We start from the raw sequence: 55,550 nt of genomic DNA on the forward strand, positions 1-55,550 counted from the left end.
CGGCCGCACGATGAAGAGCAAAAGTTAGCATGATCGTTACCATGTTCGGGAGTCACATAGGAGATCAGATCCTGGAAATCGGGAAAAGTGCCAATCAGTTCACAATATTTGTGTATAAGAGTCAGGGTATGTCGTCGTCGTAATATTGCGCCTCGACCACAGACGTTAATCATCTCCTGGCAGAGATGACGCATATTTATCCAGCAAGCTGTTCCACTTTCCAGACTATTTCTACTGCCATGTAAGCCAACGATTTCCGACATATGCCGGCGACTGGGTGGATGTTAATCTGGTGGCAAACTATCTGGCCAAGAGCAGCCTGAATGAAATAGACGCCATTGGTCTGCCAGCGGAGACGTTTTTCATTTAAGACCCATTTATCCCTGTCGTTTTAATTACAGACGGCAAACCAAGCGAGAAAAAACCATGATCCCCATTCGCTGTAAAGCCGTCTCCGGTGTCGCCCTCTCAACGATGGATGGCGAAACAAAGCTGCTGGTGATGAAACGCGTAAAGGGCGGTTTCTGGTGCCATGTGGCTGGCACGATTGAGGCGGGGGAAACCGGCTGGCAGACCATTATTCGCGAGTTTGGCGAAGAGACGGGTATCACGGTTTGCGAGTTATACACAGCCCATTATCTGGAACAATTTTACGAAAGCGCTTCAAATACGGTGGAGGTAGTGCCGGTCTTTGTGGTCTATTGCCCGCCCAATCAGGTGGTCACCCTCAACGACGAGCACACCGAATATCGCTGGTGCACCTTGGCCGAGGCCAAGGGACTGGTGAGTTTTCCCGGCCAGCAGGCGCTCTATGACCATGTCTGGCACTATTTTGTCGAGCGCAGTCCCTCGGCGCTGATGCGAGTAGCGACAGAAGCCTGAAAATGCAGGTTCTCTCAACGCAGGTGGTGCCGCTTGCGCCACCGCAAGGGGGATTAACGGGCTGCCAGGCCCCAGAGACCCAATATATAGTGCGCCACCATGACGGGTGACGCTGGCATGTATCAGACTCGCTCATGGTTGGATATTTCCCCGATCGAGTCGTCATTTAGCCGTCAACATGGGGATTTCAAGGCGTACGATCCCATTAAATTGAAATATCGGGCCATTAGACGTTGTGAAGCGTCAATTACCGTCATATAACTTAGCCAAATGTTCCAGTCATTCACGGTAGCGTCAAAACATGATTATTCGTCCTTTTCTTACCCTGCTGCTCGGTGCCTTCCTCGTTCCCGTCAGCATGGAGAGCGCCCAAGCCAATCCGTTTACGGCCACATCCCACTCCCCCAAACGCTTTCTGGAACCGCGCAACGATCTTGCCCTGAGTTCGGCTGCCTTCGTGGTGGCCAATCCACGCACCGGCGAGGTGCTGTCAGAGCGCAATGCCAATCGGGTGATGCCCATCGCCTCCATCACCAAACTGATGACGGCGCTGGTGGTGCTCGATGCCAATCAGCGCCTCTCCGAAATGCTGACCGTCACCATGGCCGATGTGGATCGTCTCAAGGGAACAGGGTCGCGGCTGGCGGTAGGATCGCGTCTGAGCCGGGCCGACATGCTGCACATCGCCCTGATGTCGTCGGAAAACCGCGCGGCCTCCGCGCTGGCCAGACATTACCCGGGGGGCCAGCGCGCCTTTGTCGAGGCGATGAATGCCAAGGCCCGCATGCTCGGCATGTGGAACACCCAGTTCGCTGACAGCACGGGGCTCACCCCTCGCAACGTCTCCAGCGCCCATGATCTGGCCAAACTGGTGGCGGCTGCCTCTGCCTACCCACTCATTCGCCAGTACTCTTCCACCGAGGAGCGCATGGTGCGCAACGGCAAGCGCCAATTGCACTACCTCAACTCCAACCGCCTGGTGCGTGAAGGCAGCTGGCCTGTCACCCTCTCCAAGACGGGTTACATTCGCGAGGCGGGGCGCTGCCTGGTGATGGCAACCCAGATAAACCGCGAGCCGGTGATCCTGGTGCTGCTCAATGCCGATACCCCCAACTCCCGGGTGGCGGATGCCAAACGGATCAAATCCTGGCTGGAGACCTCCGGCCGCATGAGCCTGACTGCCCAATCCCGCCCCCAGCCCAAGCTGTTCAGCAGCCAGTAATCTGCTTCAGACGCTCACGGTAAAAAGCCCCCGCACCTGTCGTGCGGGGGCTTTGTTATTGATGCCGTGCCAATACCCCGGTTTACACCGTCGGAGCGTTAGACCGGCTTGAGCCGCGCGGTGAAATGACGCAGCAACGGCGGCTCGTAGTCGAAGGTAAGACCGCGGATCTCGCTGGCACGCGCCTTCACCGCGATCAGGCAGTCGGCCACATAGTCCATGTGATCCCGGGTATAGACCCGGCGCGGAATGGTGAGGCGCAGCAGCTCAAAGTCCGCCGCCTCCTGCTTGCCGGTGGCTGGATCGCGCCCCAGCAGCAGGGAGCCGATCTCCACCCCACGCACGCCCCCTTCCAGATAGAGCGCACAGGCAAGCGCATGGGCCGGGAACTGCTCGGCCGGAATATGGGGCAGCAGTTTTTTGGCGTCCACAAACACCGCATGACCGCCAGTGGGTGTCTGAATGGGAATGCCCGCCTCGGCCAGCCGCTCGCCGAGATAGGCCACCTGACCGATGCGATAGGTCAGATACTCCTCATCCATCCCCTCGCGCAGACCGATGGCGAGCGCCGCCATGTCCCGCCCGGCGAGGCCGCCATAGGTGACAAACCCCTCCATCGCCACACAGCGCACCTGCACTGCACGAAACAGGTCGAGATCCTCCTTGAAACAGCAAAGACCACCGATATTGACCAGCCCGTCCTTCTTGGCCGACATGGTGAACATGTCCCCCAGGGCAAACATCTGGCGCACTATCTCCCCGATGCCTGTCTTGGCGTAAGCCGGGTCGCGCGCCTTGATAAACCAGGCGTTCTCGGCGAAACGGGCGGCATCGATCACCACCGGAATATGGTGGCGGCGGGCCAACTCGGCCACGGCTTCCATATTGGCCATGGAGACCGGCTGCCCCCCTGCGCTGTTGCAGGTGACCGTGATGATGACACCAGCCACGTTGTCGGCACCCAGAGTTTCGATGGTGTCGGCCAGGCGTGCCAGATCGACATCCCCCTTCCAGGCATAAGGGGCCGTGGTATCGAGGGCTTGCGGGGTGAGCAGGTTGATGGCCCGCGCCCCCGCCAACTCCACATGGGCCTTGGTAGTGTCGAAGTGGTAGTTGGAGATAAAGACCGGCGCCTTTCCCTGGCAGCGTTTGACCAGCTCGGGGAAGAGGATCTGCTCTGCCCCGCGTCCCTGGTGGGTGGGGATCACATGCTGATAACCAAAGATCTCGCGCACTGTGCGCTCCAGTTCAACGAAGTTGCGGCTGCCCGCATAGGCCTCATCCCCCATCATGATGCCAGCCCACTGGCGATCCGACATGGCACCTGTGCCGCTGTCGGTCAGCAGGTCGATGTAAACATCCTCTGCCAGCAGCAGAAAGGGGTTCCAGCCTGCGGCCTCGAGGGCGGTGCGGCGCTCGGCGCCTGTGGTCTGCTTGATGGGCTCGACCATCTTGATACGAAACGGTTCGGGTATACGACGCATGATCTTCTCCTTGCACCAGCCGCGCGAACGCCTGGCGACAGTCACCAATATGAAATGAAAACAAGTGGGGTTAACGCAGGGAGATCAGCGGCGAGGGAAGTCGCACACCAGCACTATATCTTGCAGATACCAGGGCAGTGTGTGGGGACTGGCGGTGGGCCAGCCTGATGGGACGTCAGCAGTTCGAGTCATCACATCCTTTCCTGTGGTGGTCTAACACGAGCAAGCCAGTAAAACGCACATGCACCATGCAATGCGCTGACCACTCTAGGCAGAAGCCACATGGGGCGACAAGCGACACGCATCACCGTTGCGAACGGGCGCACAAATTTAACAATCCCGTTACCTTGGCCGCATAGACGATCATGGGGTGAATGCGGAACCAGCCAGCCCAGGCCCCCATCAACGCATCCTGCTGCAGTCATAAACATCGCATTATTGTGATAAATCATCATTATCAGCTGGCAATAAATGTTAATGTGGTGATAAATCATATTTTCAAACGGGTGGATTTGCCGATCACGCTACCGGTGATAACGTGTGGCCTGTGCGCTGGGTCCCTCTCTTTGTCCGCTCGCGACAAACGCAGTAACGGGAGCGGGCCAGCCCTCATAAAAACAGCAGGATCGGCCGGTGGCGCCTGCATAACGACAAGGATGGTGTGATGAAGATAGTGGTGTTGGGTGGTGGCGTGATTGGCGTAGCCAGCGCCTGGTATCTGGCCAAGGCAGGTCATCAGGTGACCCTGCTGGAACGGCAGGACGGAGTGGCGCTGGAGACCAGCCATGCCAATGCCGGTCAGATCTCTCCCGGTTACGCGGCGCCCTGGGCGGCGCCCGGCATTCCCCTCAAGGCCGCCAAGTGGCTGCTGCAAAAACACGCCCCCTTCACGGTGCGCCCTACATCGGATCCATTTCAGCTGCGCTGGATGCTGAAGATGTTCGCCAACTGCACTCCGACTGCCTATGCCATCAACAAGGGGCGCATGGTGCGCCTTGCCGAATACAGCCGTGACTGCATGAAGGGGCTGCGTGATGAGCTGGCCCTGGATTACGAGGGACGCCAGCTCGGCACCCTGCAGCTGTTTCGAAGCCAGGCCCAGCTTGATGCCAGCAAACGGGATATCGAGGTGCTGGAAGAGTATGGCGTGCCCTACCAGTCATTGGATGCCAGCGGTTGTGAGGAGGTGGAGCCTGCGCTGGCGCGGGTACGCGGCAAGATAGTGGGCGGCCTGCGCCTGCCGGGTGATGAAACCGGCGATTGCTTCCGCTTCACCAAGGCACTGGCCGCCGAGGCGCAAAAACTCGGGGTGGAATTTGTCTTCAACTGCGCTATCGACGAGATTGAACTGGCGCAGGGGCGCGCCGTAGCGGTGCGGGCCGGTGAGCAGCGTTTCAAGGCCGATGCCATCGTCTGTGCGCTGGGCAGCTATGCCACCGGCTTCCTGCGCCCGCTTGGGCTCGATCTGCCAGTCTACCCGGTCAAGGGCTACTCCCTCACCCTGCCGATGGCCAACCGCGATGCGGCGCCACGCAGTACAGTGCTGGATGAAACCTACAAGGTCGCCATCACCCGCTTCGATGATCGGATCCGGGTCGGCGGTATGGCGGAGCTGTCGGGTTTCAACCTGGCGCTCAACCCTAAACGCTACGACACCCTGGCCATGGTGGTGGGGGATCTCTTCCCTGAGGGGGGGGACATACAGCAGGCCGAGTTCTGGACCGGGCTGCGACCTATGACGCCAGACGGTACCCCGCTGGTGGGCCCAAGCCCTGTGCCTGGGCTCTGGCTCAACACAGGCCACGGCACCCTGGGCTGGACCATGGCGGCAGGGTCGGGCCAGCTGTTGGCGGATCTCATCAGCGGCAACACGCCCACCATCAGCGATAAAGGGCTGACCCTGGCCCGCTACGGCTGAGACTGAGGCTGCCACAAGGCCTGATCCTGCAGCAAGGCCTGCCGATCCTGGCGACTGCTGCCGAGCAGCTCACCGTACTGCTCCAGGGCAAGATCGCCCTGGCGGGTCGCGATGCACTCGCTCGGCTGGGGAACGGCGCCGCGGTAGCCTGTTGCAGAGAAAGGCCAGCGTCACTGCCACGGCAGAGGCCAGCGCGCAGGCAAGCGGCTCACACAAACATGGCGTCCGGTCCGCCGGCCGCCCTGTTTGTGTTTTTCATCAACAAAGTGATGTCCGGATGCACACTGTTGCATCCAAAATGTGACGCAGCAGAAAGTTCTCACAATGGGTAACGACCCCTTTTTTCTCTTCTCTTAATGCTTTCTTAAGACTTGCCGTGTACCTTTGATGTCAATTTCATCAACATAGCCACTCATCATGAGCACCATCAGAGACGCCCTGCGTCGCTTCGACGGCCAGCGCCGTTGCTGGACGACCGGGCTGGAGCGGGCAGCCCTCGCCTGGCTTGCCAAACGGGGCAGGCTACCAGCCTCAAGCCAGCCTGCCCAACGGATCCTCATCATTCGCAGCACGAACCACATAGGCAACAATCTGTTCTTGCTGCCCTTTTTGCAAAAGGTACGCAGTACCCACCCCAACGCCGACATCGAGCTGGTGTGCAGCGGTGGCCAACTGCTCCCCTTTCTGGCCGATCTGAAACTGCAACAGGTGCATCAGGTCAGATTGCAGGGTAAGCAGCTGATCGCGGCCCTGCCCGTGCTGTGGCGCCTGGGTCGCCAACAGTATGACCAGGTTTATGTCCCGTTCGCCTCCAGCACGGATCACCTCATCGCCGCCTGGGTACGCGCCAGCGAGAAGCTGGGTTTTGAGGAAGCCAGGGGGGATGTGCTGTTCGATCGGCCGATCGCCTCCAACGACCAGTGCCACTATGCCCACCAGCCGCTGCAACTGCTCGGCCTGCACGCAAGCCTCGCCGATCAGATTGAACTGGGCAGTATGCTGCACACCGCCTGCCCACACTTGACGGCGTTGATACAGAGCCACCCGGGCCGGCCCCTTATCGGCTTTTTCACCGGCGCCCGCAAGGGCAAGGGGCTCTCCCTCCCCCAATGGCAGCGGCTGCTCGGGGATCTGCGCCGCCAACGCCCGGATGCCCTGCTGATCCAGTTCAATGATCCGGCCGATCCCCTGCCTCTGCTGGGCGACATGCCGGTCTCCCTGCGCAACTTGAGCGAATTGGCCCGCTTCGCCAGCGGCCTCGCCCTCTTTGTCAGCTGCGACACTGGCCCGCTCCATCTGGCCGCCGCCAGCGGCGTGCCTTGCCTGGGCCTCTTTACCCAGACAGATCCCGAGCGCTACGGCTGCCTCGGGGCCCAGCACCGCAACCTGGTCGTCAACGATCGCAACGCCATTCCCCTCGATCCCCACTGGCTGGCCGAGACCCTGGCACGTGCGCAAACACTCAGAGAGCGGCAACCCGCCCTCTCCAATGCGCAATACCAGAGCCCATCCCAGGCCCCCCAGCTGGTGGCACACTGACCACGATGACGCAGCCACAAAGAGGGCGGCCTTGGCCGCCCTCTTTGTTTTAACAAGCCGTGATCCGGCGCCAGGGGGCAACAGCCTACCGATAACGCGCCTCGATGCGAGCCAGCTCGCCACTCTGACGCAGCCTGACCAGGACGCGGGAGAACTCGGGCGCCCGGCGCTGAAAAGGAGATGTATGGGCGATGCAGAGGGTGAGCGGGGTCAATCCCAGCTGAAGCGGCACCTCTATGATGCGCTCCGTCAACCCCAGCTGGCGAAGCTTGAAGTTGGCCACGATGGGATCCGTGATCATCACATCCCCCCGACCGGCAGAGAGCATCTTGAAGACGTTGTCCACGTTCATGGTCAGATGGGCCTTGAATCCCACCAGATTCTCCTTGCCCCAGCCATTGCCTATGTAGTCGAGGATGGTGAACGTCTTGAGATCCGCCAGGGTGCGAGCCTGATTGAGCCGCGCCAGCTGGGGGTGCCCCGCCTGGGTGAACAGGGTCAGGGTAGAGAAGGCGACCGGCTCTTCCACCACCTGGGTGTAGTCCCCCCGCGCCCGGGTAGGCACAGCGACAAAGCCATCGGCCTGGCCGGCCCACACCAGTTTCTGGGCCCGCAGCCAAGGGTACCCCTGATGAGTGACGCGGATGCCGAGCTCGGCCGCGACCCTGTCCATCACATCCACCATGATGCCCCGCATCTTGCCTTGCTCGTCACGCCAGGAGTAGGGGGCAAAATCATCGAAATAGACCATGTTGAGCGAGGGGACAGGAGCAGCCAGGGGGCAACTGGCCAGCAACAGCGCCCATAGACAACCGATCCAGACACCTGTTTTCATCATTTCCTGCCCCGCCCACATCACCCAGCCCTGAGCCTAACGCACGCGCCCGCACAAAAACAGAGGGAAGGCATGCGCCTTCCCTCTTTCATTATGTCCGTACTCTGTCGTGCTTTACTGCTGTGTTGCCAGCATGACTGCCGAGCTAAGCCAGCTCGGCCCGCAGCGCCCGGGTGGCTTCCACCATCACGGTGAGGGCGGCGGTGGTCTCTTCCCAGCCGCGGGTCTTGAGGCCGCAATCCGGGTTGACCCAGAGCCGCTCGGCCGGGATCTGTTTGGCCGCCTTGCGCAGCAACCCCTCAATCCAGCTCTGGCTCGGCACGTTCGGCGAGTGGATGTCATACACGCCCGGCCCGATTTCATTGGGATAGTTGAAGCGTTCGAACGCTTCGAGCAGCTGCATCTGGCTGCGACTGGTCTCTATGGTGATGACGTCCGCATCCAACGCTGCCACCGCCTCTATGATGAGGTTGAAGTCGCTATAACACATGTGGGTGTGGATCTGGGTGCTGTCCACCACAGGGCTCGCGCTCAGACGGAAGGCGCGCACCGCCCAGTCCAGATACGCCTGGTGATCCTGCTTGCGCAGGGGCAAGCCTTCGCGGATCGCCGGTTCGTCGATCTGGATGATCTTGATGCCGGCAGCTTCGAGATCCGCCACCTCGTCGCGAATGGCCAAGCCAATTTGCAGGGCGGACTGCTCGCGGCTCACATCTTCGCGCGGGAAGGACCAGCAGAGGATAGTCACTGGGCCCGTCAGCATCCCCTTCACCGGCTTGTCGGTCAGGCTCTGGGCAAACCGGGTCCACTCGAGTGTCATGGGGGTCGGGCGGTCGATATCGCGGGTGATCACCGGCGGCTTGACGCAGCGGGAGCCATAGCTCTGCACCCAGCCGAAGCGAGTGATGGCAAAACCGTCCAGCAGTTCACCGAAATACTCCACCATGTCGTTGCGCTCGGCCTCGCCGTGCACCAGCACGTCCAACCCGATGGCCTCCTGGCGCTCGATCGCATCCTTTATCTGGGCCTGGATACCCGCCTCGTAGGCGCTATCGTCGATGCGACCGGCCCGCCACTCCTGACGCAGCACCCGAATTTCCGAGGTCTGCGGGAAGGAGCCAATGGTGGTGGTCGGCAACAGCGGCAGCTTGAGATCATGGCGCTGGGCCTGCGCTCGCACCGGATAGGCACTCTGGCGGTCGAAATCACTGTTGGTCAGGCTGGCAAGGCGCGACTGTACCGCTTTCTTGTGTACCCGGCTGTCGGACTCCCGCGCCACGATAGGCTGACTGTAGGCGGTGATCTTGTCCAGAGCTCCGCCATCGAGATAGTCGGAGAGCAGCCCCAGCTCATAGCACTTTTGCAGGGCGAAGGCGAACCAGCTGCGGGTCTGGGTGTCCAGCTCGTGCTCCAGGGTGAGATCCACCGGGCTATGCAACAGGGAGCAGGAAGAGGCCACCCAGAGCCGCTCGCCCAGCTTCTCTTTCAATGCTTTCAGCGTCGGCGCCAGCTTGGCCAGATTGGCACGCCAGACGTTGCGGCCATTGATCACCCCGGCAGAGATGACCCACTGGGCCGGCAGGTGCGGGACCAGCGTCTCAAGCTGCTCGGGTGCCGCCACCAGATCCAGGTGCAGGCCATCCACCTTGAGGCTGGTGATGATGTCGCGCTGATGGGCAACCGAGCCGAAATAGGTGGTGAGCAGCAGCTTGCAGGGACCGCTCAGGCGCTCATAGGCATTGAGATAGGCCAACCGCCACTCGTCCGGCAAGTCCAGCGCCAGCACCGGCTCATCGATCTGCACCCACTCCACGCCTTGTGCAGCCAGCTTGGCCAGGATCTCCTGGTAGACGATAAGCAGACGGTCGAGCAGTTCGAGGCGCGAAAAGCCGCTCTCTTTCTCCTTGCCAAGCCACAGATAAGAGACGGGCCCCAGCAACACAGCCTTGACTGGCAGTCCCAGCGCCTTGGCCTCTTCCACTTCGTCAAACAGCTGGCTCCAGCCCAGCTTGAAGCGCTGGTCGCGGCTGAACTCGGGCACCAGGTAGTGATAGTTGGTGTTGAACCACTTGGTCATCTCGGCGGCAGCGGCAGCCGGGCCGGTCGGCGCACGGCCACGGGCCACCCGGAACAGGGTATCGAGATCGGTGTCACCGTGGCGGTGACGGGCAGGCACTGCGTCCACCAGCAAGCTGGTGCCGAGCACTTGATCGTACCAGGCAAAATCCCCCACCGGCAGCAGGTTGACCCCGGCGGTGCGTTGGGCCTGCCAGTGACGCTCACGCAGGCTCTTGCCGGTGGCGATAAGTTCTGCCTGAGTGGTCTCGCCACGCCAGTAAGATTCGAGGGCAAATTTCAGCTCGCGCTTGGCGCCGATACGGGGGAAGCCCAGGGTGTGTGCTCGTGTCATAGGTCCAATTCCTTATGCTCATTCATCTGATGGGAAACTGGATGATTTGGCCATCCAGATGTTTACACATCCAAAATGACAAGATAAGGTGGCGTTGGCTATTGAATCCTTTTCAACAGCCTCTCAAAAAATCCGCGATTGATGCAACAAGGAGCCATGTTATGGCAGTGCCAAGCAATGCAGGTCTGGAAATCAAGCACTTGAGAACCCTGACCGCGCTGGCCGAGCAGGGGTCGCTGGCCGGTGCCGCGCTGATTCTCAACCTCACCCAGTCAGCCCTCTCCCATCAGCTCAAAGAGCTGGAGACCCGCCTCAATCTGGAGCTCTACCTGCGCAAGAGCCGCCCCCTGGTGCTGACGGCGGCAGGCCAGCTGCTGCTGAGTCTGGCCCGCCAGGTGTTGCCCGCGCTATCCCAGACCGAGAAGCAACTGCACGCCCTGCAGAGCGGCGATGCGGGCAGGCTGCATCTGGCGCTCGATTGCCACAGCTGCATCCAGTGGCTGCTGCCGCTCTTGCCCGACTTTCGCCGCCAGTGGCCGGGGGTGGATCTGGAAGTGGAGTCGGTGCCCGGCTTTGATGCCATTAATGCCCTGCTCGGCGGTCAGCTCGACTTGCTGCTCACCTCGGACGTGCAGGCCCGCGGCGATCTCCACTTCGAACCGCTGTTTGCCTTCGACCTCAACTTGGTGATGGCGCCGGATCACCCCCTCTGCCACCAGAGCCGCATCGAGCCGAGCGACCTTGGGCCAGAGGTGCTGCTGGTCTACCCGGTGGAGCGCAGCCGCATGGATATCTTCAGCCGCTTTTTGCAACCCGCCGGGGTGGAGCCCGCCCGCTGCAAGCTGGTGGACAATACCTCCGTCATGCTGCAGATGGCCGCCGCCGGGCTCGGGGTCGCCGCCCTGCCGCGCTGGGCCAGCGAGGAGTTTGTGCGGCAGGGCTTGCTCGAAGCCAGGCCGCTGGGGGGCGGAGTCCGCCGTCATATGTATGGCGCTGTGCGGGCCGCCGACAAGGATCAAGCCTGCCTGCAGAGCCTGTTCGAGCGCATTCGCAGCAAAATGGGTGAGCAAAAAGAGGCGTAAAAACACCGCCGATGGGGCAATACAGGTCAGTTAAGGGTCTTGTCATCGAGGGTCATCGTCAGCCCTGTCTCGTGCAAGAAGGCCCGCTGCAACTGCCAGCACGGCCAGCCGCTTTGCTCGGCCAGCGGAAGCAGATCCCCGTGGGGGGAGTCGAGCACCCGCTCAAAGCGGGTGAAATGGGCGCTGGGCCAGGGGATACGAGGAAGAAGATCGGTGTCATTGAGGGTCGGGAACGCGACCAGCAGAGGGGCATGCCCGCCCAAGTGGCCACATTCAACATAGCCGCCCCCCATGCCTTCAACAAAGCCGTCAAGCCAGGTTGTCAACCTGTCACAAAAGTAACGCATTTGCCTGTCAGATTGTTTTAAAACAAATATATCAATTAGCCTGAAAAGCCCATAAAGTCCTCGTTCGAATCTTTTTCAGGGAGAGCAAAGATGAAAAAAATTGCCTTGATCACCGGAGCCCGTGGCGGCATAGGATCTGCTATCACCACCGCCTTGCTGGCCCAGGACTATCGCATCATTGCCACCCACTCCAGCGGCAACGGTGCAGCGGCCCACGACTGGTATGGGGAGCAGGGTTATCGACCGGATCAGGTGCGGCTACTGCCACTGGATGTGACAGACACCGCCATGTGTCGCACAACACTGGGTCACCTGTTGCAGGACGAGGGCCGGGTGGACGTGCTGGTCAACAACGCCGGCATCACCCGGGATGGCGCCTTCAAGCGCATGACACCTGAGCAGTGGCTCGAGGTGATCCAGACCAACCTGTGCAGCCTCTACAACGTGACCCAGCCGTTGTTCGACGCCATGTGCGAGCAGCGCGATGCCCGCATCATCAACATCTCCTCGGTCAACGGCCAGAAGGGGCAGTTCGGTCAGGTCAACTACTCGGCAGCCAAGGCGGGCATGCTGGGCTTCACCAAGGCGCTGGCGGCGGAGGGAGCCCGCTTCGGGGTCACGGTCAACGCCATCGCTCCCGGTTACACCGCCACCCCCATGGTGGAGGCGATCCGCAGCGATATCCTCGACAGCATCAAGGCCGATATTCCCATGCACCGCCTCGCCAAGCCGGAGGAGATCGCCGCCGCCGTGGCCTTTCTCGCCAGTGAGGCGGGCGCCTATATCACGGGGGAAACCCTGTCTATCAACGGCGGCCTCTATATGAAATAGCGCCGGGATCAATGCAAGCGACAGAGGGCAGCCAACAGGCTGCCCTCTGCTTTTAGCAAGTCAAGACAAGATGGCGCGCCCCCTGTCAGTCACCCGGCTCAGGGGCGCGCCGGCACGGCCCCCAACGGCTCGGCGAAGTGGCTGCGCAGGGCCGTGATCACTCGTCGCACCTTCTCCGGGATCTCCCGCTGGGGAGTAATAGCGTGGATCTCCATAGGCGGCACCCGAAAGCCCGGCAGCAGCTCCAACAGCCGACCCTGGGCGAGATCCTCGGCGATTTCCCCCTCAGGTTGCAGCGAGACCCCCTGCCCCACCAGCGTGAACTGGCGCAGCGGCAAGACGTTGTTGCACACCACTCTGGGCTTGGGTTTGACCTTGTGGCCCTGCCCCTTGTCGTCGAAGAAGGTCAGGCCCCCGCTCAGCATGTCCGCCGCTAGCCAGTCGTGTTCCAGCAGATCTGCCGGGCTACGCGGTGTCCCCTTGCGTGCCAGATAGGCGGGTGAGGCACAGAGCAGCATCCGGGTCTGGCCCAGCTTGCGCGCCACCAGGGTGGAGTCGGACAGGGTGCCGACCCGCAGCGCCACGTCAATGCGCTCGGCGATGAGATCCCGCTTCTCGTCGTCTGCGATGATCTGGATGCACAGGCCGGGATGGGCCTGCAACAGCGGCGACAAGGCCCGCGCCAGCGGCTGGCCCGCCATCCCCACGGGCGCCGTGATCCGCACCTCGCCGAGCAGGCTGTCGCGTACCTCGGAAAGGCGCAACTCGGTCTGGTTCAACGTCTGTTGCAACGACTGGCATCCCTGCCACACCACTTCCCCCGCCTCGGTCAGGTTGAGACGACGGGTGGAGCGGTGCAGCAGGGGTAGGCCAAGCAGGCTCTCCAGCTGGCTGATATGCTGGCTGACGGCGGAGGGAGTCATGCCCAGGGCCTTGGCGGCGCCCGTCATGCTGCCCGCCTCCACCACGGCGGCGAAGATGGCGTAACGTTTGAGCTGTTCCATTGTTAAATCCAGCTTACAAGTGAATCAATTTTATAGTCGATTATTAAATCACATTCGACGGCGTAGGATAGCCTCATTCCAACAGTGAAGGAGAATCCCTCATGAAAATTGCCCTGATCGGTGCCAGCGGTTTTGTCGGTACAGCCATCCTCAATGAAGCCGTCAGCCGCGGCTATCACGTCACCGCCATCGTCCGCGATGTCAGCAAAGTCGCTGCCCACCCGCAGGTCACCGCCGTGGCGGTAGATGCCCAGAACCCACAGGCACTGGCCGAGGTGCTCAAGGGGCACGACCGGGTGATCAGCGCCTACAACCCGGGCTGGAGTGCACCGGACAGCTACGACCAGTACCTCAAAGGCGCCAAGGCCATAGTCGCGGCAGCCAAAGCAGCACACAGCTGGTTGCTGGTGGTCGGTGGTGCCGGCAGTCTGGAAATCGCCCCCGGCGTACAGCTGGTGGATACCCCGGACTTTCCGGCCGAGTGGAAGCAGGGCGCCCTGGCGGCCCGCGACTGTCTCACCGCCCTGCGCCATGAAACCACCCTCGACTGGCGTTTCGTCTCCCCGCCCGTGTTCCTCGAACCCGGCGACAAGCGCGGTGGCTATCACCTCGGTGGCGATCAGGTGCTGTTCAGCGGCGACAAACCTGCCGGGATCTCAGTCGGCGATCTGGCCGATGGCGTGCTGAACGAGGTGGAAAAAGCGGCCCACCTGCGCCAGCGCTTTACCCTGGGCTACTGAGTAGGCAACGCGGGGAGCAGGCCTTTGCCTGATCCCCGCTCAACGCACATAACAAGCAGGGAGGCATCAGCCTCCCTGCTTGCTTCCCGTCCCCGATAGCCCGGCCCACTCCCGCCAGTGACCGCTATGCCAGCCAGACGCGTGTTCTCGCAATAGCCGGATGCCCGCTGCGCTGGTGGGACTGTCGGTACCAGGCCCCATAGACCGCTCAATAAACACCCACTCGAACGAGTGTCGAATTCTATTTCGATTTTTGTATATAACTAAGAATAATTTGTTGTTTCCGTCTTATAACGCCGAACAGTAGCATCACCCTCAATCCAAATGGCGCCATCTTTACCGATCGGCCCGGTGGCTCACCACCGATCGACGCGCTGTCGTTTTTGCACTGAGTGGCCGGAAAACAGCCCGGCGCTCAGAGAATGAGGAGGTGCACATGGCACATTCACCACTGCCGATCATCGATCTCGCCGCACTCGAAGGCGCCCCTGACACTCGTCGCCAGATGCTGGCCCAGGTTGGCCGAGCGGCCCGCGAAATTGGCTTTTTTTATCTGACAGGCCATGGCCTGAGCGAGGCGCAGCAGACAGAGACCCTGGCGCTGGCGGCCCGCTTTTTCGCCCTGCCAGAGCCGGAAAAACGTGCGGTGCAGATGGTGCTCTCTCCCCATTTTCGCGGTTACAACCGGGTGGGTGCCGAGCTCACCCGCCAGCGGCCGGACCGGCGCGAGCAGTTCGACATTATGAATGAAGCCAGTGCGCTCGATGCAGACCATATCCACTCCCCCTGGCAGCGGCTGATAGGTCCCAACCAGTGGCCCGCCGCCCTGCCCGAGATGAAAACGCAGTTGCTGGCCTGGCAGAAACGGATGAGCGACATCACCCTCACCCTGCTCGCCGCCTTTGCCGAGGTGCTGGAACAGCCGGTCGGGGTGTTCGAGGGGAGCATTCACGGCGCTCCCTACCAGCACATGAAGCTGATCCACTACCCGGGGCAAGAGGCGGGCGGCAGCAGTCAGGGGGTCGGCGCCCACAAGGATCCCGGCTACCTGACCCTGGTGATGCAGGACCATCACTCCGGGCTGGAAGTGGAGACTGCCACCGGCTGGATCCCGGTCCCGCCCCTGCCGGGTGCCCTGGTGGTCAACATCGGCGAGTTGCTGGAGCTTGCCTCCAACGGCTATCTCAAGGCGACCCTGCACCGGGTGGTGAGCCCGCCGCCCGGGGTATCACGCCTCTCCTGCGCCTTCTTTATGGCGGCGCGGCTCGATGCCACCGTGCCCCTGCTCACCCTCTCCCCCGAGCTGGCGGCGCAGGCACAAGGGCCCGAGAGCGACCCCGCCAACCCGCTCTTTTATCAGGTGGGGGAGAACGTGCTCAAAGGGCGGCTGCGCTCCCACCCCGATGTGGCAGCGCGCCACTATATGACCGCCGCGGCTTCAGCCAACCAGCAGCCGGCAAGCGGGCAGACGACAAACAGCGAGCGGCGCCAACCGCAGCCAGCCTGACGCTGCCACACCGATTAGACGTGGGATGCCGCAGCGTCCCGCCATCCAGATGACACAAGCAGTTAAGCCACAAGCCTGGCAATGACGGAGTAATAGAATGAAATTCAAAACCATGAGCGTGCACAGCGGCCAACGGATCGATCCCCAGACCGGCGCCCTCACCACCCCGATCTATCAGAGCAGCACCTTCAGCTACTTCAATGCCCAGACGGGCAAGGATCGTTTCGCAGGTCAGGCCCCCGGCTTTATCTACAGCCGCTTTGGCAACCCCACCACCGCCGAGCTGGAGCAGAAACTGGCCGCCCTTGAGGGCGCCGACGAAGCGCTGGTGGTGGCGAGCGGCATGGCAGCGGTCAGCGCCATCATGTATGCCCTGGCCGACTGCGGCGATGAGGTGGCCTATATCGGCCCGCTCTACGGCGGCACAGATGCGTTTCTCAAGCAGACCTTCAGCCGCGCTGGCATCACAGTCACCGCCTACGAGAGCGATCAGGATCTGCTGGCCAACATTCGCCCCGCCACCAAGGTGGTACTGTTCGAAACCCTGACCAACCCGACCCTCAAGGTGGTGGATCCGCGAGTAGTGGTCGAGGCGGCCCGCAAGGTGGGCGCCATCAGCGTGTGTGACAACACCTTCCTCACCCCCTATCTGCTGCGTCCGCTGGAGCTTGGCATCGATATCGTGATGCACAGCGGCACCAAGTATCTGGGTGGCCACGGCGACATCATCGCCGGGGTAGTGGCTGGCTCCCACGCGCTGATGAAATCTATCCGCACCGTGGCCCTCAAGCATATCGGCTCCCCCATAGGCCCGCAGGAGGCCTACCTGCTGCAGCGCGGGGTCAAGACCCTGCCGCTGCGCATGGATGCCCACCTGCACAACGCGCAGAAAGTGGCCGAGTTCCTGGCCGCCCACCCGGCGGTGAAGAAGGTGATCTACCCGGGCCTCGTCAGCCACCCGGGCCACGATGCCCTCGGCGCCTTCGCCAGTGGCTTTGGCGGCATGGTGAGCATAGAGCTGGAAGGCGGCTTTGCCCGCTGTGCCACCCTGCTCGACAACCTGCAGCTGTTCGTGCAGGCGGTGAGTTTGGGCGATCTCGAGAGCCTGGCCTGCCATCCTGCCAGCACCACCCACGCCGCCATGGACGAGGCGAGCCGTCTCGCCGCCGGAGTGAATGACGATCTCATCCGCTTCAGCATCGGGGTAGAAGATGCCGACGATCTGATCGCCGATCTGGCGGCGGCGCTGGCCATCGCCTGATGCCCTAGCCCCTTTCACGGCTTAAAAAAACAGCCCGCCCCCTGCAAATGGGGCGGGCTGTTGATATCAGCACCGAAACACACTCTCATCAAGGGGCGGCAGAGAGCCGCTGCACCGGCCAACCCAGGGTGGCGAGCGCGGGAGCCAGCACCTTGGCATCCCCCACCACCAGGATCACCATGTCATCGGGATCGAGCCAGCGGCGGGCCAAGTCTCGCAAGGTGAGTGTCGACAGCTGGCTGACTGTCCGTACCCGTTGCTCCACATAATCCTGCGGCCACTGCGCCAGCAAGATGGGCAGCATGTACTCCACCTCCTGCGGCAGCGTCTCGTAGTCCAGCGCCTGACGGTTGAGCACACCTTCACGCAGGGTACGCACGCTGCTTTGCAGCAGAAAATAACCCGCCTGACTGTTGCCACTGAAGGCGGTATCGATGAAGTAGGTGTATCCCAGCTCTTCACGCAGGCGGATATGCAGCCGATCCGCCAGGGAGGCATTCATCAACCCGGCCAGGAACTGCTCACCAAACCCGTCGTTCGCCATGGCGCGGCGCCCCATGCGAACAAGGCTCTGGCTGGTGCCGTGATTATCCAGCAGATAGATGGCCCGTTTGGCCTGCTGGCCGGTAAAGCCGAGGGGCCGCAGGCTGGGCGACTGCCCCTCTGGCTCAACCAGAAAAGAGAGTGCACTCACCACCTTCTCCTGCGCCAGATCCCCGCTCACCACCACCTTGGCCTCCCCGCTGCGATAGACAGACCGATAGAAGGCGCGCACATCATCCAGGGTCAGAGATTGCCACTGTGCCTGTGGATCCGGCACCCTGGCCAAACCGTCGATCAACGCATGAAACTGCTGATCGGCCTGCCACTGGGGCTCTCGCACTTGCTGCTTCAACCATTGCTGGGTCTGGAGCTTGAGGCGCTGGAAATCTGCCGGTCGCAAGGCCGGCTGCAACAACAACTCCCGTACCAGCGCCAGCGTCTCATCAAAGTGGGAGGTCATCCCCTGCACCGTGATCTGGCTGTAGCCTGCCTCATAGCCAAAACTGAGGATGGCGCCCAGCTGACGCGCCCGCTCCTCAATGGCGGCAGCCTGCCACTGCTCACTGCCCTGGGAAAGCATGCCGGCGGTCAGATCAACCAGTCCGGCCTTGCCCTCTGGCTCGGCCCGAGACCCACCAGGCCAGTTGATGCGCATGACAAAAGCGGGCACCTCATCGCTGTAGTGACCGAGCAAGGAGACCCGCCCCCCCAGGCTGGCTTGCCACAAGGTGGGCAGTGGCACGGGCAACGCCCCGCCACTGGCCGGTTCCTGACGCCGGTCCAGGGTCTCCTTGACTGGGCGTGAGTGCAAGAGAGGCCCTACCTGGGTACGCGGCAAGGGGGGCGGTTCGACAAAATTGACCGGACCGGCCTGCCACGCTTGATGCGCCTCGGGCACCACGCTCAGCACCACCCGTGGTTTGTGCAGTACATAGTGGTCCAGGACCCGTTTTACCTCGGCGGGTGTCACCCGCGCCATCCGTTCGAGATAGCGATGCAGGTAATTGGGCTCCTGAAACAGGCTGTGGCCCGTGCCCAATAATTCCGCCTTACCGGCCATACTGTCCAGCGACCAAATCTGGTTGGCACGCAAGGCATTGGCAGAGTGCTCGAGCCGGGCCCTGGGGACGCCCTCCTGGGCCAGTCTGGCAATGACACCGTCAATCTCGCGCTTGATGGGTTCAAGCTCGGCGCCCTGATCCAGATTCGGAATCGCCTGGATCACCAGCATGCAGGCGAGCACGCCGCACTCATGACGGGCAGACACGAACACCAGCTTGCCACTCTGTTGCAACTGTTGTTGCAGCAGGCCACTGGCGGAGCCCCCCAGTTGATCGGCCAGCAGATCGAGGGCTTCAAAACCCGGGTCCTGTGCCGACACGGTCGGATAGGCCAGCACCAGCATGGGGTCCTGTACCTGGGCTGTCAGGGTACGATACCGACTCTTTTTCAGCGCCACAGGCCGGGGCACAGAGCGAGCCTGACCGGGGGCTGGCGACAAGGCGCCGAAGTAGCGTTCGACCCAGGCCAGGGTTTGCGCCGGCTGAATATCTCCGCCGATCACCAGAGTGGCATTATTGGGGCCATACCAGCGCAGGAAAAACTGGCGCACGTCCTCCAGGGTGAGGCGATCCAGATCCGCCATCCTGCCAAACGGCGTGTTGAAATAGGGGTGATTGGGTGGATAGAGGGTACGGTTCAACACCTCCAGCACCCGGCCATAGGCAAGCGTGTCGACCAGGTCGGCTCGCTCGTTCCTGACCACGTCACGCTTGGCGTCAAACGTTTGCTGATAGAGCGCATCCAGCAGAAACCCCATGCGATCCGACTCCAGCCAGAGCACTTTCTCCAGCTGATTGGCCGGCACCGTCTGGTAATAGCGAGTTTGATCCCGTGTCGTCAGCCCGTTGATGTCACGCCCCCCCACCTGCTGCAGCAGACGGATATGCCCCTCCTCCCGCACATGGGCAGAGCCCTGAAACATCATGTGTTCGAACAAATGCGCCATGCCGGACTGACCTGGCACCTCTTGCGCAAGCCCGACCCGATAATTCACTTCCACATGCACCAGCAGATCCGAGTGATCCTGCGTCAGGATCACCGTCAGACCGTTATCCAGCCGATATTGCTGATAAGGCACGATCAGCGGATTGGCTTCTCTCTTCTGCTCCTTGATCAGCACGGGGCCAGCCAGGGCAACACCACAGAATAAATACAATAGACTCCACGTGACTCTCATGTGTTTCCCAATTCTCAAGCCTGAACATTATTATTGTTTTCTGTTGTTGCACTTACGTCATATTCACGCCAATTCGCCAGCCGCCCCATCATTCATCTCTATTCGTATGGTGATATGAACCATGCTGGCAGGCCAGAATGCTGGCGACACATCGTCAGGTGACTGAACCTTATATCAATATTTGCCCGCCATGGGTGCCATGCCTGCACACGGGCAGCACACAGGGCCAAGGCCGCCAAGTGTAATCAATCGGGGCCTTGAGGGATATCTTGCGGGCATTTTCATTTGTAACAAGCGATGAGATGATCAGAGAAAAGCATTCAGCATGGCCACCACAAGCCTTATTTCCAACGTGGGTTAATTACCCTGTTTCAAGGTGTTAAAAGGCGCACATGCATGCATTCATCACTGGGGTAACTATTTACTGTTGAGTCAGGAGAAAATAAGCAACCGGAAATGAATAATATCAATTCGATAAATAACGAGACAATTTCTCTGCATGAGCACGGTCAGAGTGACTCTGCTATTGCACCAGAAAGCCCACACTCTTCGCGCTAAAACAGGCAAAAAAACAGGGAGCCGCGGCCCCCTGCTTCACACTCACCCGGGTTGGATCAACCGCGATCCAGCAGTATGTTGAGCATGCGGCGCAGCGGTTCGGCGGCGCCCCACAGCAGCTGATCGCCCACGGTGAAAGCGGCCAGGTATTCCGGGCCCATGCTCAACTTGCGCAGACGCCCCACCGGGATGCTGAGGGTGCCGGTGACGGCAGCCGGAGTCAGCTCGCGGGCGGTGATGTCGCGATCGTTGGGGATCACCTTCACCCAGTCGTTGTGCGCGGCCAGCAGGGCTTCGATCTCCGACAGCGGCACGTCCTTTTTCAGCTTGATGGTAAACGCCTGGCTGTGGCAGCGCAGGGCACCGATCCGCACACAGAGACCATCCACCGGGATGGCGGCATCTTCGATCCCCAAGATCTTGTTGGTCTCGGCCTGGCCCTTCCACTCTTCGCGGCTCTGGCCATTGTCGAGTTTGGTGTCGATCCAGGGGATGAGGCCACCGGCCAGCGGCACACCGAAGTTGTCCACCGGCAGGGTGCCGGAGCGGGTCTTTTCGGTGATCTTGCGCTCGATATCGAGGATGGCAGAGGCGGGATCAGCAAGCTCCACCGCCACTTCGTCGCGCAGCAGGCCCATCTGGGTGACCAGCTCGCGCATGTGGCGGGCACCGCCGCCGGAGGCTGCCTGATAGGTGGCCACGCTGACCCACTCCACCAGATCGGCCTTGAACAGGCCACCGAGGGCCAGCAGCATCAGGCTGACGGTGCAGTTGCCGCCAACGAAGGTCTTGATGCCATCGTTCAGGGCATGCTCAATCACGTCGCCGTTGACCGGATCCAGAATGATGACGGCATCTTTCTCCATCCGCAGGGAGGAGGCAGCGTCAATCCAGTAACCCTGCCAGCCAGCGGCTTTCAGGCGGGGATAGACATCCTTGGTGTAGTCGCCGCCCTGCGCCGTGATGATGATATCCTGTGCGGCCAGCGCCTCGATATCGAAGGCGTCCTGCAGGGTACCGGCATCCACGCCAACGTTGGGGGCGGCCTCACCGGCCTGGGAGGTGGTGAAGAAGGTGGGTTGAATGCGGGCAAAATCCTTCTCTTCCAGCATCCGGCTCATCAGTACCGAACCCACCATGCCACGCCAACCGACCAAACCTACTTTTTTCATAATGTCCTACCCTGGATAGCTGCTATTGAAACTGTGTATTGAAACCCGTAACCCCTTGTCCGGCGTGGGCCGTTCACAAGTAGATTACAAAATACGTGTTGCGAAAAATGCGTCTGCCCACATTACGGATTGTGACGGCGGGTGCAAGTCGAATTGCGCAATATTCTGTGCCGTTCGCTGCAATATCCGCCAGCTGGCCCCCAGGAGACGACCCTGCTGACCCCGCTACCATGGGGATGAGCGGGCTGTTCTTTCCATGCTGGTCAAACAGGCCGCTCGGTACCGCCTACGCAGTCGATACCGAGCTAATGGGGAGCTGGCTGTTCAACGCGCCCGCCCCTCGCCCGCATACTGTGCCTGCTGCTGATCATCGGCGGGATCCCGGGCCTGAAGTTTATCGGCTGACCCGACTGCCGATCCCGGTTCTGTCGATAGCTAAACGGGGCCCAGTCCCCGTTTTTTGCCTGCCAAACGCGCCGACCCCTGCTATTATCTGCGGCCAAACATGAGCCAATAAAAATCAGGATATTGTGATGACCGACCACACTTTTATTCCCGGCAAGGACGCGGCACTGGAAGACTCCATCGACCGCTTCCAGACCAAGCTGCAAGCCCTGGGGTTTGATATCGAAGAGGCCTCCTGGCTCAATCCCGTGCCCAACGTCTGGTCCGTGCACATCCGGGACAAGGAGTGCGCCCTCTGTTTCACCAACGGCAAGGGTGCCAGCAAGAAGGCGGCGCTGGCCTCGGCCCTTGGCGAATATTTCGAGCGTCTCTCCACCAACTACTTCTTCGCCGACTTCTATCTGGGCGAGCAGGTAGCCAACGGCGACTTCGTTCACTACCCGAACGAGAAGTGGTTCCCCATCGTGGGGGATCAGTTCCCGGCCGGCCTGCTCGACAGCTTTACCCGCAAGTTCTACAACCCGGACGGCGAAATGACCGCCGACATGCTGGTGGATCTGCAGTCGAACAACGAGGAGCGCGGTATCGTCGCGCTGCCGTTTGAGCGCCAATCCGATCACGAGACCGTCTATATCCCGATGAACATCATCGGCAACCTCTATGTTTCCAACGGTATGAGCGCCGGCAACACCCGCACCGAAGCGCGCACTCAGGCGCTCTCCGAGGTGTTCGAGCGCCACGTGAAGAACAAGATCATCGCCGAGGCCCTGAGCCTGCCGCTGATCCCGGCGGAAGTGATTGCCCGTTATCCGGGGATTGCTGCCTCCATCGCGGCGCTGGAAGCGGAAGGTTTCCCGATTTACAGCTTCGATGCCTCACTGGGTGGCCGCTATCCGGTCATCTGCGTGGTGCTGCTCAACCCGAGCAACGGCACCTGCTTTGCCTCCTTCGGTGCTCATCCGCGCTTCGAAGTGGCCTTTGAGCGTACCGTCACCGAGCTGCTGCAAGGCCGTGGTCTCAAAGATCTCGACGTGTTTGTACCGCCGTCATTTGATAACGAACAGGTCGCAGATCACCACAACCTGGAGACCCACTTCATCGACTCCTCGGGCCTCATCAGCTGGGATCTGTTCAAGCAGGATGCAGACTTCGCGTTCGCCGACTGGGATTTTCGCGGCACCTCGCAGGAGGAGTTCGATCATCTGATCGGCATCTTCCACGAGCTGGAGCAGCCGGTCTACATCGCCGACTACGAGCACCTGGGCGTCTACGCCTGCCGCATTCTGGTGCCGGGCATGTCCGACATCTATCCGGCCGAGGACTTGCTGCTGGCCAACAACAACATGGGGGCCAACCTGCGCGAAGTGATCCTGGCGCTGCCATCACTTGATTGGGATGCCGAGCAGTACATGGCGTTGTTTGATCAACTGGATGAAGAGGGGCACGACGAACGCACCCGTGTGCGTGAGCTGCTGGGCATCGCCGCCGCCAAGGGCTCCGCCCTGCACACCCTGCGCGTCGGTGAGCTGAAAGCCATGCTGGCACTGGCCGCCGGTGAGCTGGAGACGGCTCTGGATCTCATCGACTGGACCATGGAATTTAACCAGTCGGTATTCCCGGCGGATCGCGCCAACTATTACCGTGCCCTGCGTGCCTGCGTCGAGCTGTTCATCGACGAGGAGCGGGATCCGGAGCAGTATCGCGCCGTGTTTACCCGCATGTATGGCAACGAGACATTGGCACAGGCATGGGCCAACGCCAGCGGCGAAGCGCGTTTCCACGGACTGGAGGCGGCCGACTTGTCGCTCGCCCAATTCCCTCAGCACCAGAAGCTGCTGGCAGCGTATGAAAAGCTGCAAAAAGCCAAGCGAGCCCATCATTGGGCCTGATGTGGTAGTCTTTGGGGGGCCTTGATGGCCCCTTTTGCTTTATGGTGCCCCGGCTGGGGATGTGTTATTCAATGATGAAATAAAAAACAAAAAATACCTCTTAGGGGGTTGCCAACGCCGAGTCCATGATGTGAGGGGGATGAAAAGATGCCTTGCCAGTACATTTTTTCAAACCTGACCAATAAATTCTTTAAAATCATTATATTAAAAAACCAGCATTTATGTTTCAGCTGAAACCTAGTGTAACGGGAAGCTTCCAGGGGACTCAAATTTTTGTAGTAAAATTACATTCACAATCTGCAATTCTTGATCGGAGTCAATTTTGACGATCTGGCCCTTTGTTATGATTTCCACAGGCAAAACAGCAGGTACATGAGAATTGAAAGCAGAATCTCCCTTTGATTGTCTCAAGCCAGAAGCCATCGCTGCACTGGCAGAAGATATAACCTATGCCAAGGCAACCAAACCGGCATGCAAGGTCATCCCTCTGGCCATCACAGCAGGCGCTTTCATCGCCATCGCTTTTGTCTTTTTTATCACAGTCACCACGGGTACCGGCAATGTGGCCTGGGGCCTCAGCAAGCTGGTCGGCGGACTCTGTTTCTCCCTCGGTCTTATCCTCTGCGTGCTACTCGGTGCCGAGCTGTTCACCTCCAGCACCCTGACGCTGGTCGCCAAAGCGGCCAATCGCATCACCTGGGGCCAACTGCTCAAGAACTGGGGTCTGGTCTACTTCGGCAACCTCATCGGCGGTCTCATCATAGTCGCGCTCATCATCATGTCGGCCCAATACATGGCGGCAAATGGTCAGTGGGGCCTGAACGCCCTGAAAGTAGCCCAGCACAAGATCCATCACACCTTCTTCGAGGCCCTCGCCCTCGGTATTCTGTGCAACCTCATGGTGTGTCTCGCCGTGTGGATGGCCTTCGGCGCCCGCAGTGCTACCGACAAGGTAATGGTTATGCTGCTCCCCGTCGCCATGTTCGTGGCCTCCGGTTTCGAGCACAGCATCGCAAACATGTTTATGATCCCGGTCGGTATCGCTATCCATGCGGTAGCAGGCCCGGAATTTTGGCAGGCTGTCGGCCAGGATCCGGCGACCTTCGCCGACTTGACCGTATCCAACTTCGTCCTACACAACCTCATTCCCGTCACCATTGGTAATATCATTGGTGGTGGCGTCATGGTTGGTCTGACTTACTGGTTTATCTTCCGTCGTCATCATTAAGGATGATTGCGGGATACTACATCAATACCGTGTGAGGTAATGAAAATGGCAGAACTTAACGAACAGTTCCAAAAAGCATGGGAAGGCTTCGCGGCCGGTGAATGGCAGTCCTCTGTCAACACTCGTGACTTCATCCAGAAGAACTACACCCCGTATGAAGGTGACGAGTCCTTCCTGGCTGGCGCGACCGACGCGACCACCAAGCTGTGGGACAAGGTCATGGAAGGCATCAAAATCGAGAACCGCACTCATGCGCCGGTCGATTTTGATACTGACCTGCCCTCCACCATTACCGCTCACGATGCCGGCTATATCGATCAGAGCCTGGAGCAAATTGTCGGTCTGCAGACCGACAAGCCGCTCAAGCGCGCCATCATCGCCAACGGCGGTATCAAGATGGTTAAAACGTCTTGCGAAGTGTACGGTCGTCAACTGGACCCGATGGTCGAGAAGATCTTCACCGAGTACCGCAAGACTCACAATCAGGGCGTGTTTGACGTTTACACCAAAGACATCCTGAACTGCCGTAAGTCTGGTGTTATCACCGGTCTGCCGGATGCCTACGGCCGTGGCCGTATCATAGGTGACTACCGTCGTGTTGCCCTGTACGGCATCGACTTCCTGATGGCCGACAAGCTGGCCCAGTTCAAGTCCCTGCAAGCTGACCTGGAAAACGGCGTCAACCTGGAAGCCACCATCCGTCTGCGCGAAGAGATCTCCGAGCAGTACCGTGCCCTGGCACAGATGAAGGTCATGGCTGCCAAGTACGGTTGCGATATCTCCGTACCGGCCAAGACCGCCAAAGAAGCCGTCCAGTGGACCTACTTCGCCTACCTGGCGGCAGTCAAGTCCCAGAACGGTGCTGCCATGTCCTTCGGTCGTACCTCCAGCTTCCTGGACGTGTACATCGAGCGTGACATCAAAAAAGGCGTGCTCACCGAGCAAGAAGCCCAGGAGCTGATGGACCACATGGTCATGAAGCTGCGCATGGTTCGCTTCCTACGTACCCCTGAATACGATTCACTGTTCTCCGGCGACCCCATGTGGGCGACCGAGACCCTGGCCGGTATGGGCGTTGATGGCCGTACCCTGGTCACCAAGAACAGCTTCCGTATGCTGAACACCCTGTACACCATGGGCCCGTCCCCTGAGCCGAACCTGACCATTCTGTGGTCCGAGAAGCTGCCGGTCGGTTTCAAGAAGTACTGCGCCAAGGTATCTATCGAGACCTCTTCTGTACAGTACGAAAACGATGACCTGATGCGTCCGGACTTCAACAACGATGACTATGCCATCGCTTGCTGTGTGTCCCCGATGATCGTCGGCAAACAGATGCAGTTCTTCGGTGCTCGTGCCAACCTGGCCAAGACCATGCTGTATGCAATCAACGGCGGTATGGATGAGAAGCTCAAGATCCAGGTCGGTCCCAAGACTGAGATGGTGACCTCCGAGTTCCTCGACTACAACGACGTGATGGCTCGTCTGGATCACTTCATGGACTGGCTGGCCAAGCAGTACGTGGCTGCCCTGAACATCATCCACTACATGCACGACAAGTACAGCTACGAAGCCTCCCTGATGGCGCTGCACGACCGTGATGTGTATCGCACCATGGCTTGCGGCATCGCCGGTCTGTCCGTTGCGGCTGACTCCCTGTCTGCCATCAAGTACGCCAAGGTCAAGCCGGTTCGTGACGAAGATGGCGTTGCCATCGACTTCGAAATCGACGGTGAGTACCCGCAGTTCGGTAACAACGACGCTCGCGTCGATGACATCGCCTGTGACCTAGTAGAACGCTTCATGAAGAAGATTCAGAAGCTCAACACCTACCGTGGTGCCGTGGCTACCCAATCCGTACTGACCATCACCTCCAACGTGGTGTATGGCAAGAAAACGGGTAACACCCCGGATGGCCGTCGTTCCGGTGCGCCGTTCGGCCCGGGTGCCAACCCGATGCACGGTCGTGACCAGAAGGGTGCGGTTGCTTCCCTGACTTCCGTTGCCAAGCTGCCGTTCGCTTACGCCAAAGATGGTATCTCCTATACCTTCTCCATCGTGCCGAACGCCCTGGGCAAAGACATGGAAGCGCAGAAATCCAACCTGGCGGGTCTGATGGACGGTTACTTCCATCACGAGACCAACCTGGAAGGCGGTCAGCACCTGAACGTGAACGTGATGAACCGTGAAATGCTGCTGGACGCCATGGAAGACCCGGAGAAGTATCCGCAGTTGACCATCCGCGTATCCGGTTATGCCGTTCGCTTCAACTCTTTGACCAAAGAGCAACAGCAAGACGTCATCACCCGTACCTTCACCGCTTCTCTGTAATCGCTTATTGCTAAGCAAGAGTTGCAGTGACTAAAAACCGGCGCCCAGGCGCCGGTTTTTTTATGTCTGTTTGCCCGCAGGCATCCACTCGATAGGGATCTGACAGCCCTCTCTCCCCCTTCCCCCTCTTGCCCCCGTCTTTTCCCTCTTTTCAATAAAACGGAAAGCCGCAACGGGAGCCTTCGATAGTCCCCCATAACCCCCGCAAGGCGTGCTCGGTGCACTCTCTCACAGGAAAGGTGCAGGATGAGGCAGAGCCCGTGTATCGCTCGTAGCAAGCCACCAGATAGCAACAGGGGCAGAAGAGTATGACTCCCCTGCCCCTGCGGCATATCAACGGCACTGTGGGCCGGATAACGGCTTGGCCGATCCGGGTTCAGCTCGCCCAGGTGATGATGTGATCGATCCACTCACCGGCATGGGCTTCGTGAACCACCTTGCCGCGCACCGACTGACCGGCCTGATGCATGGCGGAGCGACTGCCGGTGATCAGCGGATGCCATTCGGGCAGGGTCTGCCCCTCGGCCAGCAGACGGTAGGCACAGGTCGAGGGCAGCCAGTCATACTCGGCAATCTTGTCGACCGTGATCTGCAGGCAATCGGGCTCTTTCTGGAAGCGGTTGCCGTAATCGGAACACTGGCAGGTCTTGGTATTGAGCAGATCACAGGCGACGTTGGTGAACACCAGTTCGTCGGTGTCCTCGTCAATAAGCTTGTTCAGGCAGCACTTGCCGCAGCCATCACACAGGGACTCCCACTCCGTCATGGTCATCTGTTGCAGGCTCTTTTCCTGCCAAAAAGGAGTTGGCTGCATTTTCTCGACTTGCTGCATGGAGGGGCTCGCTAAATAGACCAGTAAAGCGCGTGGTTATACGCCTTATGGCCCGATTTTTCAAGATAAACGGGGAAACGCCTGATCTGCACAAGGTTGGATAAACAGTGTGATTCGCTGCGCTAAGCGCCAACCTATTACATTTTTAGTTTGTAGGGCGGGTAATCCACCGTTTACCAAAGCCCAGCAATCGAGAATGATAAATGGGGCGTGTTCTTTATAATGGATTCGCGAGTGTCCGATTACGCCTACCGGCTAATCGAACCTACCGCTCTCATATAAAAAGGTATTTAAGAACGGGGATGATAATCCGCTGAGCCTACAAAACCCACCTTTTACTTTTATCCATAAAAATGCCGCCCATCGGGCGGCATTTATTAGAGATAACGGGCTAACGAGCATTACCAGCCGGTGACTTCACGCAGGGCCTTGCCGATATCGGCGAACGACCGCACGGTTTTCACGCGTATAATAGGCTGACCGAGTGCAGTACACGCTTTTCAACAATATTTATGTGGCGGCATGCCATACCATGATGGTGGTTTCCCAGTGACCATGGGTTGATTGATGTATCGCGTTGAAGCCTTGGTCACGATAAAAGTCAACGTTATGTGTTTCGCACTGCAAGTACAAAGTCGAAACACCACGGGAAACCGCCATTTCTCTAGCCGCGCTCATCAATTTTTTGGCGATGCCTTTTCGGCGATGCGCTGATGGAACATAGACGCCTCCGATCCAAAACTCATATTCAGGGTATTTTTTATTTTCCTGAATTTTCAGCTCCAATGTTCCAACCAGTTCCTCCTCGTCATGTGCGACCAGACTAAATGGGATATCCCGATTTGAGGCTTTGATTTCAACTTTTTTACGTACCATCTCTTTCGTAACGTCGGGTACATGAGAGGCCCATTCATCGAAATACCAATCGACTATTTTCGATACTTCATCTGGATGGTCCGCAAGCAATGAAATTTCCATACATCCTCTTTGCCAAGTAAACATCATGTCATTCGTGGCGACGAACATTCAGACTCGAGGATGAGCTCGAATCGTCATCGCTATTGGCTTATTTCTCGAATTCTGCGAGCCCTGGCGCAGCACAATTCATTATTAAATTCGCGAAAATGAACAACCATGTCAAACCATTTGGCATAAAAAATGCCGACCATCAGGTCGGCATTTTGTTTCAGAGATAACAGGCTAAAGAACTTACCAACCGGTTACTTCACGCAGGGCCTTGCCGATATCGGCAAGGGAACGCACGGTTTTCACGCCGGCATCTTCCAGGGCGGCAAATTTCTCTGCTGCCGTGCCTTTACCACCGGCGATGATGGCGCCCGCATGACCCATGCGCTTGCCAGCCGGGGCTGTGACACCCGCGATATAGGAGACCACCGGCTTGGTGACGTGGGCCTTGATGTAGGCCGCCGCTTCTTCCTCGGCGCTGCCGCCGATCTCGCCGATCATCACGATGGCTTCGGTCTTGGGATCGTTCTGGAACATCTCCAGAATGTCGATGAAGTTGGAACCCGGGATGGGGTCACCACCGATACCGACGCAGGTGGACTGGCCGAAACCCTCGTCCGTGGTCTGCTTGACCGCTTCGTAGGTCAGGGTGCCTGAGCGGGAGACGATACCCACCTTGCCAGGCTTGTGAATGTGGCCCGGCATGATGCCGATCTTGCACTCACCCGGGGTGATCACACCCGGGCAGTTCGGGCCTATCATGCGCACGCCTGTCTCTTGCAGCTTCACCTTGACCTCGAGCATGTCCAGAGTCGGGATGCCTTCGGTGATGGTGACGATGAGCTTGATGCCGGCGTCGATGGCTTCCAGGATGGCGTCCTTGCAGAAGGGCGCCGGCACATAGATGACGGAGGCGGTGGCGCCGGTCACTTCGACTGCGTCACGCACGGTATTGAACACCGGCAGGCCCAGGTGGGTGGTGCCACCCTTGCCCGGCGACACGCCGCCGACCATCTGGGTACCGTAGGCAATCGCCTGTTCGGAGTGGAAGGTACCCTGACCGCCGGTGAAGCCCTGGCAGATCACCTTGGTGTCTTTGTTGATCAGAACGCTCATTATTTGGCCTCCGCTGCTTTAACCACTTGCTGAGCTGCGTCAGTCAGACTCGTTGCGGCGATGATATTGAGGCCGCTGTCGGCCAGTTTACGGGCACCCAGTTCGGCATTGTTGCCTTCCAGACGCACTACCACGGGCACCTTGACCCCCACTTCCTTGACCGCGCCGATAATGCCTTCCGCGATCATGTCGCAACGCACTATGCCGCCGAAGATGTTGACCAGTACGGCCTGCACCTTGCTGTCGGAGAGGATGATCTTGAACGCCTCGGTCACGCGCTCCTTGGTGGCGCCGCCGCCGACGTCCAGGAAGTTGGCCGGTGAGCCGCCGTGCAGATTGACGATGTCCATGGTACCCATGGCCAGACCCGCGCCGTTGACCATGCAGCCGATGTTGCCATCGAGCGCCACATAGTTCAGCTCCCACTGAGCGGCATGCGCTTCGCGGGGGTCATCCTGAGACGGGTCGTGCATCTCGCGCAGCTTGGGCTGACGATACAGCGCGTTGGCGTCGATGTTGATCTTGCCATCCAGGCAGTGCAGGTTGCCCTGGGTCGTGATCACCAGCGGGTTGATTTCCAGCAGGGCGAAGTCACAATCCAGGAACATCTGACCCAGACCCATGAAGATCTTGGTGAACTGCTTGATCTGATCGCCGACCAGACCCAGCTTGAAGGCCAGCTCGCGCGCCTGATAGGCCTGCGGGCCCACCAGCGGATCGATGGCGGCCTTGTGAATGAGTTCCGGGGTTTCGTGGGCGACTTTCTCAATCTCCACGCCACCTTCGGTAGAGGCCATGAAGACCACGCGACGGCTGCCACGATCGACCACGGCGCCCAGATAGAGCTCCTTGGCGATGTCGGTGCAGGATTCCACCAGGATCTTGGTAACCGGCTGACCGTTGGCGTCAGTCTGATAGGTCACCAGGTTCTTGCCGAGCCAGTTCTGGGCAAAGGCGCGGATCTCGTCCTTGCTCTTGGCCAGCTTGACGCCGCCCGCTTTACCGCGGCCACCAGCGTGGACCTGGCACTTGACGACCCAGGTGGTGCCGCCAATTTTATCGGCCGCTTCAGCCGCTTCCTGCGGGGTAGCACAGGCATAACCTTCGGAGACCGGCAGGCCATACTCGGCAAACAGCTTTTTTGCCTGATATTCATGCAGATTCATAGATGCTCTATCCGTGTTGTAGGTATTTCCGTCCGGGGCTCGTGTTTCTCAATCCCCTGTGAATGGGGGCCTGGGCGGCCCCTCGTTATCTTTCTAATTTGCTCGGAATGTCGCTGATTGCCTAGACATCCAGCAACAGACGGGTCGGGTCTTCCAGCAGCTCCTTGATGGAGACCAGGAAGCCCACCGACTCACGACCGTCGACGATGCGGTGATCATAAGAGAGGGCCAGGTACATCATCGGCAGGATCTCGACCTTGCCATCGACTGCCATGGGTCTGTCCTGGATCTTGTGCATCCCCAGGATGGCGCTTTGCGGCGGGTTGATGATGGGGGTGGACATCAGGGAGCCAAACACGCCACCGTTGGTGATGGTGAAGTTGCCGCCAGTCAGTTCATCCACGGTCAGCTTGCCGTCGCGGCCCTTGCCCGCCAGATCCTTGATGGCCTTCTCGATGTCGGCCAGGCTCATGTTGTCGCAATCGCGCAGCACAGGCGTCACCAGCCCGCGCGGGGTGGAGACAGCGATACTGACGTCGAAGTAGTTGTGGTAGACGATGTCGTCACCGTCCAGCGCCGCGTTCACTTCCGGGTAGCGCTTCAAGGACTCCACCACCGCCTTGACGTAGAAGGACATGAAGCCGAGCTTGATGCCGTGCTTCTTCTCGAAGATCTCGCCGTACTGCTTGCGCAGTTTCATGATGGGCGCCATGTTGATCTCGTTGAAAGTGGTCAGCATGGCGGTGGTGTTTTTGGCTTCCAGCAGACGCTCGGCAATACGCTTGCGCAGACGGGTCATGGGCACACGTTTCTCGGTGCGACCAACCAACGGCGCTACCGCAGCCACAGGGGCAGCAGCGACCGGCGCAGCGGCAGGCTTGTTGCCACCCTTGATGAAAGCTTCCACATCTTCCTTGCTGATGCGACCACCCTTACCGGTGCCGGTCAGCTTGGTCACGTCGATGGCATGCTCTGCCACCAGACGGCGTACCGCGGGGCTTAAGGCCTCGGCGCCATCATCGGCAACCGCGTCTACCGGCTTCTCTTTGGTCTCTTCACCGGCCACGGGAGCTGGCTTGAGCGTGGCGATCAGCTGGCGGGACAACACGGTCGCCCCTTCCGCTTGCAGGATGTCGCCGAGGACGCCGGCTTCCGGCGCGGGGACTTCCAGCACGACTTTATCGGTTTCGATGTCAACCAGTACTTCGTCACGGGCAACCAGATCACCCGGCTTCTTGTGCCAAGTGGCGATGGTGGCATCCGCCACTGATTCCGGCAGGTCCGGTACCTTGATCTCGATAGTCATGTAATCAGTTCCTTGTTACTTCTTGTTCAGGGCTTAGGCCAGAGTAAGGGCGTCTTCCACCAGGGCTTTCTGCTGCTTGGTGTGGACCGACATGTAACCGACGGCAGGAGAGGCCGAGGCCGGACGACCGGCATAACGCAGACGGGCACCGCTTGGCAGCACACCATCGTAGTGGTGACGGGTGCAGTACCAGGCACCCTGGTTCTGCGGCTCTTCCTGACACCAGACAAAATCGGTGACGTGGTCGTAATCGGCAAGAATGGCGCGCACTTCCGCTTCCGGGAAGGGATAGAGCTGTTCAATCCGCACCAGGGCCACATCGTGCTGCTCTGCCTTGCGACGGGAATCGAGCAGGTCGTAGTAGACCTTGCCGGAGCAGAACACCACCCGTTTGACCCCTTTGGGATCCAGCGCATCGATCTCGCCGATGGCGTTCTGGAAGGTGCCTTGCGCCAGCTCTTCGAGCTTGCTGACCGCCATCGGGTGGCGCAGCAGGGATTTGGGCGACATCACGATCAGCGGGCGGCGCATCGGGCGGATCACCTGGCGACGCAGCATGTGGTAGACCTGAGCCGGGGTGGAGGGCACGCACACCTGCATGTTGTGCTCAGCGCACATTTGCAGATAACGCTCCAGACGGGCGGAGGAGTGCTCCGGGCCCTGGCCCTCGTAACCGTGCGGCAGCAGCATGGTCAAACCGCACATACGGCCCCACTTTTGCTCACCGGAGGAGAGGAACTGGTCGATCACCACCTGGGCACCGTTGGCGAAGTCGCCAAACTGGGCTTCCCAGATGGTGAGGCCGGCCGGCTCGGCGCTGGCGTAACCGTATTCAAACGCCAGTACCGCCTCTTCGGACAAAACGGAGTCGAAGACTTCGAATGGACCCTGTTCATCGTGGATATTGCACAGCGGCGTGTAGGTGCTGGCATCGTTCTGGTTATGCAGCACGGCGTGGCGGTGGAAGAAGGTGCCACGGCCGGAATCCTGCCCCGTGATGCGGATGCGCGAGCCCTTGGCTACCAACGAGGCGTAGGCCAGGGTCTCGGCAAAGCCCCAGTCCACCAGCTTGTCACCGGCGGCCATGGTGCGTCTGTCTTCGTAAATCTTCTCGACCTGGCGTTGCAATACATGGGCAGCCGGATACTGACTGACCCGCTCACCCAGTGACTTGAGCTCATCAAGCGCCAGGCTGGCGTCATAGTGCATAGCCCAGTCGTGGCCCAGATACGGTGTCCAGTCGACGGAGTGCAGCTTCATCGGCCGCCACTCCTTGACCACCCGCTCCCCCTTGTCCAGGGCATCGCGATAGTCATTGACCTGGGTCGTGGCCAGCTCCTGGTTGATGCTGCCTTCCGCCACCAGCTGATCGGCGTAGATCTTGCGCGGGGTCGGATGCTGTTTGATCTTCTGGTACATCAAGGGCTGGGTTGCGCTGGGCTCGTCCGCCTCGTTGTGACCGTGACGACGGTAGCAGACCAGCTCGATCACCACATCGCGTTTGAAGGTGTTGCGGTAATCCAGTGCAATCTGGGTCACCAGCACCACGGCTTCCGGATCGTCACCGTTGACGTGCAGCACGGGGGCCTGCACCGCTTTGGCGATGTCGGTGCAATATTCGGTGGAGCGCACGTCACGCATGTTGGAGGTGGTGAAGCCCACCTGGTTGTTGATGACGATGCGCACAGTCCCGCCCACGCCATAGGCACGGGTCTGGGACATGTTGAAGGTCTCGGCAACCACACCCTGCCCGGCGATGGCCGAGTCACCGTGAATGGTGATGGGCAGCACGCTGGAGCCATCCTTGTCACCCCTTCTGTCCATACGGGCACGGACCGAGCCGATGACCACAGGGTTGACGATTTCGAGGTGAGACGGGTTGAACGCCAGCGCCAGGTGGACGTTGCCGCCCGGGGTCGCAAAATCGGAGGAGAAGCCCATGTGGTACTTCACATCCCCTGTGCCCCAGGACTCGCCATGCTTGCCGGCGAACTCGTCGAACAGCTCCTGCGCCCGTTTGCCGAGCACGTTGATCAGCACGTTCAGGCGACCACGGTGGGCCATGCCGATGACGGCCTCCTTGCAGCCCTGCTCACCGGCGCGACGGATCAGCTCCTTGAGCATGGGCACCATGGCATCGCCCCCTTCCAGGGAGAAGCGCTTGGCACCGGGGAACTTGGCGCCCAGGTATTTTTCCAGCCCTTCGGCGGCGGTCAGGCTCTCGAGGATACGGGTCTTCTCCTCAATGCTGTAGCTGCCCTTGGCCTCGATGGATTCGAGTCTGTCCTGCAGCCAGCGCTTCTCCTCGGTGGAGGTAAGGTGCATGTAATCGGCACCTATGCTTCTGCAGTAGGTTTTCTTGAGCGAGGCGTAGAGATCGGAGAGCACCATGGTCTCGCGACCAATCGCGTAGGAGCCCACATTGAAGGTGGCCTCCATGTCGGCGCCCTGCAGGTTGTGGAAGGCAGGATCCAGTTCGGCAACGGTTTCACGGGTCCAGAGTCCCAGGGGATCCAGATTGGCATTCTGGTGACCACGGAAGCGGAAGGCGTTGATCAGTTGCAGCACCCGTACCTGTTTCGCATCCACTTGCGGATCGGACACAGCCGCACTGTAACGGGAGGGATCCTTGGCCAAACGACGGAAATAATCGCGGACTCGGGAATGAGGTTGTTCTACCGCATGGCCATTAACCTGAGGCAGCTGTTCAAACAGGCTGCGCCACTCGTCGGCTACGGATTCAGGGTCTTCCAGGAAGGATTCGTACAAATCCTCAATATAGCTTGCATTCGCACCAGCCAGGTGAGATGACTCCAACCAGGCCTTCATCACGCCGTTATGCATTTCTATCCCTTGTACATCTTGTTCACTGCAGCGCAGCTTGTAGGGTTTAAATAGCCATCCTGCCATGGGGGCGGATGGCTATCCAGAGGTCGGGCCTGGCGCGTGACGCCCTGGCCCTGATACTAAACAGCCCGATTGAGCAGCATCGACTTGATCTGACCGATCGCCTTGGTCGGGTTCAAGCCTTTGGGACAGACGTTCACGCAGTTCATGATGCCGTGGCAACGGAACACGCTGAAGGCGTCATCCAGGTTACCCAGTCGTTCGCTGGCGGCGGTGTCGCGGCTGTCGGCCAACCAGCGATAGGCGGCGAGCAGCCCGGCCGGGCCGATGAACTTGTCCGGGTTCCACCAGAAGGAGGGGCAAGAAGTGGAGCAGCAGGCACAGAGAATACACTCGTACAGGCCATCCAGCTTGGCGCGCTCTTCGGGGGATTGCAGGTGCTCACGCACGGGCGGCAATTTCTCATCGTTGATGAGGAAGGGTTTGACCTTCTCCCACTGGGTGTAGAACTGGGTCATGTCGATCACCAGATCGCGGATCACCGGCAGGCCAGGCAAGGGGCGAATAATGACGCTATTGCCCTTTTTCAGCAGATCGGAGAGCGGGGTGATGCAGGCAAGACCGTTCTTGCCATTCATGTTGAGACCGTCTGATCCACAGACCCCTTCGCGGCAGGAGCGGCGGAAGGCGAGCGTGGGATCCAGCTCTTTCAGCTGGATCAGTGCATCGAGCACCATCATGTCGGAACCTTCAGGAATATCAAGACGATATTCCTTCATATAGGGGACGTTATCAACATCCGGATTGTATCTATAGACAGAGAATGTGACGTTCATTGTGTTTGGCTCCGCAATCGTTAAGTCCGCACCTTGAAGAAGCGAGATGGGAAGGCCTCCCACCTCTGCACAGACCGGCGAATGTAGCCATACGCCGATAATGTGACCTTCATTGTGCTTGTCTCCGCCATTGGTCAGTAAGTCCGCACCTTGGGTGGGAATGCCTCACGGGTTTTCGGAGACATGTTGACAGCGCGACGGGTCATGGACTCGGTGTCCGGATGATAGAGGCTATGGCACAGCCAGCCCTCATCGTCGCGATCCGGGAAATCGAAGCGGCTGTGGGCACCACGACTCTCGGTACGGAAGTTGGCCGCCACCGCAGTGGCAAACGCCGTCTCCATCAGGTTGTCCAGCTCCAGGCACTCGATGCGCTGGGTGTTGAACTCCTTGGAGGTGTCGTCCAGACGGGCATTCTTCAGCCGCTCGCGGATGCGCTTCAGCTCGGCCAGCCCTTCGGCCATGGCATCCCCTTCACGGAACACGGAGAAGTTGTTCTGCATGCAGGTCTGCAGATCCTTGCGGATCTGAACCGGATCTTCCCCGTCGCGGTTGTTCTCCCAGCGATTGAAACGGGCCAGCGCGGCGGCCAGATCAGACTCGGAAGCCTCGCGGCCATGTTCCATCTCATCCAGGGTGTTGACCAGGTGCATGCCCGCAGCGCGGCCAAACACGATCAGATCCAGCAGCGAGTTGCCGCCCAGACGGTTGGCACCGTGTACCGAGACGCAGGCGATTTCGCCCACGGCAAACAGACCGACCACGGGGACGTCGTTGCCATCTTTATCCTGCGTCAGACACTGGCCATTCACGTTGGTCGGCACGCCGCCCATCATGTAGTGGCAGGTCGGGATGATGGGGATGGGTTCTTTGACCGGATCCACATGGGCGAAGGTGCGAGAGAGCTCGCAGATACCCGGCAGACGGGATTCGAGCACCTCTTTGCCGAGGTGATCCAGCTTGAGCTTGATGTGCGGGCCCCAGGGACCGTCACAACCGCGGCCTTCGCGGATCTCGATCATGATGGAACGGGCCACCACGTCGCGGCCAGCCAAGTCCTTGGCGTTCGGCGCATAACGCTCCATGAAGCGCTCGCCGTCTTTGTTGAGCAGATAACCGCCTTCACCACGGCACCCTTCGGTCACCAGCACCCCGGCACCGGCGATACCGGTCGGGTGGAACTGCCAAAACTCCATGTCCTGCACCCCTACCCCGGCGCGCAGCGCCATGCCGACACCGTCACCGGTGTTGATATGGGCATTGGTGGTGGACTGGTAGATACGACCGGCGCCGCCGGTGGCCAGCACAGTGGCTTTGGCCTTGAAATAGACGACTTCGCCGCTCTCCATATCGATGGCGGTACAGCCAACGATGTGACCGTCCTGGTTTTTCACCAGATCCAGCGCATACCACTCGGAGAAGACGGTGGTCTTGTTCTTTACGTTCTGCTGATAGAGGGTGTGCAGCAAAGCGTGACCGGTACGGTCGGCCGCAGCCGCTGTGCGGGCAGCCTGTTCACCACCAAAATTCTTGGACTGGCCGCCAAACGGACGCTGATAGACGGAGCCATTGTCAAAGCGGGAGAAGGGCAGGCCCATGTTCTCCAGCTCATAGACGGCCTCGGGGCCTGTCTTGCACATGTATTCGATCGCTTCCTGGTCGCCGATATAATCGGAACCTTTCACCGTGTCATACATGTGCCACTGCCAGTTGTCGTCGTGGGCATTGCCCAGCGCAACCGTGATCCCGCCCTGGGCAGAAACCGTGTGAGAACGGGTCGGGAAAACTTTGGATAACAGAGCGCAGCTCTTGCCGGACTGGGCAATCGAGAGCGCGGCGCGCATGCCGGCCCCACCAGCACCGATCACGACCGCATCAAATTCACGAGTTGGAATAGTCACCTTACACCCCCCACAGTACTACGAAGCCGGTCATCAAATAGACAAACAGCACCACTACCAGGGCAAATTGCAGCGCACCGCGCAGCCCCACCGGCTTGATATAGTCGGTCAGTATCTGCCACAGACCGATCCAGGCATGGATCAGTACGCACAGCAGCGCCAACAGGGTGAACACCTTGGTGAAGGTTTTGGCGAAGAAGCCGGTCCACACCTCGTAGCTGATGTCATTGAATGCGACAAAGCCAACCAGATAGAGGACGTAAGCCGTCATGATGAGGGCGGTGGCACGGATCAGGATGTAATCATGAACACCGCTGCGCCCGAATGTTGCAGAATTGGTTACCATACCAGTACTCCCGCCAATACCGCCAAAACCGCGGTGATCACGAAGGCCACACGGGCACTCTGATTACCGGATTCCAGCTCTTCCCAATAGCCCATGTCCATGACCAGATGACGCAGACCGCCCACAATGTGGTACGCCAGCGCAGTCAGGATCCCCCACAACACGAATTTGACCAGGAAGTTGTCCATGATGGACACCACGGTTTCAAATCCTTCGGGAGAGGCGAGTGAAGTACCAAGCATCCACAGCAAGACAGAGAGCGCCACAAAGGTGATCACCCCTGAGACACGATGCAAGATGGAAGCGATGGCGGTGACAGGAAAGCTGATCGTCTGTAGGTCGAGGTTTACAGGTCTCTTTTTATTTTTCACGGCTTTGCCCACTCAGCTCCATTGAGCACGTTAGTTATTGTTTTTACACGCTTATGAGGGCACGGAGTGGCATTTGCTAGGTTTTTGTTACCAAAACAACTCAAAAAAGCCAAAAACAACATTTTCAATATCGCATCCGACTTTGCACAAGCGTTTCAAACACCGACAGCCATCACCCACGAGGCGCAGTATATCGGCGGGCTTAACCAATGACAATCAATTAGCTACAAAGAAAACCCAAAACCGTAAACCAGATCTCACAACTCATTTAACAAGCCATTAATGTTCATCCAGAAAAATTGACAGCACCCCTTAACTCTGTTTCAAATAGGGCGCTCCAGCTGCCCCTGGTACAGGTCAGAACCTTTGCCAGCGTCATCAAACTCGTAATAAAGTAGAGCTGGAATCAAATTATAAAAGAGCAAAGGAGACGTGCTATGGCTGATAAGATAGCCACCCTACACCTGCCCGGTAAAAACCCGGTAGAACTACCGATCCTGTCCGGGACTATCGGACCCGACGTGATCGACGTCAGAAAATTGGGCGCGCAAGGGTACTTCACCTTTGACCCCGGTTTTATGGCCACCGGTGCTTGTAAATCATCCATTACCTATATCGATGGCGATCAGGGTGTCTTGCTGCACCGTGGTTACCCTATCGCCCAGTTGGCCACCCAGGCCAGCTACCTCGAAGTCTGCTACATACTGCTGTACGGCGAGGCGCCCACCAAGGCGCAGTACACCGAGTTCGAGCGTCTGGTCACCCGCCATACCATGGTGCACGAGCAGATCGCCTTCTTCTTCCGCGGCTTCCGTCGTGACTCCCACCCCATGGCCATCATGTGTGGTGTGGTCAGTGCGCTGTCCGCCTTCTATCACGATGCGCTCGACATCAACAACGAAGAGCACCGCGAGATCTGTGCCTTCCGTCTGCTCTCCAAGATGCCGACCCTGGCCGCCATGTGCTACAAGTACTCCATCGGTCAGCCATTCATGCAGCCGCGCAATGCCCTCTCCTATGCTGGTAACTTCCTGCACATGATGTTTGGTGTGCCGACCGAAGAGTACAAGGTCAACCCCATCGTCGAACGCGCCATGGACCGCATCTTCACCCTGCATGCGGATCACGAGCAGAACGCCTCCACCTCCACCGTGCGTCTGGCCGGCTCCTCCGGTGCCAACCCGTTTGCCTGTATTGCCGCCGGGATCGCCTCCCTGTGGGGACCAGCTCATGGCGGTGCCAACGAAGCCTGTCTCAAGATGCTCGAAGAGATTGGCTCTGTGGATCGCATTCCCGAGTTCATCGCCAAGGCCAAGGACAAGAACGATCCGTTCCGTCTGATGGGCTTCGGTCACCGGGTTTACAAGAACCACGATCCCCGTGCCCAGGTGATGCGCCAGACCTGTCACGAGGTGCTCGAAGAGCTGCAGATCAAGGATCCGCTGCTGGATGTGGCCATGGAGCTGGAGCGCATCGCGCTGTCGGACGCTTACTTCGTCGAGAAGAAGCTCTACCCGAACGTGGACTTCTACTCCGGCATCATCATGAAGGCCATCGGCATCCCTATGTCCATGTTCACCGTGATCTTCGCCATCTCCCGCACCATAGGCTGGATTGCCCACTGGAACGAGATGCACTCGGACCCGGATCAGAAGATCGGCCGTCCGCGTCAGCTCTACACCGGCTTGGCCCAACGGGAATTCACCCCGCTCGATCAGCGTTGATGCACTGAATCGACACGGTTTGTCAGCAAGGCGGTCATTGACCGCCTTTTTATTTACCGCTCTAATGCCCCCCTTGTCGATCAGAAGGAGTCCATCATGAGACCACTGTTCATCAGCGCCGCCCTGCTGCTTACCGCCTGTCAGAACGCACCGACGACCCCGTTACAAGGGGAAACCCTCTACATCAACAGCCAGCTGGTCGACTGCGTCGGTGTCGGCCCCATGCTGTGCATGCAGGCTCGCAGCGATGAGCAGCAAGCCTGGAGCCTGTTTTATCAGCAGATAGAAGGCTTTCAATTTGAACCTGGCTACCAGTACCAGCTGACCGTCAGCAAGGAGCGGCTCAACGACGTGCCAGCGGATGCCCCTTCCCTGCGTTATCACCTGATCAAGCAGGTCAGCAAGCAGACCGCTCGTTAAGAATACCGGCCACAAAGAGCCTCATTTGGAGGTTGTCATTCAGTTCATGAACGCATTCTGGTACGCTGGCCGACGCACATATTATGTAATCCGCACACCCAAGCAGCGATACCCCATGACGATGATCCAGATACGCACGACCCGGGCCAATGACTGGCCCACCATCATGGCCATTCAGGATGAGTGTTATCATCAGCTGGATCCTGAACCCCTCGAGGTCATGAGCAGCAAGGCCGAGCTGGCTCCCGACTGCTGTTGGGTGGCCGAATATCAGGGCAAGGTACTGGGTTACCTGCTCTGCCATCCTTGGCGCGCCCACCAGCCCCCCGCCCTCTCGGTACCCATGCAGACGCTGGCGGGGAACGACGAGTTCTACCTGCACGATCTGGCCGTGTCAGCACAGGCGCGCGGCAAGGGCATTGGCCAGCGGCTGCTGGAAACCGCCCTCGCCTTTGCCAGCGCTGAAGGCTACGAGTATGCCGGGCTGGTGGCGGTGCAGGATGCCCCGACCTTCTGGCGCAAGCAGGGCTTTGTGCCCGCCAACACCCCAAAATCGTTGGACGAGTACGGTGAAGACGCTGTCTATATGCGGCTACCCTTGACCGACCCCGCCTGAGGGTAATAAAAAAGGCGCCTTGCGGCGCCTTTTTTCACATCATCGACTCATCAAGCCTTGAACTTGCTGAACACCAGTGATGCATTGGTACCGCCAAAGCCGAAGCTGTTGGACATGACGGTATTGAGATCAGCCGCTTCGTACTCGCGTACGATGGGCAGCCCCTCAGCCTTCTCGTCCAGGGTCTCGATGTTGATGCTGGGGGCGATAAAGCCGTGCTCCATCATCAGCAGGGAGTAGACAGCCTCATGCACGCCCGCAGCGCCCAGCGCATGGCCGGTCATCGCTTTGGTCGCGGAGATTTTGGGGCCGTTAGTGCCAAACAGCGTCTGGATAGCTTCCAGCTCCTTGGTGTCACCCACCGGAGTGGAGGTGCCGTGAGTGTTGATGTAATCAACCTTGCCAACACCCTGCATCGCCATCTTCATGCAACGCACAGCACCTTCACCGCTCGGAGCAACCATGTCGTAGCCATCGGAGGTGGCACCGTAACCGGTCAGCTCTGCATAGATGTGAGCACCACGGGCCAGGGCATGCTCCAGCTCCTCGACCACCAGGATGCCACCGCCACCGGAGATGACGAAACCATCGCGGTTGGCGTCATAGGTACGGGACGCTTTTTCCGGGGTGTCGTTGTACTTGGTGGACAGGGCACCCATGGCGTCAAACTGTATGGTGGAAGACCAGTCCAGCTCTTCACCGCCGCCGGCGAAGACCACGTCCTGCTTACCCAGCTGGATCAGTTCCATGGCGTGACCGATGCAGTGGGCAGAGGTGGCACAGGCAGAGCTGATGGAGTAGTTGACACCCTTGATCTGGAACGGGGTCGCCAGGCAGGCAGAGGTAGTGGAAGACATGGTGCGCGGCACCATGTAGGGGCCCACCCGCTTGACGCCTTTCTCACGGGCAATGTCGCAGGACTCTGAGGTGTTCTTGCCGGATGCACCACCGGAACCGACCACCAGGCCGGTACGCTCGTTGGAGATCTGATCTTCCTGCAACCCGGCATCATCAATGGCCTGTTGCATGGAGAGATAGGCATAGGCCGCAGCGTCACCCATGAAACGCATGACTTTACGGTCGATCAGTTCAGACGGATCGAGTTTGATGTTACCCCAGACACGGCTACGCAGGTTGTGCTGCTCGAACTGCTCGGAATAGGTGATGCCAGATTTACCTGATTTCAGGGAGGCCAGCACTTCTTCCTTGTTGTTGCCGATACTGGAGATGACGCCGATACCGGTGATCACTGCTCTTCTCATTAATTCATCTCGTCTGGAAAAACTGGCGCCAAGTCTACCCGCTTTCGGCTGCCAAACTGGTCTGCTTTCACGTAGAATGCCCGCGTTCTTATGACGCGAGCAGAGGGAAACGTGAGTCAAACATCCTTACATCATGCCCGATTGGACTGGAATGAAGCGGGAACTCCACTCTCCAGTGACTTCGGGGATGTGTACTTTTCCAATGATAACGGTCTAAGTGAAACCCGCTACGTCTTTTTGCAGCAAAATGGGTTGCCAGCGCGATTTTCTCACCACAATAGTGACAGTTTCGTGATAGGTGAAACAGGTTTCGGCACAGGCCTTAACTTTCTGGCGACAATGAAAGCCTTCCTTGAACAGGCTCCCCAAACCGGCAACGGCGCCCGTCTGCACTTCATCAGTTTCGAAAAATTCCCCCTCACCCAGGGCGATCTTCGCAAAGCTCTGGCCGCCTGGCCCGAGCTTGCCCCCTTCAGCCAGGCACTCATCGCACAGTGGCCACTGCCCATCCCTGGCTGCCATCGTCTGCACTTTGCGGGCGGCCGCATTCGACTCGATCTCTGGCTGGGGGACATCAAGGATATGCTGCCGCAAGTGCCTCATGGTGAGCAGGGGCTGGTGGATACCTGGTATCTGGATGGATTCGCACCGGCAAAAAATCCCGAGATGTGGACACAAGAGTTATTCGAGGGCCTGGCCCGCCTGGCTCGTCCCGGTGCGACCATCTCCACCTTTACCAGCGCCGGCTTCGTGCGTCGTGGCCTGATTGTCGCGGGGTTTGCCATGAAGAAGGTCAAGGGCCATGGCAGCAAGTGGGCAATGCTGGCAGGCGAGCGGGTAGGCAAGACACCACAGCGCACCATCGCCCCCTGGTATGCCAGACCGGCGGGGCGAGACGGCGAGGTGCTGATCATCGGCGGCGGCATCGCCTCGGCCATGACGGCGCTCTCGCTGGTGGAGCGGGGCCGCAAGGTCACCCTGCTCTGCGAGGACAATGAACTGGCTACCGGCGCCTCCGGTAATCGACAGGGGGCACTCTATCCCCTGCTCAACGGCGAGCACGATGCCTTGTCACGCTTTTATTCGCTGGCCTTCGGTTATGCACGCCAACGGCTGCTGACCCTGGCCGAGCGCCATGCCATCGCCTTTGAATTGTGCGGTGTGGTGCAGCTTGGCTATGACGACAAATCCAGCGCCAAGCTGGCCAAGATGCAACAGGGCCCTTTCCCGCCCGCGCTGATGCACCCACTGACGCCCACTGAAGCCGAACACGAATGTGGCCTGCCCTCGGGTCATGCCGGGGTCAGCTATCCGCTGGGGGGCTGGCTCTGTCCGGCCGATCTCACCCGCGCAGCCATCAAGGAGGCGCAAGCCAGCGGCCTGCTGCAAGTGGAATACGATTGCCCAGTCACGGCTATTCATGAGCAAGCAGATGGCTGGCGGGTTGAAAACCATGAGAGGCGTCAATGGCAGGCCCCCAATCTGGTCGTGGCCGCCGGTCATCAGTTGCCCGCCCTGCTCCCCTTTGCCGAGCTGCCGCTCTATCCGGTGCGCGGTCAGGTGAGCCATGTGCCGACCACGGCCACTCTGAGCCGGCTCAAGACGGTGCTCTGTTACGATGGCTACCTCACGCCCGCGCACAACCAGCAGCACTGTATCGGTGCCAGCTATGGCCGCAACCAGCACAGCCTCGAGTTTCGCGCAGAAGAACAGCTGCAAAACCAGACCCGGCTGCAAGCCTGCCTGCCGGATCAGATCTGGCCAGCCGAGGTGAATATCAGTGGCAACGAGGCACGGGTGGGCGTGCGCTGCGCCAGCCGGGATCACCTGCCGGTGGTGGGGCCAATCGCCAGATTGGCCAGCCTGGCAGATCACTACGCCAGGCTCCAGTTTGATCAGCCACACGCAGCGCCGCTGCCACTGCATCCCGGCCTGTATGTGCTGGGGGCGCTCGGCTCACGGGGCCTCTGCTCGGCGCCGCTGTGCGGTGAGCTGCTTGCCAGCGAGATCTGTGGCGATCCGCTACCGCTGTCCGCCGATCTGCTGGAGACGCTCCATCCGGCGCGCTATTGGGTGCGCAAACTGCTCAAGGGCAAGCCCCTCAACTGACCGCCAGCCCCGGTTGGCGAATCCATCACAATAAAAACGGGCTCCCCACCGGGAGCCCGTTTTTATTGGCTCTGTCCCAATTACGTGTTGAAAGGCTAATCTTGAAGTAGGCCATCACCTTGAGGTCTACCATCATGGATACCCCAGCCTTTCAACACCTGTTGTCTCTTTTTCCCCAGTTAACCCTGCGCCAGCGCCGTGTTGCTCAGCAGGAGCTCACTGCACCCCACACCATTACCTCGCTCAATACTCAGTTACCGGCATGCAGTGGCTGCCCACATTGTCAGGCTGATGTCACCCAGCTGGCGCCTTGGGGATGGAGTCGGGGACTGCGCCGCTACCGTTGCAAACTGTGTCTGCGCACCAGCACCGTTTTGACTAAAACTCCTCTGGCCCGGTTGCGCAAAGCCCAGTGCTGGGAAGACTACGCGCAAGCCCTCATCGAAGGACTGACTGTCCGCCAAGCCGCGCGGCGCTGTGGGGTCAGCAAAAACACCGCGTTCCTCTGGCGTCACCGCTTCTTGCGCGCGATGACAACCCATCAGGCCACCCGGGAAGAGGGCATCGTTGAGGTTGATGAGACCTTCTTCCTTGAATCGTTCAAGGGGCAGCGGGGACTGCCGCGTCCGGCACGTCATCGCGGTGGTAAAGGTCGAACTCGTGGAACCGGGCCAGATTACATCCCGGTGATGGTGGTACAAGACCGTGCAGGCCACCATGCGGATTTCCAGTTGGAGAAAATAGATGCCGAGACGGTCATCGCGGTGTTGAAGCCGTTGGTGTCAGCGGATGCGGTGCTGTGTAGCGATGGAGCGGGTGTGTATGCCTGTTTCAGCAAAGAACAGGGTGTAACCCATCAGGTGGTGCGCAATCGTCAAGGCGAACGGGTGGTCGGTGCGTATCACATCCAGTATCACCATCGGTTGAAAGAGTGGATGGAGCGGTTCCATGGCGTGGCAACGCACTACCTGAAGAACTACCTGGGTTGGCGCAGGATGCTGGAGCGTTATGGAAAAGGCGTAAATATCAAAGCATGTTTGCATGAGGCGCTGGGGCGCCCCATGCAACACGTAATTGGGACATAGCCTTTTTATTGCTGGCAACGCCGACCAAGGCGCTAGATGCCCTTGGGCCAGATCACCCCCAATGTGCGGCCGTGATCCGTCTGTTGCTGCAACTGGGTGAAGCGCTCACGGGTGCTGGCCAGCACCCCCTGCCCCTGTTGCCAGGCCTGATATTGCAGGGCGGCGCAATCGCGCTCCACCGGCAGTTGTGCCAACTGGATGCCAAGCTGGCTGACGCTCTCCAGCAAGATCTGCTTGTGACGGCTCTCATAATCGAACATGGCGGTCACCAGCGTGTCCCACTTCTGGCGCTCTGCGGGGGAGGCCCTCGCCTTGTCCATCCAGTTCGGTACCATTACCTTGATGCGGGTGGTGACCCTGACCTGCTCCAGCGCGCAGCGGTCGGCCTCGGGGCGGGTCTGCAACTGCCAGGAAAGTTGGTAGCTGGCCATGCCGATATGGCCTCTGGCCTGGGTCTGCCCCTGTTTTGCTATCTGGCGGGACACGCTGACGACATCCGGTCCAAACACCCGGTAAAACTGGAAATCAACCTTGATGTCAGGCTCGACCTTGATGCCGGTATAACGAGAACGTTCGGCCCCTGCTGTGGCGGCATACAGCAAGGCTGCCACCATGAAAACTTTGCTGATCATTCCCATTTATGCTGCCTTGACCTCGTTGATGCTCGGGGTGTTATTTTAATTAATTATCAACGTATTAATACTCGACGCAGGAGATTAACCGCGATCCCTGCGACTGTCACCCACTCCCGTCAAAAAGCCCGAGTATCAGATTGACAAGTCGCAACCCCGCGCTTTCATTGATTTGAAAGCAAGATCACAAGTGATGATTGACATCATGGTGAGCCATCCCTGATTGGATAACAATCGTCGAGTTTTATGTTGATACTTTTCGGGATGGGTCAGATGACCCTCCACGTTGACGCCAAAAATGTATCCACCTTCAATTTCGGACTCAGGAACTCACTCTATGATGGAACTCCTTATTGGCACCCTGGTCACCCTGACCGTGGGTCGCTACATCTTCAAGGGCTACTCGGCCACCGGGGTGCTGCTCAGTGGCGGTCTGCTGCTGCTGACCATTACCGCCCTGATGGGCAAGGCCGTACTGCCTGCCAGCGTCACCTCCACCGGTCACGTGGCCACCGACGTCTTTGAATATGTGCGCTTCCTGCTGGTGGATCGTGGTGGTGGCCTTGGCATGCTGATCATGGTGCTGTGCGGTTTTGCCGGCTACATGAGCCATATCGGCGCCAACACCATTCTGGTCAAGCTGGCCAGCAAACCACTGGGCATCATCAAATCCCCCTACATCCTGCTGGTGGCCGCCTATCTGGTTGCCTGCGCCATGTCGCTGGCGGTGAGCTCTGCAACCGGTCTGGGCGTCCTCTTGATGGCCACCCTGTTCCCGCTGATGGTCAACATGGGGATCTCCCGTGGCGCGGCTGCGGCCGTGTGCGCCTCGCCAGCCGCCATCATTCTGGCACCGACCTCCGGTGACGTGGTGATGGCGGCTCAGGCCGCCAACATGCCGCTGCTGGATTTTGCCTTCAAGCTGACTCTGCCCATCTCGCTGATTGCCATCGCCTGCATGGCGGTGACTCACTTCTTCTGGCAGCGCTACCTGGACCAGAAGTCTGGCGAGCACAATGAGCCGGTCGCCCCGGGTGATCTGGTCACCACCGCCCCCGCCTTCTACGCCATCCTGCCGTTTACTCCCATCATCGGGGTGCTGGTATTTGACGGCAAATGGGGTCCACAGCTGGATATCGTCACCATCATAGTGATGTGCATGGTGCTGGCCAGCCTGCTGGAGCTGGTGCGGATCCGCAACGGCAAGGAGCTGTTGGACGGACTGCAGGTCTGCTGGCGTCACATGGCGGATGCCTTCGCTGGTGTGGTCATGCTGCTGGTCGGTGCCGGTGTCTTTGCCCAGGGTCTGATGACTATCGGCTTTATCGACACCCTGCTTGCCCATGCACAGGATCTCGGCTCGGGCGGCATGATCATGATGCTGTCACTGGTGGTGATCACCACCCTGGCCGCCTTCACTACCGGCTCGGGCAATGCCCCCTTCTACGCCTTCGTGGAGCTGATCCCCAATCTGGCCAGCAGCCTTGGCATCAACCCGGCCTATCTGGTGATCCCGATGCTGCAAGCCTCCAACCTGGGTCGCACCATATCCCCGGTCTCCGGCGTGGTGGTTGCCTGTGCGGGCATGGGTAATCTCTCTCCATTCGAGGTGGTCAAGCGCACCTCGGTGCCGGTCGCCGTCGGCCTGGTGGTGGTGATCCTCGCCACCCAGATCATGGTCCCCGCCTGACATTCGGCCTGAACCAGCGGGGGGCCTGACTCTGGCCCCTGCCAGATCTGGCGCTTTCCTCACCAGCCCGGCGTCCTGCCGGGCTGGTATCTTCCCCCGCGGTTGGAGTAGACTCTGAGCTCTTTTTTTCTCTAAGGAGGACCGAGATGAGTATTACGGTTCAACTTGCCCATTTCAGTGACTGCCACTCCCATTTCGATGGCGCCCCCATGCGCTTCTCCCCCGTTGGCGAGTCCGAGTGGCGTACTCAATGTGGCGGCTATGCCCGCATCCTTTCCCGGCTCACCGCCCTGCGTCAGCAAGCAGACGCGGCGGGTCAGACCTGCCTGCTCCTGCACGGCGGCGACACCTTCCAGGGTTCGCTTTATTTCAACCGTTTCAAGGGGCGAGCCAACGCAGATCTGCTGAGCCTGCTGCAGCCGGATGCCATGGTGATCGGCAATCACGAGTTCGATCTGGGCAACGGTCCTCTGGTGGAGTTTTTGCGCCAGCTCGACTTCCCAGTGCTGGCCGCCAACCTGGACAGCAGTCAGGAACCGGCCGATACCCCGTTGCGACTGAGGGGCCTGCCCATGCTCCATGACGCCAGCCGCCCCTGGCACAAACGCATCATAGACGGAGTGCCCTTCGCCCTGCTCGGCATCACACTGCCGCAGATGGCCGCCATCGCCAATCCGGATGCCTATACCCATTTTCACGGCATCGAGGAGACGCTGGTCGCCGCGATCAGCGACATCAAGGCCGAAGGCATTCACCACATCATCTTGCTGAGCCATCTGGGGCTGGAGCAGGACAAGCGCCTGGCTGCTCGCTTTCCCGAGTTCAGCCTCATCATCGGTGGCCACACTCACAGTCAGCTGGGGGATCTGGCTCCGCTCGGGCTCGAGAGCGACGGCAGCTATCCGCTGATGGTGAACGACGTCGCCATACTGCATGCGGCCCACAGCGCGCTCTGCCTCGGGGTGTGCGAGCTGGAATTTGACGCGCGCGGCCGAGTGCGGCGCAGCCAGGGCCAGCTGGAGTGGCTGCCCTGGCAATCCTGGCCGTTTGACTCTGTGCCGCCGGCCGGTCTGCACTTCTGCGAGCCGGCTCCTGAACTTGAGGCGCATCTGGCCAAGCGCTACCGGCCCGAGCTCGAAACCATGACCCAGCGCATTGTGACCCGGCTCGCCTGGCCACTGCACCATCAGCGCCTGCCCGACGCCAACCTGCCAGCCGGCAGCCAGGTTGCCCCCCTGGTGGCCCACGCCATGCTGACCGGAGCCCGTGAACAGGTCGGTCAGGTGGATTTCGCCCTGCACAACGCAGGTGGCGTGCGCTGCGCCCTCGAACCCGGGCCGCTCAGCGAGGCGGATATCGCCGGCCGCCTGCTGCCCTTTGCCATTCCGCTCACCCTCTATCGGGTGCACGGCCATGAACTGGCCGAGGCTCTGGAGGGGGCTATCGACAACGCCACCAACAACGGCGTGACGGGTAACGGCAGCGGCAGCTTCCCTTATACTGCCGGCGTCCGTTTCAGCTACCAGGCAGACAAGCCCAAAGGGGCCAGGATCACCCGGCTGGAGTGGGAGGCGAGCCCGGGTCAGTGGCAGCCGGTCGAGGCCGATGCTATCTACCGGGGGGTATCAAGCGCCTATACCGCCTCCGGCAAAGAGGGCTACACGGCGCTGGCCCGTACCCTGACCCAGCACAATCAGGAGCTCGGCATCACGCTGGCGGATGCCTTCATCCGCTGGGCCCGCTATCTGCCCGAGCTGAGTGTCATGCCGCCGCTGCTTGTGTATCAGGGCCCTGGCGTCATGTAGTGATCCCAGTGGGACTCAGACCACCACTTCTGCCACGTTTGTCATAAAAAGTGCCGCTTTCTTGCCAGAAGGCGGCACTTTTGCAAATTATTTCAAGCACATCTGCCACGCCCATTGCATAGCGCAGTCAGGCTCGGCAAGATAGGCCCGCTTTCGAGACTTCCCAGCTGGAACAGGTCACCCATGAATCATGTCATCCGCTTTACCCCTCCTCGTGTCAATCCGGGCCTTAGGCCGCTGGTGATCCTGCTCACTGGCCTGCTGGCCTTGCTGTTTTGCCTGCGCAACCCGCTGTTTCATGGCATGGCCCCCGGCTTCGATGCTTCATTGTTTGCTGTGATGGGCAAGATGTGGAGTGAGGGGGGCGTGCTCTACCGGGACATGGTCGACATCAAGGGCCCCATGATCTTCGCCCTCAATGCACTCGGTTACCACCTGGGTGGCTTCTTCGGGATCTGGCTGCTGGAGTGGGCGCTCTGCTGGCTCGGTCTGCTGGCCAGCTGGCAAGCATTCGGCCAGCTCGGCCTCTCCCTGCGCGCACGCCTCGGTAGCATGCTGGCGGTGCTGGCGCTCTACAGCACCCGTTATTACTACGGCAACATGACCGAGGACTGGACCTTCCATCTGGCCCTCCTCGCCCAATGGGCCTTCATCACCATGCTGCTGGACAAACGCTTCAGCTGGGGACCTGCCCTGGTGGCGGCGCTGACCTTTGCCATCGTAGCCTGGATGCGCACCAACAACGGCGCCTTCTGGGGCGCCTGGTATCTGGTGCTGTTCTGCCACTGGTGCCTGCGCGAACAGTGGCGCTGCGCCTTCGCTCTGCTCTTCTCCAGCCTGCTGGGACTGGCCCTGATAGGCGCCCCCCTGCTTGCCTACTTCCAGCACCACAGCCTGCTGGCCGAATTCAAGTATTACGCCTTCGACATCTTCTTCGAGGGCAGCTACGGTAACGGCTTCTCGCCAGATGTGGGCAGCGTCGGCCTGCTGCGCACCGGCCTCATCATGCTGCTACCCGCCTTCATCATACTGATGATGAGCCGGCGGCAGGAGTGGTATCTGCCCGTCCTGTGCGCCACCCTGTTCGGCGTAGTGTTCACCCTGGTCGCCAACTCCGTTTCCGGCCATGTGTTCGATCACTACGATGTGCTCTATCTGCCGCTGGCCCTGTTGCCGCTTGCCTGCCTGCTGGATCGCAGCGAGCAGCAAGCCGATGGCCTCGGCCTGCTCTGCATCTCGCTGGTGGTGCTGACCGCCAGCTGGCTGCTGGCCCAGCAGCTCGGTTACGGCTGGAGCACCAAGGAGTGGTCGCTGGAACGGGTGCGGGAAGTGCTCGGCAACAGTCTGCTGTGGGCCCTGCCCGTGCTGATCCTTGTGCCCCTGTGGCGCGCCTGGGATGTGCGCAGTGCCACCCCCTGGCTCGCCTCGCTGGCCATGCTGGTCCTGCTGCTCAACAACGCCTGGGAAGGCAGCCTGAAGGGCACGCCGTTCAACCTGCCGGCTCAGGTACGGGTCGATCGGATCAAGGCCGAAACCGGCCCGACCGACAAGATCTGGGTCGATGGCATACAGCCGCAATATTATCTGTGGACCGATCGCCAGCCGGCCTCCGCCTATCTCTTCTTTGCCAACGTCAATCCGCCCTACGACGTGCGTGAACGTGTGCTGGCCGACATCAAGCGCCAGAGTCCCAAGTTCATCATCGCCAAGCCGGAACGGATTGCCGACGAGCTGAAAAAACCGAGCTCCCCTTCCAGCCTCGCCTTCTATCAATATCTGGTGAGCCAGTATGAAGAGGTGGACCCCGGCCTTTATCGCAGGCGCTGATCCCGCACCATCGCCAGCAAGGGCCGTCATTGATCACAGTGACGGCCCTTTTGCTTGGACGAACACACGCAGGGAAGAGAGCAAGCCCTACCCAAGCCAACGCGGGATGACTACAATGGCGCTCTTTTTTGATGTGACGAGTGACAAACCATGGCGGAACTGACCTATCTCGGGGGCTACCCGGACCAGCTCAAGGCCCAGGTACAACAGCTGATCGCGGCGGGCAAGCTCGGCGACATGCTGGAAAAACGCTACCCGGACAGTCACCTGATCCAGAGTGACAAGGCGCTGCTGAGTTACACCATGGAGTTGAAGAACTGCTATCTGAAAAGCTCGGCGCCGCTGTCCAAGGTGATTTTCGATGGCAAGATCAACGTGATCAAGGATGCCCTCGGCCTGCACACCTATGTCAGCCGGGTACAGGGCAACAAGCTCAAGGCCAAGAACGAGATCCGCATCGCCGCCCTGTTCAAGGAGGCTCACCCCGCCTTTTTGAAGATGATAGTGGTGCACGAACTGGCCCACCTGAAGGAGAAGGATCACAACAAGGCCTTCTATCAGCTCTGTCAACACATGGAGCCGGACTATCATCAACTGGAGTTTGATCTCAGGCTCTGGCTCACTTGGCGCGATATTGAGCGCGCCGCGCGCTGACCGATTGCCGTTTCAAGGAGGAAACATGATCCCATTGCGCCATCCGCTACTGCACCGTGCTCGCACATTCAAGGGAGGCTTGATGAGCCTGTGGAGTCTGGTGCTGCTGCTCCCACCGCTTTCCCTGCACGCCGCCGACCACTGGCAGAGCGACGCCTATCTGACGCAGAGCTTCTTCGAAGTCGCCATGAAACAGGAATATGGCCACGAGCAGAATGTGCGTTTCTCCCGCTGGCAGCAACCCATCCGTCTCAGGCTCATCAATGAATTTGGCGACAAGCCGCTGCAGGCCGAGGTGGTCAAGATCCAGAGCCAGCATCTGGCCAGCATCATAGGTCGCCCTATCACACTGGTGAACGACAACGCCAACATCACCCTGATCATGACCCAACACTCGCAGATGGCGAGCTGGGCCAAACGGACCATGGGCCAGGATGCCTCCATCAAGATGGCGCTCAAAGAGGGGCTGTGCATAGCCAACTTCGCCACCAATGCCCGCTATGAGATAGCCCGCGCCACCATCATCATTCCGGTAGATTACAGCCGGGCCAAGGGGCGTTTTCTCGATTGCGTAGTAGAAGAACTCACCCAGGTGATGGGCCTGCCCAACGACTCGGACAAGGTGTTTCCCTCCATCTTCAACGACAACAGCATCGACAGCTTCCCGACCGGACTCGATTATGTGCTGCTCAAGCTTGCCTATCACCCCGCGCTGCATCCCGGCATGACGGCCGCCGAGGTCCACGCCGCCCTGCCCGAGGCCATCAAGGCGCTGCGTGCCCACCGCGAGATAGCCCAGGCCAACCAGCGGGTACAGGTCAATAGCCTCAAGCGCTGGGCCGGGTTGTAAGGCGCAGGATCCCCCTTCCAGCACGATGTGAGCAGGTAAATTCCATGTGTGGCCAGAAACGGAAAAACGCAGCCGGGGCTGCGTTTTCTCTGATCCTTGTTGAGTCTTTCTGGCGCCTGCCATACACGACTCAGGGCGGCCAGCGAGCCTCAGGAGGCGGCGTTTTCCGGCATCCAGCTGTCAGCGTTCTCCCACACCTCCTGCACCATGGCCTCCGCCAGCTCCTTGTCTTCCTTGCTGGCACGGCTGACCGTCATCGCCATGGCACCGCCCGGTGCGACCCGCACATGCAGGTCGGGGAACTTCTCGCCCAACTGCTTGAGCAACTCCTGACGCAGCGCCTCCATGGTGGTGGTGGGGATCTGATGTTTCTTGTCGATGATGATTTCCAGACGCATAGGATAAGTCTCCATGATTTATAACTGTATTTTTATACAGTAAAAATCAAAAGTAAAGGAGGGATTATCTACTTCCCCGGACCACCCTTCAATCAAACTCGCTGCGACATAGCAGATAACGAGAACGCCAGCGTCTGCTCGGGAAGAAGACCATGAAGAACGAGATCCTCAAAGAAGCGGTGGAGTATAGCCGAGCAAAAAAATGGATAGCGCATGCGCCCTGGTTGCCAGGGGACGACGATTAAGGACTGTGAGCCAGACCCTTGATGTATCTCCTGCGCCGCTATCGGTTCATGTTCATCGAAAGCCAGACTGGCGAGATGGTCGCCAACACGATGACAGCGCTTTGCTTGCACGGATCATGGATGTGGTGGCAGAACTCCCCTCCTATGGCTATAGGCGAGTCAGGGCGCTGTTACGGCGTCAGTCCAGAGGCCGCGTGACAACCCGTAGTCAACACCAAGCGGGTATATCGCGTCATACGCGATCATGGAACCTGCGGCGCAGTTGAGCCAGCAGGCACAAAAGGGGCGTGTCGCAGTCAAAGAGATCAATCGGTGGTGGTGCTCGTATGGCTTTGAATTTCGCTGCGATAACGGCGAAAAACGACAGATCACGTTCGACATGGAGTGCTGCGACAAAGAAGCCTTGGATTGGGCGGCCAGCACCGGGGGTTACAACAGTGACGCGGTGAAAGATGTCATGCTGCGCGCGGTCGAACGTCGCTTCGGGGATGCGTTACCTGCGAATGGCTGATCGATAATGGCTCGGCGTATCGGTCCCATGAGATCCGGGCGCTCGCACGTGAAATCGGGTTCGCGCCCAGAACAATGGCGGTGAGGAGTCCACAGAGTAACGGTATAGCGGGGAGCTTGGTGAAGACGATGAAGCGAGACTATATCGAGGTGATGCAGAAACCGGATAGCCGAACAGCAGTAGGAAATTTGACGATCGCGTTTGCGCATTACATGAGTATCGCCTTTTTGAATATATATTTCAATTGGTTACAGCTAAAAAGCCTGTTCATGAAGTTTCCATAGATGAGAGGAACGACCATCCGATTAACGCCTAACCGAGGCCGAAGAGCCGGAACCTATTCACTATTGGCATTCCGAGTCTAAGACCTGAATGGACATTGTAGTGCCGTCTCTGGCTTCGGGTATCAACATATACCCTATTATGCATTGCATGTTGTTGTCCTCACCCCACTTGACTGTGAGTAGCCCTGTGTCTTCTTCGACAGAGTTATGGTGATTTCTGGTGTATGGGGGAGATAGAGAAGGTGGCGTATCCTGCTGATTGATTCCCGCGAAGAATCTCAATTAACAGAGGTGATACGCCATGACCAATTCTACCCTCAGAGTCCT

At 59.5% G+C, this 55,550-nt stretch carries 42 protein-coding genes and 1 pseudogene; 23 read left to right on the forward strand and 20 right to left on the reverse strand.

Features of this window, described 5'->3' with window-relative positions; genetic code table 11:
* The first annotated feature begins 426 nt into the window (after positions 1-426).
* Positions 427-882 (forward strand): NUDIX domain-containing protein, encoded by a 456-nt coding sequence (locus GWQ22_RS09715; RefSeq protein ID WP_042039329.1) that lies wholly within the window; start codon positions 427-429, stop codon positions 880-882.
* Between the two features lie 301 nt (positions 883-1,183).
* Positions 1,184-2,104 carry a D-alanyl-D-alanine endopeptidase gene (gene pbpG / locus GWQ22_RS09720; protein WP_108537741.1) on the forward strand — a complete coding sequence of 307 codons (921 nt, stop codon included), beginning with the start codon at positions 1,184-1,186 and terminating at the stop codon, positions 2,102-2,104.
* Positions 2,105-2,202: 98 nt separating this feature from the next.
* On the opposite strand, the gene GWQ22_RS09725 is transcribed toward pbpG, so the two are convergent.
* A complete protein-coding gene (locus GWQ22_RS09725; protein WP_212513721.1) occupies positions 2,203-3,588 on the reverse strand; it encodes a tryptophanase in 1,386 nt (461 codons plus the stop codon).
* Positions 3,589-4,228: 640 nt separating this feature from the next.
* Between GWQ22_RS09725 and GWQ22_RS09730 the strand changes: the two genes are divergently transcribed.
* Entirely contained in the window at positions 4,229-5,506 is a 1,278-nt protein-coding gene (locus GWQ22_RS09730) for a D-amino acid dehydrogenase (protein ID WP_345893634.1), read from the forward strand.
* 417 nt (positions 5,507-5,923) lie between these two features.
* Positions 5,924-7,045: a glycosyltransferase family 9 protein gene (locus GWQ22_RS09735; RefSeq protein ID WP_275930166.1), complete on the forward strand. Its 1,122-nt coding sequence runs from the start codon at positions 5,924-5,926 to the stop codon at positions 7,043-7,045.
* Positions 7,046-7,130: 85 nt separating this feature from the next.
* Here GWQ22_RS09735 and GWQ22_RS09740 read toward each other — a convergent pair whose 3' ends face one another.
* Both GWQ22_RS09740 and metE read right to left on the reverse strand, forming a co-directional pair.
* The gene (locus tag GWQ22_RS09740) at positions 7,131-7,796 is read right to left on the reverse strand and encodes a transporter substrate-binding domain-containing protein (protein ID WP_275930186.1); all 666 of its coding nucleotides are present in this window, start codon (positions 7,794-7,796) and stop codon (positions 7,131-7,133) included.
* A 229-nt stretch (positions 7,797-8,025) separates the two neighbouring features.
* Positions 8,026-10,290, reverse strand: a complete 2,265-nt coding sequence (gene metE / locus GWQ22_RS09745; RefSeq protein WP_275930167.1) for a 5-methyltetrahydropteroyltriglutamate--homocysteine S-methyltransferase — start codon at positions 10,288-10,290, stop codon at positions 8,026-8,028.
* Positions 10,291-10,451: 161 nt separating this feature from the next.
* On the opposite strand from metE, the gene GWQ22_RS09750 reads away from it, so the two are divergent.
* On the forward strand, positions 10,452-11,372 hold the full coding sequence (locus GWQ22_RS09750; RefSeq protein WP_212513725.1) for a LysR substrate-binding domain-containing protein: 921 nt from the start codon (positions 10,452-10,454) through the stop codon (positions 11,370-11,372).
* Positions 11,373-11,398: 26 nt separating this feature from the next.
* Here the strand turns inward: GWQ22_RS09750 and GWQ22_RS09755 are convergent, their stop codons facing one another.
* Positions 11,399-11,698 carry a hypothetical protein gene (locus GWQ22_RS09755; RefSeq protein WP_275930168.1) on the reverse strand — a complete coding sequence of 100 codons (300 nt, stop codon included), beginning with the start codon at positions 11,696-11,698 and terminating at the stop codon, positions 11,399-11,401.
* A gap of 111 nt (positions 11,699-11,809) precedes the next feature.
* Between GWQ22_RS09755 and GWQ22_RS09760 the strand changes: the two genes are divergently transcribed.
* The gene (locus tag GWQ22_RS09760) at positions 11,810-12,550 is read left to right on the forward strand and encodes an SDR family oxidoreductase (protein ID WP_275930169.1); all 741 of its coding nucleotides are present in this window, start codon (positions 11,810-11,812) and stop codon (positions 12,548-12,550) included.
* Positions 12,551-12,648: 98 nt separating this feature from the next.
* On the opposite strand, the gene GWQ22_RS09765 is transcribed toward GWQ22_RS09760, so the two are convergent.
* Entirely contained in the window at positions 12,649-13,554 is a 906-nt protein-coding gene (locus GWQ22_RS09765) for a LysR family transcriptional regulator (protein ID WP_042039338.1), read from the reverse strand.
* 101 nt (positions 13,555-13,655) lie between these two features.
* On the opposite strand from GWQ22_RS09765, the gene GWQ22_RS09770 reads away from it, so the two are divergent.
* The 3 genes from GWQ22_RS09770 to GWQ22_RS09780 all read left to right on the forward strand — a co-directional run bounded on the left by GWQ22_RS09770 (position 13,656) and on the right by GWQ22_RS09780 (position 17,062).
* A complete protein-coding gene (locus GWQ22_RS09770) occupies positions 13,656-14,294 on the forward strand; it encodes an NAD(P)-dependent oxidoreductase (protein ID WP_275930170.1) in 639 nt (212 codons plus the stop codon).
* A 436-nt stretch (positions 14,295-14,730) separates the two neighbouring features.
* Positions 14,731-15,801 (forward strand): 2-oxoglutarate and iron-dependent oxygenase domain-containing protein, encoded by a 1,071-nt coding sequence (locus GWQ22_RS09775; RefSeq protein ID WP_275930171.1) that lies wholly within the window; start codon positions 14,731-14,733, stop codon positions 15,799-15,801.
* Positions 15,802-15,898: 97 nt separating this feature from the next.
* The gene (locus GWQ22_RS09780) at positions 15,899-17,062 is read left to right on the forward strand and encodes a PLP-dependent aspartate aminotransferase family protein (protein ID WP_275930172.1); all 1,164 of its coding nucleotides are present in this window, start codon (positions 15,899-15,901) and stop codon (positions 17,060-17,062) included.
* 88 nt (positions 17,063-17,150) lie between these two features.
* Here the strand turns inward: GWQ22_RS09780 and GWQ22_RS09785 are convergent, their stop codons facing one another.
* Positions 17,151-19,844 (reverse strand): pitrilysin family protein, encoded by a 2,694-nt coding sequence (locus GWQ22_RS09785; protein WP_275930173.1) that lies wholly within the window; start codon positions 19,842-19,844, stop codon positions 17,151-17,153.
* 614 nt (positions 19,845-20,458) lie between these two features.
* A complete protein-coding gene (gene asd / locus GWQ22_RS09790; protein WP_275930174.1) occupies positions 20,459-21,574 on the reverse strand; it encodes an aspartate-semialdehyde dehydrogenase in 1,116 nt (371 codons plus the stop codon).
* Positions 21,575-22,107: 533 nt separating this feature from the next.
* On the opposite strand from asd, the gene ycaO reads away from it, so the two are divergent.
* From ycaO to pflB, 3 genes are all read left to right on the forward strand, one after another.
* Positions 22,108-23,868: a 30S ribosomal protein S12 methylthiotransferase accessory factor YcaO gene (ycaO, locus tag GWQ22_RS09795; protein ID WP_275930175.1), complete on the forward strand. Its 1,761-nt coding sequence runs from the start codon at positions 22,108-22,110 to the stop codon at positions 23,866-23,868.
* Between the two features lie 379 nt (positions 23,869-24,247).
* Positions 24,248-25,096 carry a formate transporter FocA gene (gene focA, locus GWQ22_RS09800; protein ID WP_042039345.1) on the forward strand — a complete coding sequence of 283 codons (849 nt, stop codon included), beginning with the start codon at positions 24,248-24,250 and terminating at the stop codon, positions 25,094-25,096.
* A 45-nt stretch (positions 25,097-25,141) separates the two neighbouring features.
* Complete coding sequence (pflB, locus tag GWQ22_RS09805) at positions 25,142-27,424, forward strand: formate C-acetyltransferase (RefSeq protein WP_275930176.1); 2,283 nt, start codon at positions 25,142-25,144, stop codon at positions 27,422-27,424.
* Positions 27,425-27,800: 376 nt separating this feature from the next.
* Here the strand turns inward: pflB and GWQ22_RS09810 are convergent, their stop codons facing one another.
* The 10 genes from GWQ22_RS09810 to sdhC form a co-directional block, all read right to left on the reverse strand.
* Entirely contained in the window at positions 27,801-28,238 is a 438-nt protein-coding gene (locus GWQ22_RS09810; RefSeq protein ID WP_212513751.1) for a YcgN family cysteine cluster protein, read from the reverse strand.
* A 528-nt stretch (positions 28,239-28,766) separates the two neighbouring features.
* On the reverse strand, positions 28,767-29,234 hold the full coding sequence (locus GWQ22_RS09815; protein ID WP_275930177.1) for a GNAT family N-acetyltransferase: 468 nt from the start codon (positions 29,232-29,234) through the stop codon (positions 28,767-28,769).
* A gap of 231 nt (positions 29,235-29,465) precedes the next feature.
* Positions 29,466-30,338, reverse strand: a complete 873-nt coding sequence (gene sucD, locus GWQ22_RS09820) for a succinate--CoA ligase subunit alpha (protein WP_108537619.1) — start codon at positions 30,336-30,338, stop codon at positions 29,466-29,468.
* On the reverse strand, positions 30,338-31,504 hold the full coding sequence (sucC, locus tag GWQ22_RS09825) for an ADP-forming succinate--CoA ligase subunit beta (RefSeq protein ID WP_042035504.1): 1,167 nt from the start codon (positions 31,502-31,504) through the stop codon (positions 30,338-30,340). The genes sucD and sucC overlap by 1 nt, the downstream gene beginning before the upstream one ends.
* Before the next feature lie 121 nt (positions 31,505-31,625).
* Positions 31,626-32,810: a 2-oxoglutarate dehydrogenase complex dihydrolipoyllysine-residue succinyltransferase gene (odhB, locus tag GWQ22_RS09830; RefSeq protein WP_042035501.1), complete on the reverse strand. Its 1,185-nt coding sequence runs from the start codon at positions 32,808-32,810 to the stop codon at positions 31,626-31,628.
* A gap of 33 nt (positions 32,811-32,843) precedes the next feature.
* Positions 32,844-35,654, reverse strand: a complete 2,811-nt coding sequence (gene sucA / locus GWQ22_RS09835; protein WP_275930178.1) for a 2-oxoglutarate dehydrogenase E1 component — start codon at positions 35,652-35,654, stop codon at positions 32,844-32,846.
* A gap of 122 nt (positions 35,655-35,776) precedes the next feature.
* Positions 35,777-36,493, reverse strand: a complete 717-nt coding sequence (locus GWQ22_RS09840; protein ID WP_065401783.1) for a succinate dehydrogenase iron-sulfur subunit — start codon at positions 36,491-36,493, stop codon at positions 35,777-35,779.
* A 134-nt stretch (positions 36,494-36,627) separates the two neighbouring features.
* Positions 36,628-38,394 carry a succinate dehydrogenase flavoprotein subunit gene (sdhA, locus tag GWQ22_RS09845; RefSeq protein WP_212513736.1) on the reverse strand — a complete coding sequence of 589 codons (1,767 nt, stop codon included), beginning with the start codon at positions 38,392-38,394 and terminating at the stop codon, positions 36,628-36,630.
* Between the two features lies 1 nt (position 38,395).
* Positions 38,396-38,740, reverse strand: a complete 345-nt coding sequence (sdhD, locus tag GWQ22_RS09850) for a succinate dehydrogenase, hydrophobic membrane anchor protein (RefSeq protein ID WP_042035496.1) — start codon at positions 38,738-38,740, stop codon at positions 38,396-38,398.
* On the reverse strand, positions 38,734-39,123 hold the full coding sequence (sdhC, locus tag GWQ22_RS09855) for a succinate dehydrogenase cytochrome b556 subunit (protein ID WP_042035494.1): 390 nt from the start codon (positions 39,121-39,123) through the stop codon (positions 38,734-38,736). The genes sdhD and sdhC overlap by 7 nt, the downstream gene beginning before the upstream one ends.
* A gap of 425 nt (positions 39,124-39,548) precedes the next feature.
* Between sdhC and GWQ22_RS09860 the strand changes: the two genes are divergently transcribed.
* From GWQ22_RS09860 to GWQ22_RS09870, 3 genes are all read left to right on the forward strand, one after another.
* Positions 39,549-40,835, forward strand: a complete 1,287-nt coding sequence (locus GWQ22_RS09860; protein ID WP_275930179.1) for a citrate synthase — start codon at positions 39,549-39,551, stop codon at positions 40,833-40,835.
* Positions 40,836-40,931: 96 nt separating this feature from the next.
* On the forward strand, positions 40,932-41,255 hold the full coding sequence (locus tag GWQ22_RS09865) for a DUF4377 domain-containing protein (protein WP_275930180.1): 324 nt from the start codon (positions 40,932-40,934) through the stop codon (positions 41,253-41,255).
* A gap of 121 nt (positions 41,256-41,376) precedes the next feature.
* Positions 41,377-41,871, forward strand: coding sequence for a GNAT family N-acetyltransferase (locus tag GWQ22_RS09870; RefSeq protein WP_042035517.1), 495 nt, complete (start codon positions 41,377-41,379; stop codon positions 41,869-41,871).
* Positions 41,872-41,921: 50 nt separating this feature from the next.
* Here GWQ22_RS09870 and fabB read toward each other — a convergent pair whose 3' ends face one another.
* Positions 41,922-43,133 (reverse strand): beta-ketoacyl-ACP synthase I, encoded by a 1,212-nt coding sequence (gene fabB / locus GWQ22_RS09875; protein WP_042035490.1) that lies wholly within the window; start codon positions 43,131-43,133, stop codon positions 41,922-41,924.
* Between the two features lie 90 nt (positions 43,134-43,223).
* On the opposite strand from fabB, the gene mnmC reads away from it, so the two are divergent.
* Positions 43,224-45,242 carry a bifunctional tRNA (5-methylaminomethyl-2-thiouridine)(34)-methyltransferase MnmD/FAD-dependent 5-carboxymethylaminomethyl-2-thiouridine(34) oxidoreductase MnmC gene (gene mnmC, locus GWQ22_RS09880; protein WP_275930181.1) on the forward strand — a complete coding sequence of 673 codons (2,019 nt, stop codon included), beginning with the start codon at positions 43,224-43,226 and terminating at the stop codon, positions 45,240-45,242.
* A gap of 134 nt (positions 45,243-45,376) precedes the next feature.
* Positions 45,377-46,327: an IS1595 family transposase gene (locus GWQ22_RS09885; RefSeq protein ID WP_275930182.1), complete on the forward strand. Its 951-nt coding sequence runs from the start codon at positions 45,377-45,379 to the stop codon at positions 46,325-46,327.
* Between the two features lie 32 nt (positions 46,328-46,359).
* Here the strand turns inward: GWQ22_RS09885 and GWQ22_RS09890 are convergent, their stop codons facing one another.
* A complete protein-coding gene (locus tag GWQ22_RS09890; protein WP_275930183.1) occupies positions 46,360-46,959 on the reverse strand; it encodes a DUF922 domain-containing protein in 600 nt (199 codons plus the stop codon).
* Between the two features lie 337 nt (positions 46,960-47,296).
* On the opposite strand from GWQ22_RS09890, the gene dcuC reads away from it, so the two are divergent.
* The 5 genes from dcuC (at position 47,297) to GWQ22_RS09915 (ending at position 53,785) form a co-directional block, all read left to right on the forward strand.
* Complete coding sequence (dcuC, locus tag GWQ22_RS09895) at positions 47,297-48,649, forward strand: anaerobic C4-dicarboxylate transporter DcuC (protein WP_212513740.1); 1,353 nt, start codon at positions 47,297-47,299, stop codon at positions 48,647-48,649.
* 146 nt (positions 48,650-48,795) lie between these two features.
* A complete protein-coding gene (locus GWQ22_RS09900; protein ID WP_275930184.1) occupies positions 48,796-50,454 on the forward strand; it encodes a bifunctional UDP-sugar hydrolase/5'-nucleotidase in 1,659 nt (552 codons plus the stop codon).
* 183 nt (positions 50,455-50,637) lie between these two features.
* The gene (locus GWQ22_RS09905) at positions 50,638-52,281 is read left to right on the forward strand and encodes a hypothetical protein (RefSeq protein WP_042035481.1); all 1,644 of its coding nucleotides are present in this window, start codon (positions 50,638-50,640) and stop codon (positions 52,279-52,281) included.
* Positions 52,282-52,431: 150 nt separating this feature from the next.
* A complete protein-coding gene (locus GWQ22_RS09910; protein WP_275930185.1) occupies positions 52,432-52,935 on the forward strand; it encodes a M48 family metallopeptidase in 504 nt (167 codons plus the stop codon).
* Positions 52,936-53,017: 82 nt separating this feature from the next.
* Positions 53,018-53,785, forward strand: coding sequence for a DUF2927 domain-containing protein (locus tag GWQ22_RS09915; protein WP_244463024.1), 768 nt, complete (start codon positions 53,018-53,020; stop codon positions 53,783-53,785).
* A 149-nt stretch (positions 53,786-53,934) separates the two neighbouring features.
* Here GWQ22_RS09915 and GWQ22_RS09920 read toward each other — a convergent pair whose 3' ends face one another.
* A complete protein-coding gene (locus tag GWQ22_RS09920) occupies positions 53,935-54,183 on the reverse strand; it encodes a DinI family protein (RefSeq protein WP_021140432.1) in 249 nt (82 codons plus the stop codon).
* A 113-nt stretch (positions 54,184-54,296) separates the two neighbouring features.
* Here GWQ22_RS09920 and GWQ22_RS09925 point away from each other — a divergent pair.
* Positions 54,297-55,151: pseudogene (locus GWQ22_RS09925) on the forward strand (DDE-type integrase/transposase/recombinase); the annotation flags it as partial.
* Positions 55,152-55,550 lie beyond the last annotated feature (399 nt).

Source organism: Aeromonas sp. 1HA1, assembly GCF_029237385.1.
GTDB lineage: Bacteria > Pseudomonadota > Gammaproteobacteria > Enterobacterales > Aeromonadaceae > Aeromonas > Aeromonas popoffii.

What these genes read in the sequence shown, in the direction of transcription:
- GWQ22_RS09860 (WP_275930179.1), top strand. Translation starts at nt 39,549, where the DNA reads ATGGCTGATAAGATAGCCACCCTACACCTGCCCGGTAAAAACCCGGTA.
- GWQ22_RS09760 (WP_275930169.1), top strand. Translation starts at nt 11,810, where the DNA reads ATGAAAAAAATTGCCTTGATCACCGGAGCCCGTGGCGGCATAGGATCT.
- odhB (WP_042035501.1), bottom strand. Translation starts at nt 32,810, where the DNA reads ATGACTATCGAGATCAAGGTACCGGACCTGCCGGAATCAGTGGCGGAT.
- pbpG (WP_108537741.1), top strand. Translation starts at nt 1,184, where the DNA reads ATGATTATTCGTCCTTTTCTTACCCTGCTGCTCGGTGCCTTCCTCGTT.
- GWQ22_RS09770 (WP_275930170.1), top strand. Translation starts at nt 13,656, where the DNA reads ATGAAAATTGCCCTGATCGGTGCCAGCGGTTTTGTCGGTACAGCCATC.
- dcuC (WP_212513740.1), top strand. Translation starts at nt 47,297, where the DNA reads ATGATGGAACTCCTTATTGGCACCCTGGTCACCCTGACCGTGGGTCGC.
- GWQ22_RS09900 (WP_275930184.1), top strand. Translation starts at nt 48,796, where the DNA reads ATGAGTATTACGGTTCAACTTGCCCATTTCAGTGACTGCCACTCCCAT.
- ycaO (WP_275930175.1), top strand. Translation starts at nt 22,108, where the DNA reads ATGACCGACCACACTTTTATTCCCGGCAAGGACGCGGCACTGGAAGAC.
- GWQ22_RS09810 (WP_212513751.1), bottom strand. Translation starts at nt 28,238, where the DNA reads ATGCAGCCAACTCCTTTTTGGCAGGAAAAGAGCCTGCAACAGATGACC.
- GWQ22_RS09915 (WP_244463024.1), top strand. Translation starts at nt 53,018, where the DNA reads ATGAGCCTGTGGAGTCTGGTGCTGCTGCTCCCACCGCTTTCCCTGCAC.
- metE (WP_275930167.1), bottom strand. Translation starts at nt 10,290, where the DNA reads ATGACACGAGCACACACCCTGGGCTTCCCCCGTATCGGCGCCAAGCGC.
- pflB (WP_275930176.1), top strand. Translation starts at nt 25,142, where the DNA reads ATGGCAGAACTTAACGAACAGTTCCAAAAAGCATGGGAAGGCTTCGCG.
- sucC (WP_042035504.1), bottom strand. Translation starts at nt 31,504, where the DNA reads ATGAATCTGCATGAATATCAGGCAAAAAAGCTGTTTGCCGAGTATGGC.
- GWQ22_RS09870 (WP_042035517.1), top strand. Translation starts at nt 41,377, where the DNA reads ATGATCCAGATACGCACGACCCGGGCCAATGACTGGCCCACCATCATG.
- GWQ22_RS09725 (WP_212513721.1), bottom strand. Translation starts at nt 3,588, where the DNA reads ATGCGTCGTATACCCGAACCGTTTCGTATCAAGATGGTCGAGCCCATC.
- GWQ22_RS09840 (WP_065401783.1), bottom strand. Translation starts at nt 36,493, where the DNA reads ATGAACGTCACATTCTCTGTCTATAGATACAATCCGGATGTTGATAAC.
- GWQ22_RS09750 (WP_212513725.1), top strand. Translation starts at nt 10,452, where the DNA reads ATGGCAGTGCCAAGCAATGCAGGTCTGGAAATCAAGCACTTGAGAACC.
- GWQ22_RS09865 (WP_275930180.1), top strand. Translation starts at nt 40,932, where the DNA reads ATGAGACCACTGTTCATCAGCGCCGCCCTGCTGCTTACCGCCTGTCAG.
- GWQ22_RS09780 (WP_275930172.1), top strand. Translation starts at nt 15,899, where the DNA reads ATGAAATTCAAAACCATGAGCGTGCACAGCGGCCAACGGATCGATCCC.
- GWQ22_RS09765 (WP_042039338.1), bottom strand. Translation starts at nt 13,554, where the DNA reads ATGGAACAGCTCAAACGTTACGCCATCTTCGCCGCCGTGGTGGAGGCG.
- fabB (WP_042035490.1), bottom strand. Translation starts at nt 43,133, where the DNA reads ATGAGAAGAGCAGTGATCACCGGTATCGGCGTCATCTCCAGTATCGGC.
- GWQ22_RS09885 (WP_275930182.1), top strand. Translation starts at nt 45,377, where the DNA reads ATGGATACCCCAGCCTTTCAACACCTGTTGTCTCTTTTTCCCCAGTTA.
- GWQ22_RS09815 (WP_275930177.1), bottom strand. Translation starts at nt 29,234, where the DNA reads ATGGAAATTTCATTGCTTGCGGACCATCCAGATGAAGTATCGAAAATA.
- GWQ22_RS09735 (WP_275930166.1), top strand. Translation starts at nt 5,924, where the DNA reads ATGAGCACCATCAGAGACGCCCTGCGTCGCTTCGACGGCCAGCGCCGT.
- sdhD (WP_042035496.1), bottom strand. Translation starts at nt 38,740, where the DNA reads ATGGTAACCAATTCTGCAACATTCGGGCGCAGCGGTGTTCATGATTAC.
- asd (WP_275930174.1), bottom strand. Translation starts at nt 21,574, where the DNA reads ATGAAAAAAGTAGGTTTGGTCGGTTGGCGTGGCATGGTGGGTTCGGTA.
- GWQ22_RS09910 (WP_275930185.1), top strand. Translation starts at nt 52,432, where the DNA reads ATGGCGGAACTGACCTATCTCGGGGGCTACCCGGACCAGCTCAAGGCC.
- GWQ22_RS09785 (WP_275930173.1), bottom strand. Translation starts at nt 19,844, where the DNA reads ATGAGAGTCACGTGGAGTCTATTGTATTTATTCTGTGGTGTTGCCCTG.
- mnmC (WP_275930181.1), top strand. Translation starts at nt 43,224, where the DNA reads ATGACGCGAGCAGAGGGAAACGTGAGTCAAACATCCTTACATCATGCC.
- GWQ22_RS09920 (WP_021140432.1), bottom strand. Translation starts at nt 54,183, where the DNA reads ATGCGTCTGGAAATCATCATCGACAAGAAACATCAGATCCCCACCACC.
- GWQ22_RS09905 (WP_042035481.1), top strand. Translation starts at nt 50,638, where the DNA reads ATGAATCATGTCATCCGCTTTACCCCTCCTCGTGTCAATCCGGGCCTT.
- GWQ22_RS09740 (WP_275930186.1), bottom strand. Translation starts at nt 7,796, where the DNA reads ATGGTCTATTTCGATGATTTTGCCCCCTACTCCTGGCGTGACGAGCAA.
- GWQ22_RS09715 (WP_042039329.1), top strand. Translation starts at nt 427, where the DNA reads ATGATCCCCATTCGCTGTAAAGCCGTCTCCGGTGTCGCCCTCTCAACG.
- sucA (WP_275930178.1), bottom strand. Translation starts at nt 35,654, where the DNA reads ATGCATAACGGCGTGATGAAGGCCTGGTTGGAGTCATCTCACCTGGCT.
- GWQ22_RS09890 (WP_275930183.1), bottom strand. Translation starts at nt 46,959, where the DNA reads ATGATCAGCAAAGTTTTCATGGTGGCAGCCTTGCTGTATGCCGCCACA.
- sucD (WP_108537619.1), bottom strand. Translation starts at nt 30,338, where the DNA reads ATGAGCGTTCTGATCAACAAAGACACCAAGGTGATCTGCCAGGGCTTC.
- GWQ22_RS09775 (WP_275930171.1), top strand. Translation starts at nt 14,731, where the DNA reads ATGGCACATTCACCACTGCCGATCATCGATCTCGCCGCACTCGAAGGC.